Source organism: Verrucomicrobium sp. BvORR106, from assembly GCF_000739655.1.
In the GTDB taxonomy this organism is placed as follows: domain Bacteria; phylum Verrucomicrobiota; class Verrucomicrobiia; order Verrucomicrobiales; family Verrucomicrobiaceae; genus Verrucomicrobium.
The window spans coordinates 1-50,089 of sequence record NZ_BATR01000157.1 but is presented as its reverse complement, the minus strand read 5'-3'; the positions used below and the strand labels follow the sequence as shown (position 1 = coordinate 50,089).

Genomic DNA, 50,089 nt, shown 5'->3' with positions numbered 1-50,089 from the left:
GAGGTATTTCCCGAAACTGGGAGTGCCGGTGGCCCTGACCACCACCCAGTTGATGTATCCGGGGGCGTTTATTTTGCGCGATGCTTTGGAGGCGGTTTTCGATGGGAAGTCCGGTGCTGAAGTGAAGGCTGCGGCCGCCCGGGCCTATGCGGGAAATCAGAAGATCTCCGTAAAAGCGGCAGCAGGTGTGTTTGCGGTGCCCGCTGGAGATTGAAGTGGGACGCTGCGGGTGGGGCGGACGATGTGGGCGGTCAGCGTGTCTGGGTTAGGAGGTGTGACCATCCTTCGCTGCCTGAACCGGATGGCACATCCGGACTACGCCTGCTGAGACACTGTGGGGAAGTTTGAATCTTTTTCGATTGATTGCCACATTTGGCGGGAGACAGTGTTCGACCGCTCATCATCTTCCTTGGCCAATGTCGTACTTCCGGTTCTTCCAATATGATGTTGCGCCGGAAGTCACGCGCAGGCGCTTGCCGCACTGGGAGCAGTCGGCGGTTTGCTACTTCATCACATTCCGAACTGCCGACTCTCTACCCAAGCACATAGCGGAGATGTACCGGGAGAAACGGCTGCGCTGGCTCAGATCCAAGGGAGTGGAGAGGGCCTCGGCCACTTGCAGTTGGCGCGAATTGACATCCAAGCTGGACCCCAATGATTTGAGAGAATACCAGCAGGAGTTTTCCCAGGAGTTCCATCATCTGCTGGATGCAGGCCATGGAGAGTGTGTTTTGCGACAAGATTGTGTCCGGCAGCGTCTACAGGAAGTCTTGCACCACTCGGACGGAAGTCGCTATTTCCTCGGCGACTATGTGATGATGCCCAATCACATTCACTTGCTCGTGCAGATGCATCCAGAAATTTCCATGAAGTCCCAAGTGCAGATTTGGAAGCGGTTTTCCGCCAGAAGCATCAACGCCAGCTTGGGCCGCTCCGGGAGTTTCTGGCAGGGAGAATCGTATGACCGGATCGTTCGAAATTCCACTGAGTTTGAGCACTACCGAAGCTACATCCAGGAGAACCCGACGAAAGCAAACCTGCCGATCTCTCACTACCTTCTCTATCAGAGCAAATGGGCCTGAATACCCCCACAGTGTCTCAGCAGGCGTAGTCCGGATGTGCCATCCGGCTCAGTCGCCGGAGCAATTTCACATCCGCATTCCTTCGAATCAGCTCCGCCCATTTACTCCTCCACCCCCCCCACCATTTCTCCATCAGCCGCGCGGTCTCTGGATCATACTTCTCCAGTTCCTTCCGGTCATACGGGTAAAAGTCATTCCGGCTCCAGTACGCCTCGCTGCATTCGGCGAAGAACTCCTTGTGATTCGTCAGCGCATACGCCTTCCGGATGACCCGGGGGCGATCCTTTCCGGGGCGCATCTCCACCCGATCGTACAGGCCCGCTGCCGTGACCCGCTCAAAGGCGGCCAGGATCTCTGGCTGATCGAACCCCAGGACCAGATCATGATAGGCATGCGCCAGCTCGTGCAGGGCGAAGTTGGGCATGCGATCCAGTTCCTCTTCAAACTGGGGGATGTTGGTAAACTCAATGCCTTTGGCCATGGCGACATCGCGACCGTTGTCCTTCAGCCACCCGGCATTCGGGTGGTACTCGGCCCGTGGTGGCACACCGGGGTAGCCGACGGAAAACCAGAGAGGCACTTCGCGCAGTCGCTTGACCACGGGGGCGGGCAGCTTCCGGTCTATCTCCGTCAATTGAACCTCCAGCAGTCTCAGGGCTTTGGCCGTCTCGGCAGGGTGCTGCTCCGCCAGTCGCGGTTGCACATGAACCTTCCAGCCCGCCACGTCTTTGATCTCCTCGCCTTGGGCCATTCCTCCGCCCCCGGCGATGATCAGCGAGGCAATCGCCCAGAGAGGGTAGCGGAGGAGATGAGTTCTCGTCGACATGGTGCTCAAGATGATCAACAACGTGATTTTTTGGTATTTTCACTCGCCGAATCAGAGGAGGAGTGTCGAATTCTTTGGTCAGGGAGTGTGCTTCCTCCTCGGTTAGGAGTCGAGTGTGTCTAAATGGCGCAATATTATCTGAGTCGAGAATAACCTCATGAGACGTATTGTCCCTATATTGCCGCAAGCTGCCCTCCCGCATTGGCGCGTTATGGTGCTCATGCTCTGTGGATTAAGTTCACGTCGGCGACTTGGGCCAGTTTGTGCGTGTTCCCTATTGAAAGGATTTTCGCTATCTCCTCAATCAATCTATGAACCCTGAACGAATCACTGTTAAACTTCAAGAAGCCCTGGCGTCGTCGCAGTCCATCGCGACCCGCTATGGCCATGCGGAGGTCAAACCCTCCCACATGCTGCTGGCCCTGCTGGAGCAGGACGGCGGCATCACCAAGCCGCTGGTGGACAAGGTGGGGGCCAACTCGGGTGCCCTCGTCTCCGGTGTGGAATCTTTCCTGGCCAAGCAGCCCCGTATTTCTGGCGGCGGCGGGGCGGACCGGCTTTCCGGCGACCTCCGGGAAACTCTGGCCAATGCCGAGAAGGAACAGAAGCACCTCAAGGATGAGTACCTCAGCGTGGAGCACTTCCTCCTCGCCCTCTTCAAGACACGCACCGATATCGAAGGCGTGTTGAAGCAGGCTGGGCTGAGATATGAAACTCTGCTGCAGGCTCTCACTTCCGTGCGCGGTGCCCAGCGGGTGACCGACCAAGATCCGGAAGGCAAGTACCAGACGCTGGAGAAATATGGCACTGATCTCACCGCCCGCGCGCGGCAAGGGAAGATCGACCCCGTGATTGGTCGCGACGATGAAATCCGCCGCGTCATGCAGGTGCTCTCCCGCCGCAGCAAGAACAACCCCGTCCTCATCGGCGAGCCCGGCGTGGGCAAGACTGCCATCGTGGAGGGACTCGCCCGCCGTATTGTCGCGGGTGACGTGCCCGATTCCTTGAAGAACAAGCGTGTCATCAGTATGGACCTGGGCGGCATGCTCGCCGGGGCCAAGTATCGCGGTGAGTTCGAAGAACGCCTCAAGGCCTTCCTCAAGGAGGTCACTTCCAGCGAAGGCGAGATCATCCTCTTTATTGATGAGCTCCACACCATCGTGGGTGCCGGGAAGAGCGAGGGGGCGGTGGATGCCAGCAACCTGCTCAAGCCGCAACTGGCCCGCGGTGAACTCCGCTGCGTCGGGGCCACCACCCTGGACGAGTACCGCAAGTACATTGAAAAGGACGCCGCTCTGGAGCGGCGCTTCCAGCCCGTGTATGTGGGTGAGCCCAGCGTGGAGGACACCATTGCCATCCTGCGCGGCCTGAAGGAGCGCTATGAAGTGCACCATGGTGTACGCATTCAAGACAGCGCCATCGTGGCGGCGGCCACTCTGAGCCATCGGTACATCAGCGACCGGTTCCTGCCGGACAAGGCAGTGGACCTGGTGGACGAGGCCGCCAGCCGGCTGAAGATTGAGCTCGACTCCATGCCCACCGAGATCGACGTCATCGAGCGTGACGTCATGCAGCGGGAGATGGAGCGGCAGGTCCTCAAGAAAGAGACCGACCCCGCCAGCCGCGCCCGTCTGGAAAAGCTGGAGAAGGAAATCGCCGATCTCAAAGAGAAGGGGTCCGGCCTGAAGCTCCAGTGGCAGAAGGAGAAGGAAGTCGTGCAGGCCAGCCGCAAGGTGAAGGAGGAAATCGACCGCCTCCGCACCGAGCAGGAGCAGGCGCAGCGACGTGGTGACTTCGCCCGTGCCGGCGAGATCCAGTACGGCCTCATCCCCGATCTGGAGAAGAAACTCCAGGAGGCGACCCAGGCCCATGCCCAAGGGGCTGCCAAGGGGCAGTTGCTGCGGGAGGAGGTGACGGAGGATGACATCGCCAAGGTGGTCGCCACATGGACGGGCATTCCCGTGAGCCGTCTACAGGAAGGGGAGCGGTCCAAGCTCACCCACATGGAGGACCGTCTGGCCAATCGCGTCATCGGGCAGAAGAGTGCCATCAAGGCGGTCTCGAATGCCGTTCGGCGTGCCCGGGCAGGTCTTCAGGATGAGAACCGCCCGATCGGCAGCTTCCTCTTCCTCGGTCCCACCGGGGTGGGGAAGACGGAATTGAGCAAGGCCCTGGCCGAGTTCCTCTTCGACGATGAGAACGCCATGACCCGCATCGACATGAGCGAGTACATGGAGAAGCACAGCGTGGCCCGACTCATCGGGGCGCCTCCCGGATACGTCGGCTATGAAGAGGGTGGTCAGCTCACGGAGGCGGTCCGCCGTCGGCCGTACAGCGTGATCCTCTTTGACGAGGTGGAGAAAGCCCACCCGGATGTGTTCAACTCCCTCCTCCAGGTGCTGGATGACGGGCGGATCACGGACGGGCAGGGGAGGACCGTGGACTTCCGGAATACGGTCATCATCATGACCAGCAACATCGGCAGTCATGCCATCCAGGAGGAGTCCAACCCCGAACAACGGGAGGCTCTGGTCCGCGATGCGTTGCGCCAGTTCTTCCGTCCGGAGTTCCTCAACCGTATCGATGAGGTCATCATCTTCGACCGGCTCGATGCCCGAGATCTGGGCGAGATCGTCAAGGTGCAGCTCCAGCGGGTGGTCGGCCGCCTGGCTAAGCAGAACATCGGCCTGGTCCTCACGGACGAGGCGGTGCGGAAGATTGCCGACGAAGGTTACGACCCCGTCTTCGGAGCCCGCCCTCTCAAGAGGGCCATTCAGAGACTGGTTCTGGACCCGCTCTCACTCGACATGCTGGACGGGAAGTTCGTCGATGGCGATGTCATCGAGGCCCGGCTGGAGGGCACGAGGATCCAGTTTGTGAAAAAGTGAAGATGTGAATAAGTGAGCAACTAGAGACCCGGCACCCTGTGGGAGCAACTCCCCAAGGTCCGGGTCTTTTTACGTAGCAGGCGTTATTCTGCTGCGAGGGAAACGCAGATCAATTCCTCATCGTTACGCACATAGACGCTGCGATGAGCGAAGGCGGGACAGCTCCAGATCACCTTCCGATTGGCGTGAGGAGTGGTTGGCTCTAGGATCTTCGCTTTGGAGATTTGTGAATATCCTTCGCTATCCAGTTTTGCGGTAATTAACTCACCCATTTCATTGAAGATGATGAAATTACTGTTGGTTTTTATGAGAAAGGCGGTGCTGCTATTTTGGCTCCTTCCGCCGACGGGATCGGTAGTTGTCCACAATCTGCGGCCTGTGAGCAAGTCCACACAACGCAGGTCGCCATCACGGTCGAAGCCGTACATCAAGTTATCCACAACCACTGGGGTGCTGTTCTTGGGTCCCAGGGAATTGTTCGGTTTGCCCTCCCAGTTCAGGGTGGCGGTGGGGCTGTGAGCATCCAGTTTGACGGTCGCACTGATCCCCATGATGCCACCTGCAAAAACGAGGTCGTTGTGAATAAGTGGCATCATGATGCTCATCGCGTACATCGGCTTGAGCGGGACCTGCCAGTAGGGTTTTCCCGTTTTTGGATTAATGCCGTTGAGCGCATCGGCGTGCCACACGATGAGCTGATCCACCCCGCCGGCCTGGGTCAAGTTCACCGGTGAGTAGCCCGGCGCGGAGGCGTCGAGCGATCTCCAGACCTCTGCCCCGGTCTTCTTGTCGAAGGCGACAACGACGCCCTTCTGGGTTCCCAGCAGGGTGATCACCAGGTCATCCACCACCATCGGGTGGCTGGAGTATCCCCAGAAAGGAGCCTCGGCACCGTAGTCTTTGGCGAAGTCCTTGGACCAGATGATTTTCCCGGTTTCTGCGTGAATACAATGGAAGTGGCCCATTGCGCCCAGAGCGTAAGCCCGGTCGCCATCGACGGTGACCGTGCAGCGCGGACCCACTGGATAGCTCACCGAGTAGGGGCAGTCGTACTCGACCACCCACTTCTGTTTGCCGGTAGCAGCGTCGAAGCAGAGGACGCGCTCTTTGCCGGAGAGGTTCTGCCTGGCACCGGCGCTGGGTGTCGGGTCGCCGTCGCTGCGGACGTAGTCCATCACGAAGACGCTGTCACCCGCTACGGAGGGGCCGCTGTAGCCGCCGCTGATCGGAGCGCGCCAGAGGATCTTGGGTCCGCCCTCAGGGAACTTTTCCAGCAGGCCGTTCTCACGCCAGTGGCCGTCACGCTTGGGGCCCATCCACTGCGGCCAGTCATCGGCAAGTGAGAGGGAGGTGAGGCTGAAACACGCGCAGGCCAAGGTGGTGGCCGCTGTTATTCGGCGGGCGATGTGAGAGTAGGGGGGCATGGAAGTGATGAATGAATGTTCGAGGAGCCAATGCTTCTACGAAGCCCGAGTTTGATCTGACTGGTTGTTGGAAGAGGTGGATGAACTTGCTTATTTAGGCATTGGCTTAATTAAGTAAATACTTCATTAATGGGTCATGAACCCGATGGAAGCCTTGGCCGACCCCACCCGACGCCGCATTGTGGAGATCCTGTCGGAAGGGGAGCTCACAGCCGGAGCCATCTGTTCCCGCTTTGAGATAAGCGCCCCGGCCATCTCTCAACACCTGAAGGTGCTGCGGCTGGCTCAACTCGTGACCGTCCGCGCAGAAGGGCAGCGCCGGATTCACGGACTGGATCCCACGGGCATCCGCTAGATCGAGGTCTGGCTCGCTCATATGAAGCGCTTCTGGAACCGCAGCCTGGATGCCTTGGCGGCAGAGCTGCGCAAGCCGGAGGATCCAGTTTAGTTTTAATCACGAAAAGAATGTAATAACCCTGGCTTTAGGTCGCGGAGGGCCGCCCTCGCAGCAGTCGAGCCGACTGCGCTCCCCAGTGCTTTGAAGGGTGTCGTCGGGAACTGGTGAGTCCTCGGTGGTTTGGGAAGTGAGCCGCGTAAACGCGGTACTCCAACCCTGTTTGCGCCGCGGAAGGGACGTGGGATTACCTTGAGGGTTGGAGGGGCTTTTCCCGCTGGGAGGCGGGGAGCTGGTGGTCATGAGCGAGCTGTCCTTAGGCCGCCAGCGCTCCCGCGCTCGACCGAACCATTTCCTGTCACAATGAAATTCCCAGTGACATGAAATCTGCAAATACCCCAACCCCAGCCCCCACATGTCGCCTCGCACGCTCAAACTCCCGCTCCTGCGTTCCGCCGCCGCTTTGACCGTCACCCTTGCCTCCGCCGTCACCTTGGTCGTGTCTGGCGGCTGTGCCCAGGGCAAGCCCTCTGGCTTCTCGGCATCGGGCTATCACGTGCGTGGGGCCAAGGTCTATTACCATGGGGGCTTCGGTATCTCCAGCCCGGTGGAAATCGCCGGGGCCGATGGGGCCTCCTTCCAGAAACTGGACGATGTCGAGCCCGCCTCGTTCTACGGCCGGGACAAGGCCACCGTCTATTATTGTGGGAAGCCCATCCCCGGTGCGGACCCTGCTTCCTTCACCCGCCTGCGCAACACCTATGCGCTGGATGCGAAGCAGGTCTACTACCAGGGCTACGCCATCTCCAAGGATCCGGCCAACTTCAAGCTCCTGGACGAACTCGCGGGCAAGGACAGTCGCCGCGTCTATTGGTGCGGGCACGTCATTTCCGAGGATGCTCCGAACTTCCGCTACATCGGGCACTCCGGTGCGGTGGCTTATCATCGTGACCGGCAGCAGGTGCTGGCCAATGGGATCAAGGTGGATGGAGCCGATCCGGCCACCTTTCGTCTGCTGAGCCATGCCTACAGTCGGGATGCCCGTCGGGTCTATCAGCTCACCAAGTCCGTGCCCGGCGCGGATGCCAACACCTTCCAGGTGATGACCCGCTGGTACACCCGCGATGCCCGGCAGGTGTTTTGGGATGGCAAGCTCATCGCTGGGGCCAATCCGGATACCTTCGTCATTCTCAACGAAGACAGCCATTGCAGCCACGACGGTGTGCGGGCCTACCATTGGAACAACGTCATCCCCGGCGTGAATCCCGCCTCCTTCCCGGTGGGGAAGAAATGCAGGTCGTGCTGGGAGAACCGAATTCTGTTTGAGGAGTGAGTGCGGTGGCCCGCTGCGCGGGAGACGCCAGACAAGAAGACACCAGACGTCAGACTTGATGCTGGCGCATATTTTTATGCGCCCCTTGTGGCTCACTCCATAGGACGTGCGCCTGAGCGGGGCTAGGAACCCCCGCCTCCTGTACCCGTGAACAACCCTCAAGGTCAGGTGGCTGCGGAATACAGGAGGCGGGGTCTCCGGCCCCGCGGTATTGTGGGTGGGCGGAGTGGGAAGGGGATCAAGGGACGGTTGGTGCCTGAGCCGGTTGGCACAACCGGACTACGCCTGTGGCGACCTCTCATGCGAGAGTTCGGGTCTTGTGTATTGCAGTCTGGAGTCTCCGGCCCCGCGGTCTGTGGGGTAGGCGGAGCGGAGAGGGAATCGTGGGACGCTTGGCTGGTGAGCCGGTTGGCACAACCGGACTACGCCTGCGGCGACCTCTTGTGCGAGAGCTCAAGTCTTGAGTCTTGTGTCTTCTCGTCTGGAGTCTCCCGCGAAGTGGGCTCGCTCACTCCATTCCCTCAACACCCTGCCGACGCACGGCCACGAACTCCGGGTTGAACGCGAACTGGGTATCGGTGCCGATGTCGCGGCTGGTGCCGACGATCTGCTCCAGCAGCTTGGCGATGTGCACCAACTCCATGCAGGCGTTGATGGCCTGATCCAGCTCGTAGGGCATGCGGGCAGCCACGGTATCGCCGTACTCCTGGGCGCGGCGGATGAGGCCGGCGTGGGCGATTTCCAGAAAGTTCAGGGACAGGGCTTGATGAGTGACAAACGCCTCCACCACCTGGTGATGAAACTTGCAGCAATCCGTGAAGAGGGCGGCCAGGGCGGGCATCTGGGGGATGGGCTCCCAGTCCAGCAGCTTGCGGGCACGGCGGGCAATGCTGACGGCATGATCCGCGATCCGTTCCAGGTTCACGCTGATCTTGATGGTGGCCACGACGACCCGCAAATCGAGAGCGACGGGTTGGAAGCGCAAGATCACCCGCATGGCCTCGGCGCTCAGCTCGCGCTCCAGGGTGTCGATTTCGTCATCATCGGCGATGGCGCGATTGCAGCGTTCCGCATCCCTCTGAAACAGCCCCGCCTGGGCATTGGCCAGACTGCGCTCCGTGAGAGCAGACATCATCAGGACGTTGTCCCGCAGGGTGCCGAGGTCCCGATTAAACTGGCTGGAAATGTGTCCTTGGGAGGGATCGATCATGTCACCGAACGGTGGGGATTGGGGGTAAGCGGATGCCTGTGGAGACCGGTGTCCGTACTCGCCCCGCTGACGACTGAACCCAACCTCACCAGCCTGTCACTGTGGGGCACCTTCCCTGAGTCCAAAGTGGACTTTTCGTCACATTCGCCCCGTCAGCACGAGGTCGTCGAATTCACTGTCCCGGGTCCATTCGGGAATCTTCTCGCAGGATCAGGCTATTTTCCAAGATTGCCACGATTTCTCCGTCAGGCCTAGTATGAACGCACTGCGGCGTTTTCGCCGTCTGGTGCTCCGTCCTCGCACTTCCCCCTGCTCGCTCATGAAACGCTCTTTCCTGAAACTCCCCTGGTTCGCCACGCTCGCGGCACTCGTGCCGGTGGTGGTGTGGTACTCAGCCTTTTCTCTGGACCTGCTGGGCCAGGGGGCTGGCGGCAAAAGTGATGGCGACCAAGCCAAGCTGCTGGTGCGGGCCGAGAAACTGCTGAGTGAGGGCAATGGGGCGGAGGCGATGAAGCTGCTCCAGCCTCTGTTGGACAGCCCCCCCCAAGAATCCGGTGCCACCGATCAACAGGTGCGTAAGGGCCTTGAGCTTGCGTTTTTGGCTCAGCAGGGGCTGGGCACGGCGGGCACCGGGCTGGATGCGCTGCTGGAAGGCGTGCAAAAGGCTCATCCCCAGAACTGGCGGGTGTTGACCCTTTCCGCCAGCATCCTGGAGCGCAGTGCTCATCAAGGTAGTGTGACAGATGGCAAGTATCAGCGGCAGAACTGGACGGGCAAGAGAGCCGACAGCACAGATCGCGACCGCGTGCAGGGGCTCGTCTGGTTGCGCAAGGCTTCCACCCTGGCCTTGCAGGATGCAGGTGCACCGGCAGCGGAGCGGGTAAACGTACTTTTGACGGAGGCCAATGGGCTTCTCTCCGGCAAGGCCCCCTGGGAACTCCAGAGCCTGACTGACCTGGAGAAACTGCCAGAGGTGGAGATCAATGAAGGTGGACGAGGCCAGATGATGTGGCCAGGCCGAGGTCGGGGGCCGTGGGGGTATGCGGGAGACGACACTGGCTATCCCGTGGATGCCGCAGGCAACCCTGTTTACTTCAAGATCCCCGCCTCCTGGGATGCGGCCACCAGTGACGGCGAGCGCTGGCGTTATCTCCTGAAACTGGCTGCGGAGACAGATCCGGCCTCAGCCCATCTGGCGACGTTCGCCTTTGCAAGTGAGATCCAAAGCTGGCTGGATGTGGATACTCTGCAACGGACCGCCGTCTGGCCGCTGATCGTGAAAAGGAGTGAACAGGACGGCAAAGAAGAGAGTGATCTGCGCCAGGGCATTGTCGATCTCCCCACGCTCAAGCCTGAGGAGACCATCACCAAGCTGGCGACCGGGATTCGCCGGCACACACTTCCTGAAGACTACCGGTTCATACCGATCCTGCGGGAGCTTGGAATGGGCAGCACTGCGAGCGCTCCTCAGGCTTTGATACAACTCGCATTCATCCACGAGAACCGCCAGCAGCGCGAATTGGCAGCGGCAGTGTGGAAAGAGGTCATTGAGCGACATGGCAAAGACCCTCTGGTCAAGGAAGTGGCTGAAGGGCGGCTCAGCCAGATTGAGGGTCATCTGGGCAAGTTGGAAGGCAAGGACACCCTACCAGCCGGGCAGAAGGCCACGGTGGACCTCGTGTTCCGCAATGCCAAACAGGTGAAGCTCACAGCCAGACCTGTGAAGCTGGACGCGCTGCTCGATACCCTGCAGGCAGAGTACAAGGCGCGGGCCAATGGGAAGAAAGAACGGGAACAGAGCCAGTGGACGTGGCTGAACCAGGCGTTTGGCTCCTTGCTCAGCGGGAATGTGCCGGTCCGCCAGTCTGAGGTGGAGAAGTATCTGGGAGAGCCTGCCGCTACGTGGGAGGTGGCGCTGGAGCCCCGCGAGAAGCACGCCGACCGCCGCATCACTCTGGAGACGCCACTGAGCCGGGCAGGTGTGTATTTCCTCGAAGCCACGTTCGAGGGCGGCGGTGTGGCCCATTGTATGGTGGAGCTGGCGGATCTGGTGGTGCTGACCAAGCCCGTCCTCAACGGGGCGGGGGCTCATGGCTTTGTGTTGGATGCAACCACGGGACGCCCGGTCTCGAAGGCCAAAGTGCTGGCCTTCGGATATCGCCACGAGTACCGCAGTGAGGGCAATCGGTCCAAGGAGTACTGGTTCACCCGCGAACAACGCATCACCAGCGGTGCGGAGGGAATCTTCCCGCTCAACATGGATGAGGAGAATCGCTACAACTGGCTCTTGAGAGTGGAGTCTCCGGATGGCGGCTTGGCGGTGATTGGTTTCAACCAGTTCTACCGGCACTACATGGGCCAGAATCCCGATGGCCAGCAGCTCAAGCTCTACATCACCACGGATCGCCCCGCTTATCGCCCCGGACAAAAAGTCTATCTGGCAGGCTGGGCCCGCCGGGCGACCTATGAGGAGGGCAAGAATGGCAATGAGTTCGCCAACCAGCGCTTTGTGGTCCGCATCAACGATCCCCGTGGGGAGAAGTTGCTGGAGCAGCATGTGGTCGCGGATGCGAATGGTGCCATGAGCCTGGACCTTTCCCTGGCCGATACTGCCGGGTTGGGGCGCTACTCAGTGAGCTTCAGCAACCACACCCAGATTGCAGGTCATGCCTTCTTCCAAGTGGAGGAGTACAAGAAGCCCGAGTTCGAGGTCAAAGTGAAAACGCCGGAGAAGCCGGTGCAACTGGGCGAGCCCTTCACCGCCACGGTGGAGGCCAAGTACTACTTCGGCGGGGCGGTGAGCGAGGCCAAGGTGCACTATAAAGTGGAGCGCGTGCGTCATGATGCCTCCTGGTTCCCCGTCACACCCTGGGACTGGCTCTACGGCCCCGGCTACTGGTGGCGGAACAATGACTACGCCTGGCTCCCAGGCTACGCCAGCTGCATCCGCATCTGGCCGCCCTGGTGGGGTGTGCGGTCAGATCCGCCGGAAGTCGTGGCGGAGGCCACGGTGGACATTGGTCCGGATGGCACGGTGAAGATCCCTATCGAAACCTCTCTGGCCAAGGAGCTGCATGGCGATCAGGATCACAAGTACAACATCACCGCGGAGGTGACGGACTCATCCCGTCGCATGATCTCCGGCTCCGGGTCGGTCGTGGCCCCGCGCCAGCCTTATCAGGTGTATGTGTGGACGCATCGTGGATTCTATGATGCCGGTGCGGAGGCCCGTGTCTCGGTGCAAGCCCGTACGCCGGATGGCAGTCCCGTGAATGGCAAGGCGGTGCTAAAGGTTCTAGCCGTCACCTATGAGCCAGGCGGCGCACCGGTGGAGATCGAGAAGTCACGGTTCGAGCTGGTGGCCCGCGATGGCAACCCCGCTGTGCAGGTGCTTCAGTTCCCCCAGACGGGGCACTATCGCCTGGCGGTGGAGTTTGACGACGGCGCAGGGCACAAGGTGGAAGGCACGGCGCACACCACGGTGCGAGGAAAGGACTTTGACGGCAAGGACTTCCGCTTCCCGGATCTGGAGGTGGTGGCGGAGAAGGCGGAGTATGCCCCTGGCGAAGACGCTGCCTTCGTGGTGAACATCGCCCAGGAGGGCGGCAGCATCCTGGTGTTCGAGCGTCCTCAGAATGGCGGTTATCCCAAGCCCCGCGTGGTGACGCTGGCCCAGGGCAAGTCCACCCGCATCACCCTGCCCGTCGGTACGAATGACCAGCCCAATTTCTTTCTGGAGGTGGTGACGGTTCATGGAGCCAAGATCCACACCCAGGTGGTGCAGGTGCCGGTGCCGCCCAGCAAGCGGATTGCTGACGTGAACCTCACCCCTTCCCAGGAGACTTACAAGCCGCAGGCCGATGGCACGGTGCAGATCCAGGTGAAGCATCCCGATGGCACGCCGGTGCAGGGGCCGGTCATCCTGACTGGCTATGACAAGGCGCTGGAGTACATCTCTGGCGGGAGTAACGTGCCGAACGTCCGGGACTTCTTCTGGGGTTGGAAGCGGAGTCACTTTATGACGGGGGTGAGCTCCCTCAATACCGTGAACTCCCGCATCTCCTTGCCAGGGCTCAACTGGGAGCCGGTGGGCGTGTTTGGGAACCGCTACCTTGGCATGAGCACGCGGATGAACTTTGCCGTTGGAGGGAGCGGAGGAGGGTTTGGAGCTGGGGTGGGATTCAAGAATGAGATCAAGCGGAATGGCCGGGCGGACTATGACATGGTGTCTACGGGTGCGGCTCCCATGGCGGCAGCGGCGCCCGCGCCCATGGAGGCTGCCAAGTCCAAGGCGATCACCGCGGACTCGATTGATGGGCTGCTGGCTTCCAATCAATCGGTGGCAGGAGCCGAAGAGGCCACGCCCATGATCCGGCAGGACTTTGCCGATCTGCTGGTGTGGCATGCTGCGGCGACCACGGACTCCCAGGGCAAGGTTTCTCTGCCGGTGCACTTCCCCGACGATCTCACCACTTGGAAGCTCCGCGCTTGGGTCCTGGGCCCAAATACGGAAGTGGGCGAGGCTTCGGTGGAAGTGATCAGTCGCAAGGACCTGCTCGTGCGCATGCAGGCCCCGCGCTTCTTTGTGGAGCGGGATGAGGTGGTGCTCTCCGGCATCGTGCACAATGATCTGAAGGATAAGCAGAACGTGCGTGCGGTCCTCGAACTCGACGGCAAGACGCTCGCCCCGCTGGAGGGGCAGGCCACCGAGCAGCGGTTCGAGATCGCTCCTGGCGGCGAGCACCGGTTTGACTGGCGCGTCAAGGTGATCGCCGAGGGCGAGGCCACGGTTCGCATGAAGGCTCTGGCCGCAGGCGAGAGCGATGCGGTGGAGAAGAAGTTCCCCGTCTATGTGCACGGCATGTTGCGGCAGGACGCCTGGAGCCTGGCCATTCGCCCGGATCAGGGGCAGGGGACCATTGCCTTTGAAGTGCCAGACAAGCGTCGTCCCGCCCAGACACGGTTCGAGGTACGTTACAGCCCCAGCCTGGCTGCCGCCATGGTGGATGCCCTGCCGTTCCTCGTGAGCTATCCGCATGGTTGCACGGAGCAGACGTTGAACCGGTTTGTGCCCACCGTGATCACCCAGAAGGTGCTGTTGGATCTGGGCCTGGATCTCAAAGCCATTCGGGACAAGGGTGTGAACCTGAATGCCCAGGAGCTGGGAGATCCCGTCAAACGCGCCCAGCAGTGGCGGCGCTATCGCAAGAACGATCAGGATCCGGTCTTCGACGAGAAAGTCGTCAAGAAGATGGCCGCGGCCGGCATTGACCGGCTCGAGTCCATGCAGGCCAACGATGGTGGGTGGGGATGGTGGCCCGGGGCGGCTCAGGGTTCCGTGCACCTCACCGCCCAGGTCGTGGATGGCCTGCTCCAGGCCCAGGCTGCGGGAGCCGATGTGCCCGCTGGCATGCTGAGCCGCGGACTGGACTGGCTGGCGCGGCATGAGGAGGAGGAACTGCGCCGCCTGAACCTGCCGGAGAAGGCTGAGGATCACAAGACCCAGGCGGACAATGAAGACGCCCTCGTGCACGCTGCGTTGGTCGCCGGGGATCTCGGAAACAAAGGCATGCGCACGCATCTCTACAACGACCGTCTCACGCTCTCGAAATCGATGCAGGCTCTCGTGGGTCTGGCCTGCGCCACCGTCAAGGAGACGGAGCGGCGGGACATGATCATCCGCAACCTGGAGCAGTTCCAGAAGCAGGATGAGGAGAACCAGACCGCGTGGCTGGACTTCGGCAATGACCATCGCTGGTGGTACTGGTATGATGACGAGACCGAGACTCTCGCCGCCTACCTCAAGCTGCGCCTCATCAAGGACGGCAAGGACCCGGTGGCCTCCCGTCTCGTGAAGTACCTGCTGAACAACCGCAAGCACGGGAACTACTGGAAGAGCACCCGCGACACGGCGGCCGCCATCAGCGCCCTGGCCATGTACATCAAGGCCTCCGGCGAGACCACCCCTGATCTGCTGGTGGAGTTGTGGCTGGATGGCAAGAAGGTCAAAGAGGCCCCCATCAACAAGGACAACCTGTTCTCGTTCGACCACGCCTTTGTGATCGAGGGCGAGGCGCTCACCGCAGGCAAACACCAGCTGGAGATCCGTCGCAAAGGGGCGGGGCCGTTGTACGCCAACGCTTACCTCGCCTGCTTCACCCTGGAGGATCACCTCCGGGCGGCCGGGCTGGAAGTGAAGGTGCAGCGGAACCTCTACAAGCTGGTGCCGGAGAAAACGCAGGATCTGGTGTCGGGCGCCCATGGCCAGGCTCTCAAGCAGCAGGGGTCGCGTTATCGCCGCGAACCCCTGGGACCGGAGGCCACCGTGAAAAGCGGTGACCTGCTGGAAGTGGAACTCATCACGGAGAGCAAGAACGACTACGAGTACCTCATGCTGGAGGACTTCAAGCCCGCTGGCTGCGAGGCCGTGGATCTGCAGAGCGGCTACGTGTGGAGCCAGGGGCTGAACACCTATCGCGAGTTCCGCGATGAGAAGGTGACGCACTACCTGGAGAGGTTGCCTCGCGGGAAGCAATCGCTGACCTACCGCCTCCGTGCTGAAATCCCCGGGAAGTTCAGCGCCCTCCCCAGTGTGATCGAGGGGATGTATGCGCCGGAACTGAAGGGGAATGCGGAAGAGCGGAGTGTGGTGGTAGAAGATACGAAGGATTGAGGCGATCGACCGCTCAGTTTGCCAGGAGTCAGCGCTGGATCGCTGGCTCCTGGCGAGTGGGTGAAAGGCTGAAAAAAATGCCAAGGATTAGGGCGGGTCTCCGTCCTGCTCATTGGACTTTCACCTTTCCCCATCCATGAGCTCCAACGGACGTCGTGCATCCCTGCCCATCGGAACTTGTCGGTGGTTGGGGCTTCTGTTGATGGGGCTTGCCAGTCTGGGGGCTGTGGAACCCTCTGGGCCGGATCCCTCCCAGGCGAAGCAGTTTGAGAAATTGCAGGAGATCATCCGAAAGATCGAGCTGCCTCTCCGTGAGGCTGAAAAGCCAGCCGCGCTCTTGGATGCGTATGAAGCGCAACCCTACGGTGAATTTGCCAAGGTAGGGCTCTGCTATCGGAATGCCGGAGAAATCAGCTTCACGGCAAGACGCGTGGATATGCTGAACCTGACGAGCCTTGTCCGGTACAAGGCGACCCTGCCCCCGGCAACGGAACATAACCGGACAGGCGTATCTCAAACTAGTCATCCGCTGACTGCGATCCTTCAAAGGAGAGCCGGATGGCGGACATGGCTGACCAACATGGAAGGCGAGCTGCTGCTCGATCTGCCAAGGAACGCGGTGAGATGGCAGACATCGCTGCCCCCTGGTCTGCCTTATGAGGGCCGCCGCATGGAGGTAATAACGCCGCTGAAGGAGCCCGGCGTGTACTTTCTGAAAGGGAGGCTGGCCAATGGTGCTGTCACCCAGTGCATCGTGGACATCTCTGGACTGGTGCTCCTGGCGAAAATGTCGGCGGATCCAGCGGGCGGTTATGGCTATGGGTATGTCCTGGATGCAAGAACAGGGCATCCCGTGCCTGATGCGAAAGTGCGATGGGCTGGCATCCGTAAACTCGATGCCGAGGAAGCCAGAGCGACGGCCAAGTCATATCGGCAGGTGGAGTTTCCCCTCCCGGTGGGGGCGGATGGCAGCTTTCCACTGGAACTGACGCACTTGCAGGATAGTTCGCTGATGTTGGAGGCTTGGACTCCCGATGGCCGTATGACGTTAGGCGGGCACTGGATGTTGGATCGCTTGTGCAGGCCTGAAGTTCCCGAGCCGATCTCTCGAAGAGACTATTTCCTCGCCTCTGATCGCTCCTGCTATCGGCCAGGTGATCAGGTCCAAGTGGCGGTCTGGTCCCGGTCGCCAAGTGAATCGGGCAAGGAAGTTGAGGTCAAGCTGTACAATGCCAGGTCGCAACCCATCGCGAGGGCGGTCACGACCATGAATGAGCATGGGATGTCTCATCTGACGTTGGACGTGCCTCAGGGTTTGGCAGTAGGGGAATATCACCTGAGTTCAGCGGACTGTTTTGCCAGCGTGCCGCTGATGATTGCCCAAGGTCGCACCGCTGACGAGATCCCGAGGATCAAGATCCATGCCCCCACCCAGGTAGTGGGCCCGGAGGTGGCATTTCCTCTAACCTTCCAGCTGGAGGATCCGCATCAGGAGCGGGGGATAGACACCGTGATCGAGTGTCAGGTGGACATGCTGCCCTCCGAGGTCATAGCCGACAACACCGGTTGGGACTGGCTCTACGGCAAAAATCATCTGACGAATCGTGTGCAGCACTTCAGTGACCTGGGCTGGCCATGGCCTTCCTACGAGCATCCCACCATCGTGGCTCGACGGCAGTTGACCACGGACGCGGAGGGGAAAGCCGCATTCGACTTTGCCTTGGCCTCTTGGTATCAGGCCCGGGCGGAGCTTGGGCAGAAAGACTATCGAGTGACGGCTTATGCGGTGCGCCAGGGGCAGGTAGTCACGATGGCCACGGTGGTGATCAAAGGGCCTCTCTTTGTATCTAGGGAGATAACGGTGGAAGAGGGAATTCGGGTGACCATGGACAAGCCGCACTATCGAGCCGGGGAGGTTGCCCAGTTGAAGATCGAGACCTTGCCGGGAGGTCCCTTGCTGTTGTACGACCGGATTGAAAGAGGGCGGTATGCTCGTGCGAAGTTGCTGGAGGTGGATGCCGGGGGCCGGACCACTTGCCTGGTGAGTGTCAGACAGGAGAATGTGCCGGAAAGAATGGTGGAGATCGTAGGGGTGCGTCGTTCCAGATGCTTCACCTCGCTCGTCCGCATCCCTGTGCTCCCGGAGCGGGAACTGGCGATCGTTGATCTGGGTATTGCAAGGAGCCCTGCGGGTGAGCGGGCCGTCACCTTGAAGGCCGTGCGTGCGGACGGGCAGCCTCTGCCATCCGCCCGGGTGGTGATGAGTGCCTATCTGGCGGATTTGGAGCCCTCTCCGCCATCTCCACCGGCGCACGATTTTCGGAGGTTCCTGGTCTCCGCGCTTCCTGTGGACTACCGCCCCTGGACACCGAACTCCATCGGGGAAATCAATGTGGACCCGGAGCCCTGGGGTTACGACAGAGTGTTGTCACCCCTCCAAACGAAAGCGAACTACCGGAAGCATACGACCGCCTGCGGGGCTCATGAGCCCCATCGGATGCCGGAGGAGTTCGTCCAGAAGTTGCTCGCGCAATCCATACCGTGGCCTGACCGGGGCCAGGATGCTGGTCAGTATCTTTGGGAGACCTCGCTGACCACTTCCGAGGAGGGGGTGCTCCAGGTGCCCTTGCGTGTCCCTGCGAATCTTCCAGATGAAAAAGTGCGCGTGAGAGCGTGGGTGCGAGGCAATAGCGGGGAGTTCGGTCAGGCAATGATCGAGTAGCGGGGCGTTGGGGGTGGTGCTCGAACCCTGCCTGATGCGGTGAAGTTCGGAATCTCATTGCCGCCAATTTGTTCCAGAGCTATGAAGAGGGCCGAAAGAAAGCGAAGGCTTTTCCCGTCCGCTCACTCATCGCTCCCATGAAATTTCGTCTCCGCCCTACACGTCTCGCCTTCGTTTACGGCATGGCCTTGGCCGGAGGGCTCTCCAGTTGCATTGGCCTGCAAAGTCCCAGTGGACAAGGACCGCAGTGGGCAGCGCGCATGAAGGCCAACTCGGAAGCAAAACGGGCCCAGCAGGAGCAAGCTCAGGCGGGAGGTACCGGAGCCGTGGCAGGCCAGGTCGCCGTCGGTCCAGATGGCACCCCTCTCCCTGGTCAGCCAGCCCTCCCTCCTGGATCTGCTGGGGCAGGGGCATATGCGGCACAATCCGGTCCGTCTCAAGACTCGGGCGGCTCGGGTTTCTTTGGGAAGCTCAATGAGGGGGATGCCCCCGGCATTCCTCAGCGTCCTAAATACGATCAGGGTTCACGCCGCCAGCCCATCACCGAAGGGGCAACGACCCTGCTGAGGCAGGAGGTGGCCCCGATGGACCCCGTGCATTTTGACAAGAAGACAGGATATCCCATCCGGCAGACGCAAACGGGCTATGAGTCCCTGCCACTCCCTCGGGATGGGGCGATGGTGGGTGCTCAGATGCCGGCTGCGCCCATCACTCCCGCCCCGGCGGCCGCGGTGCCCATGGATCCCAAGGACATCCAGACCGGCACCCGGAGCACCACCTTTGGGCGGGTGCGCAGCCCATATCCTCCCTACCTGGAGCTGGACTCCTCCGGTGTGCTGCCCGGTTCCCTGGCGAGAGATCCCGCTACGGGCAAGGTTTTCCGCATTCCTTAGAAACCAGGGGAGGCGGCGAATTGCGATCCTCTGGTAGATTGAGTTATTTTTGATCTGCTACGTCCAACCTCTCAACCATGGATTTTCCCCCTCTGCAAAGTTTGCAAGCCGCCGGTCTGTCAGCGCTGCTCCTGATGACCGGGATCGGCTGCGTCTACGATCCCTACGACTACGGCTACTACGAGCCGCCATCGTACATGGTGGATCCGGGGCCACAGGGAGGCCCCCCTCCCAGTCGCTACAACCAGCAGCCGCGGCACGGCTCCCGCCGTTATTATGACGAAGGGTACCAGTATGGGGACCGCTATGAGCACTCCCCCCGGAGCTCCCGACGCCGGGATAACTACTACAACTATGGCCCACGTGGACCACGTCAGGGAGGACGGAACGAGTACTTGAATGACGAACGGGACGGGGATTGGGATGACGAGCGACGGAGCGAGGCTGATGAGCGCCAGCGTTCCTCTGATGAAACCCAGGAACGGACTCCGGCAGAGCCCCAGCCTCAGCCCAGGCTGAGGGATGACGTAGTGCCCTCAGGTCCCAAGCCGGACACGGGCACGCCCAAGGCGGACCCCAAAGACATCAAGACGGCCACCCGGGCCAAGACCCCTGGACGTGTGAAGAGTCCTTATCCTCCCTACACGGAACTGGACGTCTCCGGTCTCAATCCCGGCTCCCTGGCCAAGGATCCCACGACTGGGAAGGTGTTCAGGATTCCGTGAGGGGGAAGAGTTAAGAGTTATGGGATCTTCTCCTGACTCATAACATCTAACTCTTAACCCCTAACTCTATTTCCAAATCATCCCCCACAGCCGCTTCACGGCCCCAGGTTCCATTTCTGTGAACTGTTGCCATTCCACCCGGGCTTCGGGGTGGCCTGGTTGCAGGCGAATGCCCCAAAGGGGGCGGATGTCGTCGGGAAGAGATGCGTAGCGGAGGTCACCCAGCACCTCAGGGTGCTGAGGATGCACGCCGACCCAATCGTCTGAGAAATGGAAGAATCTCCCAATGTCCTTGGCTTGGGCGGAGTCTGGCTGCAGGCCGAACGCTGCCGCCGCTGCGGCCGGGTTGGTGAAGGCGGGATAGTGGGTGGGGGAGGGCGTGAGGATCTCCACGGCACCCAGACCAGTGCGGACGGCCAGCACCCTGACACCATCCGGATCCCGGACCAGGGCCCGCCACACGATGGTGTTCGCGATGGAGGGCTTGACGGTGATCTGAACCGGGGAACCCGATGCATTCCCCGACTGTGCGAGCCATTGCTGGACGGCTGCGATGGCCCGGTGCTGCTGGATGATGGCCAGCCCCAGATAGAGGCTCACCCACACCAGTCCCACGGCAGCGTACTTCTTCACTGAGGGCGTGGTTAGTGCTTGAACCGTCAGTACCAGGAGCGGCAGAGTCAGCAGGGGATCCACCACCGCCACCCAGTCCAGCGAGACGCGGGCGTCGGAAAAGGGCCACCACACCCGGGTGCCATAGCTGGTCCAGAGATCACAAAAAATGTGGCTGAGTCCTGCCAGCCATGCGGGGATCAGGAGGGGGATCAGGGAGATGCTGCGTCGGGCGATCACTCGATAGATCAGCCAGGCGATGCCTGCCGCCAGCGCGGCGATCACGGGTGAAAATGCCAGGCTGTGGGTGAAGTGCCGATGGTACTCTATGAAAAAGAGCGGGTCCGCGGCATTGCGCAGGAAGACGTCCGTGTCCGGCAGGAGCCCCGCCGCCAGCCCGGCCAGGGCCACCTGGCCCTTGGGAGTGTCACGACGTGCGACCACCAGGGCGGTGGCCATGCCAAGAAAGGAGTGGGTGAGGGGATCCATAGGGCAGGCTGGACGGGGTGTCGCGCGTGGCGCAACACCCGGGGGGCTTGAACTCTGGAAGCAGATTACGCCTTTGCCATCAGTGAAGTGGGAGATTTCGCAGTGGGCGTGCCACCAGCGCACAGGTGTCGCGCGATCTTCAGACAACCCCGCATGCCCTTGAAGATGAAACGGTCAGATCTTGATCGCCGCGCCCCCTGTGGTAAAATCCAGTCATCCGCCCCAGAAAACCCCGGGCTTTGCATGTCCCCCCCTTTCATGCATCTCCTATCAGGCTGCCGCACCCTCCTGCGTTGGAGAGGTTGCTCCGTGATCGCGGCGGTCGGGTTGGCCGGCGTCGTGCTGCCGGGACTCGCCGCAGCGGAACTCCCCGCACCGACCGGCGTGATGGCGTCGTCCGCCGTGCCGCCTACGCCGCCGCCACTCACCCTTCTGCGGCCGGATGCCCCGGCCTCCACGCCCGCCGTCGTTCCCGTTCCGGCTGCTCCGCTCACGCCATTTGAGCGCAACCTGCAGCGCGTGTTTGCCAACGACAATGAGGCTGACATCCGGGTGGTCTTCGGCTACGACAATTCGGCAGACATCCGGCACGTGAACGACCCCTTCCGTGCGGAGCACTTCATGGACTACCTGAAGAAGGCGGGGTATAAGCCGGTGGAGCCGACCGAGGAGAAGCGTGAGCAACTGGGCGTGACGGCTGATGCGCGGAACCTGCGTCTGTTCGAGGGGCTCGGCACCAACGGACGTCGGCTCAACATTGCCATGATCTGGAGCGCCCGGACCACCAGCTTTGCCCGCAACATTGGGGCCGAGTATCTGGAGCAGGTGAAGTACAGTGAGGAGGCGCTGAAGTTTATGCAAAAGGCGGCCTCAGAGGCTGAGGTGATGCTCTATGTGGGGCACTCCCGCGAAGGCGGCGGCCCGGATACGTTCCCGCCCGAGATCAAGCCGGATGGGGTGAAGTACCTCCACCGAGTGGACTACACGCCGTACCGGAACACGCGTCCCGGGCTGGCCTCCCTGTCATCCTCCCTTTCCAAATCCAAGGACAAGCCCTACATCGTGAGCTGGGCCTCGTGCAAATCGGACGTGCATTTCGCCGGGTGGTTCAAAAAGGTGCTGGCTCAAAAGGAGCATGACACCAGCCTGATCATGTCCACCCGCTTCACGACCTTCCACCCGTGGATCGCGGAAATTGCCGACAATGACGAAGGTCTCATGGCCACCGTTTGCTTGTTGGAGGCCTTCCAGTTCAATCCCTCTCAGGAGGCCTTTGAGCGTCGGTTGAAGCTCTGTGAGATCGAAGCCGAGCGCATCTCTGGCAAGCCAGCCTGGCGGGTGAGTTCGGTTCCTGCCGCTGTGCCTGCGCCAGCGAGTACTGCCCCCACGACGGTGGCAGAGAAATAACACGCGGGCGGGATGCCGCCCGTGGCTTGAAAATACCAAGGGATGAAACAAACGCCCGGATCTCCAGGCGGTCAGAGACTTTATGAAAACCATCGTCGCACTCGTGGACTTCTCGGATCTGACGTTCAAGATCCTCAAGCAGGCTCACAAACTGGCGCACGCCTTTGGCAGTCACGTCATTGTGGTGCATGTGGTCCCCAAGGAATCGACGGTGGTGGGCATCGGGGTGGCGTCTCCCACGATCCTGCGAGAACCCACGGAAGAGGAAATAGCAACAGACCGCGAGAAGCTGGACGCTTTGGGTGAATCCCTCACCAAGTTTGGCGTGCAGACCAGCACCAAACAACTGCACGGGGCTACGGTGGAGTCCATCGTGGCGGAGGCCTCGCAGCACAACGCCGACCTCATCCTGATGGGAACTCACGGGCACGGGGCGTTGTACAACTTCCTCGTCGGCACTGCCACGACGGAGGTGCTGAAGAAAGCCCCTTGCCCAGTGCTCATCGTCCCCTCCACGGCCAAAGATGGGTAAGGGGGATGTTGGGTCTCGATCCCGTGTCTTGGGTCGTCAGTGCCTCGGGGCTATCTTTGATCCCGTCCGATTGATGATCCGGACCTTGTGCCAGTCGGAGGTCGATTCGCCGGTCCAGACCGGGGCTTTCTCCTTGGCGCCAAAAAGGCTCTTCTGCCGTTCATCTGTCAGGGGTGCGGAGCGATAGGCGGCCCTGATTTCCATCAAGCGCGTTTCGTCGGCTTGCATGGGAAAGGGCAGCACCCACTCGTTGAGCAAGTCCACATTCACGAGCAGGTCATCTCCGGCCGCCAGCGTCAGCACCTTGGGGATGCCCATGCCTCCGGTGTAGCTGTAGCCCGTGTGAGCATGGAATACCTTGTCAGGAGCACTGGCATCCCGGAACTCGATCGACATCGCATCATCGCCCTCTGGGCAATAGGGACGCCACAGCGTCAATGCCTGCTGGGTGGTGTTGGAGATCTTGAGGTGGAAATGGGTGTGCGGCTTGAAGAGAATGATTTCCAGGAGGCTCGCATCTACAGATGCGGCGGACAGGCCGTGAGAATCATGAAGGGTCACGGCAATGGCGCTGGTTGGCGCAGGCTCTGCGGCGTGGGCCAGCCAAGTGGCGCAGACCAATGCGGCCAGGGTGGTGAAAGCGGCTTTCATGACTTCGTTTTAGGGCTTCACGGGCACGGTTGGGTTACCTTGGAAGTTTCCCTGAATGAATCGGTCCTGCAGGCCTGAGCATCTCCTGGTCCTGACAACCTGGAGCGATGCCCCAGGCTCCTATGAAGCCGGGCCGTTGGCCCTTAGTTTGTCCCTTCTCCCCAGCCGCCACCGCCGGGCGTCTCCATGATCGTACGATCACCCGGTTGGACGGTGAAGGTGGCGCTGGAGGGGAGTGCCTCGGGCGCTCCGCCATGGGCAGGCACAAGTGTCTGGCGGCCGCAGGATCCCGTCCCGCCTCCACGCAGCCCATAGGGAGCTGTCACCCGGTGCTGGGTGAGGACGGAGACGGTGAGGGGTTCCAGGAACTCAAACTCCCGCACCACGCCGTCTCCGCCGGGATGAATGCCCTGGCCACCTGAGCCGTTGCGGATGGCGAACTGGTGGAGCCGGACGGGGTAGCGGCGCTCAATCACCTCCACATCGGTGATGGCGGTGTTCGTCATGTGACTGTGCAGGGCGCTGCCTCCTGCGTGGCCCTCCGATGCTCCGGTGCCGCCGCAGAGGGTTTCATAGTAGCCGAAGCGGGCGTTCCCGAAGAGGAAGTTGTTCATGGTGCCCTGGCTGCAGGCCTGGATGCCCAGGGCCTTGAGCAGGGTGTCCACCACCCGCTGGCTGACCTCTGTGTTACCTCCCACCACGGCTGGTGGTGGCGTGTGGTTGAAGTTAGGGTTCAGGAAACTCCCTTCAGGCAGGAGGATGTCCACATCTTCCAGCAGACCTTCGTTGAGCGGCAGATCCTCCTGGAGCACGAGCCGCAGGACGTAGAGCACGGCGCTGCTGACAATGGCGGGGGTGGCATTCAGATTGCCCGGATGCTGCGAGCCAGAACCGTTGAAGTCCAGCCGGAGTCGGCCATCCACCTGAGCCAGTCTGATGCGGATGAGGCGGCCGTCATCCAGAGGTTCCTCGGCCTCACCTGCGGGAATGCGGTCCAGAAATGCCCGCATGATGTGGCTCGACTGATCCAGAATGAACTGCATCTGCTGCGGCAGGATTTCCGGGGCTGAACCTTCAGGGATCAGGCCCAGGAGACGCTCCGCCCCCAACAGGTTGGCGGCCAGTTGGGCCTGCAGGTCGGCCAGGTTGTCCTCCACCGAGCGCGTTGGATGAGGCGCAGTCGTCAGCAGGCTGCGAATCTCCTCCCACTGGACCTCGCCACCCCGACGCAGGTAATGCGGGAAGATGACCACTCCCTCCTCGGGAAGCGTGCGGGCATTGGCCGGCATGGAGCCCGGGGACAGGCCGCCGATCTCGGCATGGTGGGCACGATTGGCCACAAAGCCGAGGAGGTTCGAGGAGACATCAAACACCGGTGTGATGAGTGTCACGTCCGGCAGATGGGAACCGCCGTAGGCAGGGTGGTTCGTGATGATCGTGTCTCCGGGTTGCACGGGGCAGACCTTTAGCACCTCCCGCACACAAACACCCAAGGCGCCCAGATGGACGGGGATATGGGGCGCACTGACCACCAGGCGCCCCTCGGGTGAGAGCAGTGCGCAGGAGTAGTCGAGCCGCTCGCGAATGTTCGTGGAAAGCGCGGTGCGGCGCAGCAGCGCGCCCATGTCCTCCACGATGCTGGTGAAGCGATGTCGGAACAGGTCCGAAGGAATGGATGCGGGAGCATTGCCTTCTGGAGCCTCCTCCTGCTTGAGCACCCATCCCAGCGCCGGGTGATCCTGGGCCGTCCAACCGGGGGCTACCAGAAGGGTGCTGAAGGCATCTTGCACCAGCTTCGGCCCTTTGATCGGATCCGGGAGATTCGCAATATCTGCCGCCTTGGCGGGAGCGGAGGCCGCGCTGGTGGCAATGACGCGCACGCTCACCAGTTCCACCGGCTTGGTGGAGGGCGGAGCATAGCCAAAGAGATGGGTGTACTTGGTGGCGAAGTCTTGAGCCAGGTTTGAGGAATCTACAAACTCCAGTTGCAACGGGGTGTCCTGACCACGCAGGCGCAGTTCAGCCAGTTGGCGGATGGTGCTTCCGTGGCCACCTGCAGGAAGAGCTGACTGGGCCTCTGCCGCCAGGTCTGTCAGCAGCTCAGGCAGGGAGGTGGTGACGTTCTCCAGAGGTTGTAGCACTTGTTTTTCCGCGAACTTCTCTGGCAGCGCTTCCTGAAGGCCCACTGCGCTCAGGATGCCGGCATGGTGCGGTGCCAGCACGGTGGTCATGCCGAGCCGGGCGGCAACATCGCACGCGTGCTGGGGGCCGGCCCCGCCAAAGGCGAGCAGGGCATACTCTGCCGGGTCATAACCTTCCAGCACGGAGATCTTGCGAATGGCATCGGCCATGCGCTCAGTGGCGAGTGCCAGCAGTTGGTGCAGCAGTTCCTCCCGGGTGAGCGAGATCGGTCTCTGGGCGTTGGTGGCGGCCAGCAGTTCCTGGAGCCGGGCTTCCGCGGCCTCCAGACTCAGCGGGATGGGAGCACGGGTGGGGTCAAAGCGTTCCAGCAGCAGATTCACGTCGGTGATCGCGAGCGGACCTCCCTTGCCATAGCAGGCAGGGCCGGGGTCGGATCCTGCGCTCTGCGGACCCACCGCGAGCCCTTGTGGCGTGAGGTGGCAGATGGAGCCACCGCCGGCGGCCGCGGTTTCAATGGCCACGCCGGGGCTCAGGAGCGTGGTGCCGCCCACCGTCTGGGTGAAGCGGTAGGCCACCGCGCCGTCCAATCGCGCCACGTCCGTGCTGGTGCCGCCCATGTCAAAGGTGATGATGCGGTTGAATCCCAACCGCTGCGCCGCATGGAGTGCCCCGAGAGCACCAGCGGCGGGGCCGCTCAGAAGGAGATCCTTTGGCTGAATGGTGGCGGACGATTCCAGCGCTGCCGCGCTCGTCATCAGTGACAAAGGCACGGTGTCGTGGCCCGCTGCGATGGGCGTCGCCACATCGCGGATGAATTGCTCGACCGGTCCCGTTAGGTAGGCATTGGCCACGGCGCTCTGGGCCCGGGGAAGAATGCGGATGAAAGGGGCGAGGCGGCTGCTCAGGGAGACATGTTGGAAGCCGCATTCCCGCAGGATCTTTTCCACCGCCAGCTCATGGGCAGGCTGGATGTCACTGTGCAGCAGGCTGACGGCGGCAGTGACCAATCCGGATTGCACCAGTTCCAGGGCGCGTGCCCGCAGTGCCGCTTCGTCGAGAGGCGTGAGCACGGAGCCATCGGCTGCCAGACGCTCCCTTACCTCGCAGACCTCCGCATAGTGCACCTCCCGCGGGACGTGGTGCAGGGCAAAGAGCTGGGGGCGGCGTTGATCCCCAATGCGCAGCAGGTCCCCAAATCCCTGGGTGACGAAGAGCGCCACCGGGGTGCCCTTGCGCTCCAGCAGCGCATTGGTGGCGCGCGTTGTGGCCAAGCGGAACTGCAAGGGCGGAAAGGCGTGACCCAGCGCCGTGCGGGTCAGGAGTCGCGCCCCCAGCACCGGAGCGGCCTCGCCGGAGCTAAGCTCCACCAGGGTGCCGGGCAGGGCAGGGGTGGAAGTTTCTTCGAACTGAAGCAGTAATCTGCCGTCCAGGACGAATGAGTCACGGACGACGGTGCCGACTCCTCCGGCGACGGCGGAGCGTAAGGTCCAGCCAGCGAAGAACCCCGCTGGCATATCCCAGGTTTGAGCCAGGATAGCGGCGCGTTCGTCGGCCCATTCCGCAAGGCCGCGCAGCACTCCCGAAGAAAGCACTTTCACCCGCCGCTCGTCCCCGGATGGCGTCAGCGCATGGCAATCCGTGAAGGTCCCGCCTGTATCGGCGGCAATTTTCCAGGTGGAGGGCGGAGTCACAGCAGATAGAGGGCAAAAAGGATCTGTTTTTCGGGAATACCCGGCCAGGATGGCGGCTCTCACCTCCGACTACCCGCAGATGGGGTCCCGGTCAATGCGTCAGGACCGAACTCATGGCCATCATCAAACTCAACGCAAAACTGAACCTCCCATGAACCACCTTCAGACCAACACGGGTGTGACGTGGGGCAGTGTGGTCCGCTGGATGGAGCCTCCGGAAAGAGAGATCCCGATTGACCGTGAGCGTAGCCCCACCTTAGCTGGGACGGTGGGGGAGGTGATGCCCAGTTTCGAGCAGATCGTGGATGCGCACTATGCGCCGCTCTATCGTTTTGCCCTGAGCATGTGCCACCAGCAGGCCACGGCCCAGGATCTGGTGCAGCACACCTTCCTGCAATGGGCTCGAAAAGGGGAGGCCCTCCGGGACAAGTCCAAGGTCAAGACCTGGCTCTTCACGACTTTGTATCGAGAGTGGCTGGGCATGGCCCGGAAGGAGCAGCGGCATGAGAAGGTGGAGTTCGACGCGGAGCGCCATGGCGAGGTGGTGGAGAGCGAGGGCGACCCGCCCGTGGTGGACAGTGCGACGCTACAGCTGGCCCTTGAGCAAATGGATGCCACCTATCGTGCTCCGGTGGTGCTCTTCTACCTCAAGGAGCTGTCCTATAAAGAGATTGCCGATGTGCTGGAGGTGCCGGTGGGCACCGTGATGTCCCGCCTATCCCGGGGCAAGTCCGCGCTCCGGAAGATCCTCGAACGATACGCTGATGCATCTCGTGAAGGGAGGCCTGCGTGAGCGTCACTGAACATGACATGTCTGATGCGATGATGATCCCAACGATCCCATGACCCCTGAAGAAGCCAGGCTGAATCTCGATGCCACCACGCTGCGTCCCCAGGACACGGCGGAGGAGGCTCGTGCCCTGGCGGGCTCCGACATTGAGTTGGGGAACTGGGAAGGGAAGCGGCGTCAGTTTGATGAACAGATAGCCAGCGCGATGGCTGACGTGCCAGTGCCGGATGATCTGCGGGCGAGGTTGCAAAAGCTTGAGCACGCTGCTTCGGAGAGGCCTGCCGCCAGGCGTCGATTGGACGTCTGGTTGAGCACGATTGCCGCCCTGGCTGTGGTCGTTGTGGGCGCGGTCGTTCTGTGGCAGGATGTGAGCAGCAAGCGCTCCATGCCGGAGTGGCAACGGCAGTCACTGGCCCTGGTCCGGGAAATCGATTCCGGCTCGGTGCAGCTGGATCATTTTTCCAGCAATCTGGATGAGATCCGGAGTCGGCTGGTGAAGCAGCAGCAGCCCGTGCCGGCCGGTCTGCCCAAAGGGGTGGAAGCCATGGCCAGCCTGGGGTGCAAATCGGTCCAGGTGGGTCCCCGGCAGGTGACCGTGGTCTGCTTTGAAATCATGCCCGGCAAGGAAGCCCACCTGGTGGTGGTGAACAATGCCCAGGGCGGTCTCCCCGGAGCGCCTCCGCTGCATCGTCCGGAGTTCGTGGAAAGGGACGGCTGGAACGTCGCGCGCTGGAGCGATGGCGGTCAGTGTTATTTCATTGCCACCCGGGCTCCGCGCAGCGCGCTGGAGAAGCTCTTTGCCCTGGTCACTCCATAGCCTGCTCGCGCAGCTCTGGAGGCCGGGGAGCTTCAGGACGCGAAGTTCTTGGCCTGCCGTCCCGCCTGCGCCGCCCTCTGGCTGCGGCTCCGGCGGAAGGGGTGTAGGAAACTACTAGTGCGGCCCCTCGATGCTGGCGCCGCCGTCCTCCAGCAGGGCCAGTGCTTTCTGGTAGCTGGCTTGTTCTAGGAAATGACGCAAGCGCCCCGGAAGGCTGCCGCGCAGCCGCTGGTGCTCGGCTTCCAGGGCCTCAGAAACCTCCTGCAGCGCCTTCAGGTGAGAGGCGGGATCAGCATCGCGCAGCGCATGATCACCGATGACGGCGAGACGCTTTTGCAACAGGGCCTTGAGGGTTGGAAAATCTAGAGACATCGCAGGCAAAATAGGTGCCGCTTGCCGCATATGGCAAATGCGGGCAGGTGGAAAGTTTGTGAAGGCTTGATTTCTCGAGGATGGCAAAACGTCAAGACGAACGTCATGGAAAAAATGATCCAATCTTGAAACACTATAAATAAAAATTAAAAATCCGCATTGCTGGCTGACAACTAAAATCTGCTTCTAAAATTATGTGAAGATTTCCTTGTTTGACGTCGTGAAGAGTCCTAAACCATGAGCATGAATTTTAAAAACTTTCCAGGCGGCGAGGGCGGGGTTAAGGGTGCGGTGAAATGGATCAATCAGGGGGCCTAAAAGTACCAAGCGGAAAGATGACAAATACGGTCATGATCGGGGAAGGGGAGTTGGCGAGCGAGCTTCCTTTGTGGACGGGCGGAAGTCCCGAATCCACGCCCGAGGTGGAGCCTTGGGGCCGCATCAAGGCGTTGATGAGAGAGCGCATCGGGCCACTCATGTTTGAGCGCTGGTTCCAGCGCGTGGGCATGCAGTTGCTGGATGATCAGCGTATCGTGCTCCTGGTGCCGAACTTGATGCACCAGTACTGGATCGAGGACAACTACCAGCAGCTCCTGCAGGTGGCGACCAGCGAGGTCCTGCCTGGTGGGCGTGAGATCGACTACATCGTGGCGGCGGATGCGGTGTCTGAGCCGCCCTCGTTGAAGTCTGCCTTGTCTCAAGTCTCGGCCATGGCGGAGACCCAGAGTCCACAGGCTCCCAGTGCGCCCAACCTGGTCCCGGCCAGCTTCGATGCCAATGTCGCAGCGACCGCAAAGGAAGCTGGGAAGAAGATGGACCGCGTCGCGGAAAAGTCGGACGTCGTCTCAGGTAACCTGTTCGACACGGACACCCGCTTCAACCGCCTCCTCATGGAGTCGGGGCTGAACACCCGCTTTTCCTTCAATGCCTTCGTCGTGGGGCCCAACTGCACCTACTCCTGCGCGGTGGCCAAGGCTGTCGCAGAGAAGCCGGGGCGCACCTACAACCCGCTCTTCCTGCACGGAGCAGTGGGGCTGGGCAAGACGCACCTGATGCAGGCCATCGGGCGTGAGATCCTGCAGAACAAGCCCAAGAAGGTGGTGCGCTATGTCACGAGCGAAGCCTTCACCAACGAATACATCGAAGCACTGCGCCACAGCAAGGTGAGTGCCTTCCGCCAGAAGTACCGGAAGGTGGACGTGCTGCTCATCGATGACATCCAGTTCTTCGCCGGCAAGGGGAGTACTCAGGAGGAGTTCTTCCACACCTTTAACGATTTGTTTAACTCCTTTAAACAAATCGTCCTGACGAGTGATCGTGCCCCGAGCGAGATCAAGAATCTGGAGGCTCGTCTGGTGTCCCGTTTCGAGTGGGGGATGGCCACGCAGATTGAGTCTCCTGATCTGGAAACCCGGACTGCGATCCTCCGCCAGAAGATGGTGGACTGGCATGTGCAGGTGGATGACTGGGTCCTGTCTTTCCTGGCAGAGAACATCCGCATCAACGTGCGACGGCTGGAAGGCGCTCTCATGCGTGTCGCGGCCCATATCTCGTTGGGCAGTGGCGGGCCCATCACTCAGTCGATTGTGGAGACGCTGCTCCGTGACATTCTGGAGGAGCCAGATACCAAGGCTGTCACCATCGACTGGATCCAGAAGGTTGTGGCCGAGCACTACGACATTCGTCTGGCGGACATGACAAGCCACCGTCGACCGGCCTCCATCGCCATCCCACGGCAGATCGCCATGCACCTCGCGCGGGAGCTCACCAAGTGCTCGCTGAAGGAAATCGGCGACGCCTTTGGCGGCCGCGACCACGGAACGGTGATCCATGCCTGCAAGTCGGTCGCTGCGAAGGCAAATTCTGAAGAATTTCGCCGGATGTTGGGTGTGCTGACGGAAAAAATTAAAAAGATTTCCTGATCAGATTGCCGGGAGCAAAACGGGTGAGACGAAAGGACTTTTTTCCTTCGACACCATCCGGTTTTGCTCCCATTATGCTTGCTTAATTTTTGCCTCTCGCTAAGAGAAGCCGCAAGCCTGACCATGAAATTCTCCATCAGCAAGGAAGCTTTCCTCACCGCGCTCCAACAAGTGCAACATGTCGTCAGCACCCGGACGACGCTCCCCATCCTTTCGAACGTCCTGATCAAGGCAGGCAACGGCCAGTTGCAGTTTGTCACGACGGACCTTGACGTGGGTATCAGCGGTACGGTGGCGGCGGAAGTTGAGGAGGCTGGAGCCACAACCCTTCCGGCGCGCAAGCTGGTCTCGATCATCCGGGAACTGCCGGCGGACGAGGTAGAAGTGACGGTGGATGAGCGCAATGTGGCGCACATCCGCAGCGGTCCGAGCTTTTTCAAGGTCATGGGTCTGGCGGCTGATGAGTTCCCGCCGCTGCCGACCTTCAGCGAGGCGCGTGAGTTCAAGCTGGAGCAGCGCGTGCTGAAAGACTGCCTGCGCAAGACATCCTACTCCATCTCCACGGACGAGACCCGCTACGTGCTCAACGGCATCCTGTGTTCCTTCAAGGAGAACATGCTGACGATGGTGGCCACCGACGGTCGCCGTCTGGCGATGGTGGAGCAGGAGCTGGAGTTTCCCCAGAGCAACGAGGTGGACATCATCATCCCGACCAAGGCGGTGAATGAGATCCAGCGCCTCCTGGAAGACGAAGGCGAAGTGACCCTCAAGGTGGGCTCCGGCCAGATCGCCTTTGACTTGGGTGACTTCTTCCTCGCCAGCAAGCTGATCGAAGGCAACTACCCGAACTACCGCCAGGTGATCCCCGGTGAGGCCCGTGAGCGCATCGCGCTGGATCGCGAGCCCCTCCTGCGCACTCTCGGCCGTACGTCCCTTCTTCTCAGCGACAAGTCCAACTCGGTGAAGCTTCACCTGACGAAGGACAATCTCGAGGTGGTGGCCAATGCTCCCGACGTGGGTGAGGCCCGCGAGAGCGTCGCCATCAACTACAAGGGGCCGGAGATGACCATCGCCTTCAACCCGGAGTTCTTCATGGCTCCGTTGCGCAATCTCGTCAGCGACGAAGTTTACCTTCATTTGATTGACGAGATCAGCCCTGGCGTGCTGCGTAGTGGGACCAATTTCCTCTACGTGCTCATGCCGATGCGCGTGAATTCATAAAACTCCTTTCTCCTGAAGATGAAGATCTCGACCCTCTTGCCTTTGCTAAGCGCGGGTGCCGTTCTGGTGCTTGCCAGCTGTGAGACCACCAGTTCTCAGCAAACGATCCGCCAGCGGAACACCGGGTACTCGCTGGATGATCCTCCTTCAGGACAGGCCCGCTACCAGACGAGCCCGGTGACCCAGACTGGGGCGCCGACCACGACGGTGGAGTCTTCTGACCCCAACATGCAGCCGACGGAGTCCACGGTGACGTCCTCCACGGATGTGACGCCGCCTTCCGTCCCGGACTCCCCACCGCCAGCTCCGCCTTCCCCTCCCGTGCCGCCGCCGCCGGGGCCCTCCCCAGCCGCCAATACGGGTGCCGCTGCGGGTGGTCCGCCTACCTATGGCAAGATGGTTCCCGGCCGGACCGGTTTCGTGTATCCTCCAGGCGTGGAAGCTAAGCCGGAGAACATGGTGGATGTGCGTGACTTCACCCCCGGCCAGAAGGTGCGTGACCCACGCACCGGCAAAATCTTCCTTGTCCCGTAAGCGTCCTGGGGCGATAGCAGAACTTGAACAGGGCGCGTTGGGTTCCAACGCGCCTTTTCTTTCCCTGGCAACCGCTGCTGCCGTCACGCACGGGTGACCGGGATGAGTCCTGACGACTCTCAGACCTTCCTGAAGAACGCACCTTTATTGTTTCGTTGAATACCTCGCTGCCACTCCACATCGCGATCCTGGGCCCCGGTCTGCTGGGGGGCTCCATGTTGATGGCCTTGCGTGCCAGTCTGCCGGGTGTTCACCTGCGGGCCTGGGCCCGGCGACCGGAAGCGGCTGCGGTGCTGATGGAGCGCGGATTCGCAGACCTGGCGTCCTCTCGATTGGAGGAGATCCTGCCTGGAGTCGGCCTGGTGGTGCTTTGCACGCCGGTTGAGACCATGCCCGCCCTTGCCGCAGAGTTGGTGACGCTACAGAGCCTGGTGGCCCCGGGGTGTGTGGTCACGGATGTGGGCAGCGTAAAAACCACGGTCGTAACCGCCTTGGAAGATGCCTTTGCCCGATCCACCTATCGCTTTGTGGGGAGCCACCCCATGGCCGGCTCAGAGCGTGCCGGGCTGGAGGCTGCCCGGGTGGAATTGTTCCAGCGGGCCGCATGCCTGATCACGCCTACTTTGTTCACCGAGGACACAGCCCTGGCAACCATTCGCGCCTTCTGGGCCCTGCTGGGCTGCCGGGTGCTGGAGATGTCGCCAGAGGAGCATGATCGCAAGGTCGCGCGCATCAGCCACCTGCCGCACGTCGCGGCGGCGGTCACGGCTCTGGCCGCGCTTCATGAGGATCCCTCTGCCGCGGCTTGTGCCGGGAACGGATTCCGCGATACCACCCGGGTGGCGGCAGGGGATCCTGCCCTCTGGACGGGCATTCTCCTGGAAAACCGGGACGAGGTCAGGGCCTCCATTCTGGCTGCCCGGGACCTCTACAATGAACTGCTTGCGATCCTCGACAACGTGGATGACAGGGCATTGCGCCACTTCCTCCAGAACGCGAAAACCCTCCGTGATGGAGTGGTGTGAATCCGGCGAAAGTCGCCCGTTCAGTCAGTCTTCTTTTTTCATACGCCAATACCTCCATGTCCCAGCTCAAGGTCCGTTCTTTGAAACATGTCCCCACCGAACTCGTGGTGCCGGGAGACAAAAGCATCAGCCATCGCGCGGTCATGTTTGCCGGCCTGTGCGAGGGCACGACGTTGATCGAGAACTTCCTTTCCAGCGATGATTGCCTGTGCTCCCTGAACGCCATGAAGGCCATGGGGGCGGAGTATGAGGTGCTCCAGACGGACAGCCGCGGCAAGCCCGTGAAGCTGACCGTCACCGGCCATGGCATGACCCTGAGGGCCCCCTCGGAGACGATCGACTGCGGAAATTCGGGTACCACCATGCGGCTCATGTCCGGCATCCTGGCGGCCCAGCCTTTCACGGCCACCATGGCGGGCGATCCCAGCCTTTCCAAGCGGCCCATGAAGCGGGTGGCGGATCCGCTCGGTTTGATGGGGGCACGGCTGGAAGGGCAGGGGGAGAAGATTTCACCCCCGATCACCATCCATGGCGGTGAACTCGAAGCCATCACCTACACGCTGCCTATGGCGAGCGCCCAGGTGAAGAGTGCGGTGCTGCTGGCTGGCTGGAATACCCCTGGCAAGACCACGGTGGTGGAGCCCGTGATCACGCGGGATCATACGGAGCGTCTCCTGGCCCACTTCGACGTGAAGGTGGTGCGGGATGGGCACGCGATCAGCATCTATGGCGGGCAGAAGCCTCAGCCCAAGGACTTGTTTGTCCCCGGGGACATCTCTAGCGCCGCCTTCTGGCTTGTGGCCGCGGCAGCCAGCCCTGGAGCCAGCCTGACCATCAAGAAGGTGGGGCTGAACCCGACCCGCACCGGCATCCTGAATGTGCTCATCCGCATGGGAGCCCGTCTCAACGACACGGTGGAGGTGAGCGATGGCGAACCTTGTGGTCACATCACAGTGCAGGGCGGAAGCCTGGTGGGCACGGAGATCGGCGGGGCGGAGATCCCGAACGTGATCGATGAACTGCCTATCCTGGCTGTGGCTGGCGCTCTGGCGCGCGGCGTGACAGTGATCCGTGATGCCAAGGAGCTGCGCGTGAAAGAAACGGATCGCATCGCGGCCGTGGCGCGAAACCTGCGTCTGATGGGCGTGCATGTGGAGGAGTTTGACGATGGCATGGAGATTACCGGGGGGCTGGACCTGCACGGAGCCGAGCTGGAAAGCTACGGTGATCATCGCATCGCCATGGCCTTCGCTGTGGCGGGTCTGTTCGCGGAAGGCGTCACCACCATCAATGAGACGGAGTGCATCAGCACCTCGTACCCTGGCTTCGAGAAACATCTCGAACTCTTCCAGCGTGAGCCGCTGGATCCCGAGGCAACCATTCCCGTCATCAGCAGCATTCCTTCTGAGGTGAGTGAACGCCTCGCCAAAGACTGAACATGACGACTCTCGACGACTCGACTCCTGCGGTGCCACCTCTGGTGATTGCCATTGACGGGCCGGCTGCCTCTGGAAAGAGCAGTGTGGCCCGTGAACTGGCGGCCCACCTGGGCTGGACCTATGTGAACACTGGCAACATGTACCGCGCCGCCACGCTGGCAGTGATCCTGGCGGATGCGGACCCTACAGACGAATCCGCCGTGCTGGAAGTGATCGACCGCACGGAGTTCACCTGCCCGGTTCGCGATGGCCGCAGTGTCATCCTGGTCAATGGGGCGGATGTGGACGGGGAGTTGAATTCCGAGCCGGTGAACAAAGCCGTCTCCCACGTGGCTCGCATTCCCAAGGTGCGGGCGATCCTGCTCGATCTGCAGCGAGGGATCGGGCGCTCGCAGCCCTCAGTGATGGAAGGGCGTGATATTGGCACGGTGATCTTCCCCGATGCCCCTTGGAAGTTCTACATCGATGCCTCTGAGGAAGTCCGCGCGAAGCGTCGCGGTCTCCAGGGGCTGACTGACTCGGTGCGTGATCGCGACAGGATGGATTCCACGCGTAAGACCGCGCCCCTCATGGCTGCGGCGGATGCCGTGGTGGTTGACAGCTCAGAAATGAATCTCGCAGAAGTGGTCGCTCACGTGCGCGCCCTTCTGGCATCCCGCAGTTTCCCTGAAACGGGTCCGGTCCAAGCTCCTGCAGCATCCGCATGAAACTCTCTTACTGGTTGGGCTATCATACATTCAAAACCCTCGCCCGGGGGTTCTTCAACTATCAGGTCATCGGTGGTGAGAGGTTGAATCTCGAAGGCGGTGCCTTGATCGTCTCCAATCACGCGAGCTTCGTGGACCCGCCGGCCGTCGGGATCGCGTTCGACGAGGAGATCTACTACCTCGCGAGAAAGTCGCTGATGAGCAATGCTGTGTCACGCGCCATTTACCGCGCCTGGAACTGCATCCCTGTGGACCAGGACAAGCCAGATATGGGTGGCTTGAAGGCCGTGATCCGCCAGCTCAAGCTGGGAGAGAAAGTGCTGATCTTCCCTGAGGGCTCCCGCAATCTGGATGGGAAGATGCTTCCCGGTGAGCCTGGCGTAGGTCTCATCGTTGCCAAGTCCGATGTCCCGGTGATCCCGGTTCGTCTCTTCGGCACTCGTGAAGCCCTCCCGCGTGGCGGCTCCATGCCGGCGCCTTCAGAAGTGACGCTCGTGGTCGGGGAGCCCTGGTACTATGATCCCGCCAACTATCACGAAACCGGCAAGGATCTGTATCGGAAGATCAGTGAAGACTTGATGGCGCAGATCGCCTCCTTGCAGCTCTAGTCGAAAATAGGAGGGCCACCCGAGATCAGGTGTCTCGTGGCCCTTCCATCTTGGTGTTTGCGATGCCAGTGCCTTTCAGACTGGCATCGCGGGGTTGGGGGCTCCGCTGAGGGCTATTCGATTTTTAGAATGTCCTGCTCCAGTGCGGCCTTGATGTCCGCCGTGGCGAGATTGATGCCAGTGTCTCGCGCAATGAGGGTGCGAATTCGACTGAGCACGTCATCGTGAAGAATCGCCCCAATCAGGCTCTCGGTGGAAAGGGATCGTCGGATCTGCCACAATCTCTCCAGCGGTGTTTTCCGGACGATGCCACTCTTCGAGATGAGCGTCAGATAGTGGGCGGCGTCTTCAGAGAGGCCTTTGTTCAGGTCGATGGTGAAGACCAGATGCGGCTCGATCTTGTCGGTCGTGGACACCCGGTAGAGTTTCCAAGTGATGAGGTTGGTCAGCAGTGCCCACTTGATCCCGGAGTAGGCGGCGTAGCTGGTGGCTTGGAAGATTTGCTTCTGCTTCAGAGGCGCGCCGATGCGCTTGACCTCGATTACCACCGAATCGATTCCGCCAGGAGAGAGGACATAGTCAGCGGTGCGTCCCTGTATCTTGTGCTCCGCCTTGATCTCTTCGAGGCTGTAGCCCAGCACCTGTTGCAGGATGCGATCCAGCAAGATGCGGGTGCTGCTCTCGTTCGCGGCATTTCTCAGGGTAAGACCTATCTGGGGCAGGAACGGCTTCATCGCACGCGCGATTTCCTCCGTCTGCGACGCCAGGATCTCCGAACTGGTCCTACGTTTCTTCTTGGATAGCGAAGGAAGCTGCGAAGTGAAGCCGTCTGTCAGTTCCGGCGGAGCTTTGCTGGTGCTGATGCTCGGCGGGACCACCTCAAAATTTGCAGTCTCATCTGCCTCATCCTGCTTTGGTGAAGGTGATTCCTCTGGGTCTCCAGCCATTTCGAGATGCACGCCAAAGCCGGTAGCAAGCGTCGCCAAACCTCCGGAATACCCCTGGCCGATGGCGCGGAACTTCCAGTCGTTTCCCCGCCGGTAGAGCTCGCTGACCTGGAGAGCCGTTTCCGTCGTGAACTCTCCCACCGCCTCAAACCGGACTGTTTCGAGGTTCTGGGTTCGATTGAGGACCCGGAGGTAGAGCTTCTCGATGCATCCGAAATTCTGCCGCCTCTCTTCGGCACCGTGCAACGTCAGACAGAAGACGATCCGCTGAATCTCCGGGGGGATCGCTTCCAGATCGATGGAGAATCGAACATGGTCAGGGTCTCCATCCTCCGCCCCTTTGACGTTTGCGGCGGGGTCGGAAGCGTTCTCAAGGAGGCAGATAAACCGGCTCTCTTCGTCACAGGGTTGATTGTAGAAGATGAAGTCGCCTCCCCGCCGAACTTTCCCATCCTCCCCAAGCAGGAATGCGCTCGCGTCCATATCAATGGGCGAGGTAATGCTGGCAGAGGGGCTGAATCCGAGCGCCACCGAGAGTTTGCCATCTGAATGATCTTCGGATGACAGAGAGATGTTCCCACCTTTGGGTAGAATAACTGGCATGTCGGCACCCTACGCAGTCCGGTGGCTCTTTCGAGAAATTTGCTAGTTTGTCGAAGCAAAAAAGTAACCAATAGGTGGATCCCTGAGGCTAGCCTCGGTTGTAAAGGTGAGTTGCTCAGTCCCAAAATCGTTTCAGAACTGAGAAATGTATAATGTGCAATTGAGAAAATTGTGGATCTGTGTTTATTTTGTCACAACAAAATCCAGACATAATCGTTTTACTGAAGACGTCGGCCTCTGCGGAGGCATAATCTCACCCCTGATCTGGTATGAAACGATATACGTTGGGAATCTGTGGTGGAGTCAGTGTGGAGAACCCTACTGAGAAGGATATTAGAGAAGCCGTCTTCGCGCTCGATTCGAGGGAGGGGGATGCTTTCCTGATCCTGGATCAGCTGGATGATCGGACGTTTCTGCAGGCCAGCGGGGATCGGGATGTGGGGTTTGAGCTGGCGCACCAGGATTCCACCTCCCAGCAATTCCGGGCGAAGCGTGACTTTAGCGCGGGAGAGATCGTGAGGAAGTTCACGTCCTTTTCCCAAGGGAACCCGGACTGGAAGAACGGGATGGAGTGGGAGTTTCTGGGCAAGGCTGAGATGGCCTAGGCGTGCGGTGGATGAAGGGAGGCAAACGAGGAAGGGGGCTGCCGTGGATGGGGTGGCGAGGGGCTGAAAAGTTGAGCTGAGTTCCGGGTCGGGGACCCTTGCGCGGGCCCGTTTTCTGCCCTATCTCAAAGGGACATGTCCGCCTCTTTCGTCCATCTTCATCTGCACACGGAATACTCGATGCTCGATGGAGCGGTGAGGATTCCGGATCTGATGAAGAAGGTCAAATCGCTGGGGATGCCAGCGGTGGCGATGACGGACCACGGGAACCTTTTCGGGGCCATCGAGTTCTATCAGGAGGCCAACAAGGCCGGGGTGAAGCCGATCATCGGGTGCGAAATCTACCTTTCCCCCGGATCCATGTGGGAGAAGAAGGACGTCACGGGACGGAAGCGCAATTCCCACCTCACCCTCCTGGCCGCGAACAATGAAGGGTATGCCAACCTGGTGAAGCTGGTGACGCTGGCCCACCTGGACGGCATGTACCACAAGCCGAGGGTGGACAAGGAGGCGCTGAAAAAGCACTCCGAAGGGCTGATCTGCCTGAGCGGGTGCATCAGCGGAGAGATCAACGAGTTCATTCTCACTGACCGGGAGGATGAGGCCCGCAAGACCGTCCAGGAGTTCATCGACATCTTCGGGAAGGATAATTTTTACCTCGAACTCCACAACCACGGCATGGCCCAGCAGCAGCGCTGTATGGTGAAGCTGCGTGAGTTCTCCCGGGAGTTCGGTCTGAAGATGGTGGCGGCCAATGACGTGCACTTCCTGAACAAGGAGGATCACGAAGCGCATGACGTCATGATCTGCATCGGCACGGCCGCCAACGTGCACGATGAGAAGCGGCTGCACTACTCGCCGGAGGTGTACTTCAAGACGGCGGAGCAGATGCGGGAGCTTTTTGAGGACTTCGAGGAGGCCTGCGACACCACTCTGGAGATTGCGGAGAAGTGCAATATCAAGCTGAAGCTGGATGCCTCCAGCATTGAGAAGTACCCCCAGTTCCCACCGCCGGAGGGCATGACGCGGGATGGCTATTTCCGACAGCTGTGCGAGGCGGGCATGGTCTCCCGGTATGGGGAGGAGCGTGCCGGGAATGATGCCCTGCTCAGGGAGCGTCTGGACTACGAACTGGGGATCATCAACAAGATGAACTTCACGTCCTACTTCCTTATCGTGTGGGACTTCATCAAGTGGGCACGGGATCACGGCATCCCCGTGGGTCCGGGCCGTGGTTCCGCGGCCGGTTCCCTGGTAGCTTACTCACTGGGCATCACTGACCTTTGTCCCATCCGCTTCGGATTGATCTTCGAACGTTTCCTGAACCCGGAACGTGTGTCGCCTCCTGACGTGGACATCGACTTCTGCCAGACCCGTCGTCCCGAGGTCATCGAGTACGTGCGGCAGCACTACGGGGAGCGTTCCGTGAGCCACATCATCACCTTCGGCACCATGGGTGCCAAGAGCGTGGTGCGTGACGTGGGCCGCGTGCTGGGCTGGAGCTACGGGGATGCCGACCGGCTCTCCAAAATGATTCCGACCGAGCTCAACATCGACCTCGAATCGGCGGTCGAGAAGAACCCCGAGCTCAAGGCGGCGATTGAGAACGAAAGCAGCACGCAGCAGCTCTGGCAGTACGCCACCTTCCTGGAAGGCATGACGCGTAACGCCGGCATTCACGCGGCGGGCATCGTTATTGGAGACCAGCCGCTGGACAACTTCATCCCGCTGACCCGGGGAAGTGAAGGGGAAGTTGTGGCCCAGTTTGCCATGGGCCCGCTCACAGATGTGGGCATGTTGAAGATGGACTTCCTGGGGCTGAAGACGCTCACGGTCATCAAGGACGCCGTGGACTTCGTCAGGCTGAGGTTCCCGGACTTCAACCTGGATGCGGTGCCCCTGGATGACAAGGTGACCTATGAGATGCTGAGGAAGGGCGAGACGATCGCAGTGTTCCAGATGGAATCTGGCGGTATGGCTCTCACCTGCCGCCAGCTGGAGCCGGACAAGATCGAGGAAATCATCGCTCTGCTGGCGCTATACCGTCCGGGCCCGATGGACCTGATCCCGGACTTCATCAAGCGTAAGAAAGGGGAGCAGCGTGTGGAATACCTCCACCCCCTGCTGGAGGACGTCTCCAAGGAAACTTACGGCATTCTCATCTACCAGGAACAGGTGCAGAAGGCGGCCAACTTGCTCGCAGGCTACTCCCTGGGTGCGGCTGACTTGCTCCGCCGAGCCATGGGTAAGAAGAAGCCGGAGGAAATGGAGAAGCAGCGCACCATCTTCGTGAAGGGCTGCGGCGAGACCAACCAGATCCCGGCGAAGAAGGCGAACGACATCTTCGACTTGCTGGAGAAGTTCGCAGGATACGGCTTCAACAAGTCGCACTCCGCGGCTTACGGGATTGTGACCTACCGGACGGCCTACTTGAAGGCGAACTACCCGGTGGAGTTCATGGCGGCCGTGCTCTCCTATGAAGTCAACAGCACGGACAAGCTGGCAGGCTTTGTCTCGGAGTGTCAGCGCATGGGCATCACCATTTTGCCGCCGGACGTGAACAAGAGCTCGCTCAAGTTTGCCCCGGAGTGCATTGAGGGCAGCGAGGAGCCTAATGCCATTCGCTACGGACTGGCGGCGGTGAAGAACGTGGGTGAGGCCGCGATGACGGCGGCCATCGCAGAGCGCACCAAGAGCGGGCCCTTCACCAGCCTCGAAGATTTCTGCTCCCGGGTGGACTCCCGCATGATCAACAAGCGCCTCATGGAGCCTCTCATCAAGGTGGGGGGCTTTGACTGGACGGGGCAAGATCGCGCCTCCATGTGCTTTGTTTTGGATGAGGTTCTCTCCAATGCCTCCAGTCGTCAGAAAGAACGCAAGGCTGGCATGATCAGCCTCTTCGATGATGACACCATGGGGGCTACGAAGAACTCCCTGCCGAAGTCGGTCACCACGACGCCATGGACGAAGGAAGAGCTCATGGCGTTTGAGAAGGAGCTTCTCGGCTTCTTCGTCTCCGGCCACCCGCTCGATAACTACCGCCACGTCTATGAGAGCAAGTACATCACGCGTATTGCGGACGTGCAGGAGGTCAAGGAAGAGCGGGTCAGCTTGCGCGTGGCGGGGGTGATCCAACGTCTGGAGGTGAAGTACACCAAGAAGGACAACCGCGCCTTCGCCACCTTCGGCCTGGAAGACTTCTCGGGCACTGTCGAAGTGATCTCCTGGAGCGAGGGGTATGAGAAGTTCAAGGACCTGCTCGTGGACGGCGGGGTCATTGGCATGAAGGGGCGTTGTGAAAAGGATTCCCGCTCGGAAACCATCCGTATGACGGTGCAGGAGGTGAAGCCTCTGAAGCCGGTCAAGCCAGAGAAACTCAACGGCAAGCCCAAGCCGCTGGCTCTCTACATGGACGTGCTCAAGCACGGTCCCAAGGATCTGGATGCCATTCACAAGATCCTCACAGATCATCCTGGGGAAACCCCGGTCCAGCTTCGCATCATGACTGCCTCCGGGGAGGAGGCCGTGCTGCGTGTGGGTCGTTCCCTGAATGTGGAAAACAACGAGAAGCTGCAACAGGCGATCAAACCTTGGGTGAGGTGAGTGTGGCAGGGGAGTGTGGCTTTCAAAGCGGGCCGTAGTCGCCGCGCTGGTGAGATCGCAGAACGGGATCGACCAGCAAGTGACCGCGACGCTGTCGCCGCTACCGCAAAAGGAAAAGACCAGGCACTCCCTAGGGAATGCCTGGTCTCTGAAGTTTGGTTTTCGGTCTTCCGAGCGATGGCTCCAAACCAGCAGGGGCTTCGCCCTGCTCTACACGCTAGGGTGAACCGTTCCGCTGGGCAAAGGGCTTCACTGTGACCGGCGTCGTCGTATTGTACCCGCGCTTGAACTTTCCGTACGCGTTGCCTGGATCATTGAACTTCGGATTGTCCGTGTAGACGTTCGGGATCTTGTTGTACCCCGGCTTCAGCGTCACCACCTTGCCGGTGGCGATTTCCACGGTGGCCCCGGCGATGCTGATGTACTTGCCCTGGATGGTGGAGTTGTCCACGAAGTACACCCGGCCGTTGGCGCCTTCTGCAAAGAGGCGGACGACTTGGTCACCGTTCAGGAACGAGTTGCCGATGCGGAGTTCGCCATTCGGGCCCAGAGCACTGATCTTCAGCACATCGCCCGCATTGATGTAGGAGCGGTCGAGCGTGATGTTGCCCTGCAGGGCCTCGATCTCGATGTTCCGGGCTTCGAGGGTGGACTGAATCACGCTGATGTCGCCGCCGATGGATTCCAGTCGCAGCAGGGCATCGTGATCCCACCAGTTACTCAGCACCTTGAGCTCGGACGAGTTCGTGATGTTGATGTGGCGCTTGGCGGAGATCGTCAGATTCTCTTTGGCGGTGATCTTCTTGTTGCCGTGGCCATGGCCATAACCGTAACCGTAGCCGTAGCCAGATTGGGTCTTGCCCTTGATGTTGACGTCGCGTCCAGAGGCGATGTTGATGTTCTTGGCGGTGACGTCGTGCTCGATCTTCACGTCCTGGCCGGCGCTCAGCAACAGGTCGCCCCAGATGGCCACTTCGCCGAGAAGGTTCACATCAGAGGTGGGGCCCGCAGCCACCATAGAGATGTCCACCCATCCGCCGTAGATGGCGAACCACTTCTCCAGAGAGATGCTGCCCTGGTTCGAGAACAGCACCAGGCTCTTCAGCCCGCTGTACCAGAGGTTCAGAGCGTGCTCATAGGTGACGGAGTCGTTTCCGGGTCCGTAGCTGTTGTCCCGGGCCAGGCGAATATCGCCGTCCGCGGCGAGGATGACATTTCTCACGCCGGATGAGCCGTGATAACCGCCGTAGCCAAAGGTGCTGTAGTCGTCATCCGAAGAAGGGAACTCAAAATACGGAGTGCCGTTGATGAGAAGGCTGCTGAACTTGAACGCCGCCCATTTCCCGTCGCCCTTGGACTCCAGGTAGGGCTGGAAGTTGGCGTTATCCACCGGCAGCGTCCGGCCAAACCCGAAGTAGGTAAAGGGTGACTCTACTGTGGCATCGTAGATCCTGCCCTCAGAGGTGATGGTGTCATTCGGGCCGCTGTTATACGCCGTGACGTGAGGGTTGGTCTGGATGAGAGAGTTGTTGTTCAGCACCGTCGTGCCGGAGATCAGCGGCAGGAAGCCCTGGAAAGGGGTGGGCTGGGTCGGAGGCGGATTGTTGTTGTTATTGTTCGGCGGGTTGTTGGGAGTGGGCGGAGGGCTGGTGTCCTGCACCTGAACGTTCTTGAACAGGTTCAAGCGGGTGTCATTGGTCAGGCCCACCAAGGTGCCGCGACCCGGAAGTACGAAGTTGGTGGCGACCAGTTTGCCCTTCTTGATCTCCTTCTGCTGGTCTTCCACTGCCTGCGCGACTTGCAGGAAGTTCGGCATGCCGGAGTCATTGCCGCTGATCAGATTGGAGGTGGAGAGGAGCAGCTTGAGGTCGATATCCACCGGCTCGGGGAACGCGATCTTGGCCTTCTTCATGTTTCCAGCCTGGATGTCCTCCACCTTCATGACGAGCATCTGCCCGGCATTGACGCTCCTGAAGTTGCCCGGGTTGGAGTTGTCAATGAGGTCCACGGACCCCTCGATCACGATCAGCTTGACGAACCCGCCCGGCAGGTACTCGAAGAGGCAGGTGGTGCCAGTCACTGCTGCGGTGACGGCTGCGGTACGGACTTTGGCCCCGCCGATTTTCTTAGGCACCTGCAGGAGCATGACCCCCTCATTCAGGTCCAGCGTGCGCTGGTCGCCGCGGAGCGTGAAGCGGGAGTTGGCCCCCAGACGGGTCAGCGAGTTGTCGGGGAACTTCAGTTCCGCCCGGGATCCTTCGCCGGTGGCCACGGAGGTCACAGGGTCGATCTCGCCCCCCACGGCAGCATCCTTGGGGGCGATGTTCTCCTTGAGCACTTTGACGTCTTTGAAGAGCCGGGTGAATTCCGCCTTGGTGTAGCCTGCCGCAGAGAGGCTGCCCGGCAGGAGCGGCGTGACCCCGGCGAGCGCCAGGAGCAAGAGGGAGGGTTTCGTTTTCATGTCAGGTGAGGAGGGCGGAAACGGACTGGGCGGAAAGCTGGTGAGCGAGGCGGATAGAGGAAAAACTGGCGGAAAAGCAGGTGAGGAACTGCGTCTAGAACTTGAACTTCAGGGCAAGGGAGGGGCCTGCCAGCTGGGATTCATAGTCAAAAGCGGAGCGGTTGCTTTCGTTGAGGCTGAAGTTGTAACTGGCCGTGATGTCCAGGCACTCATAGGGCTGCCAGGTCAGGCCGACGCCCCAGTTGTGGTACCAGTCCTGTCGTCCGTCGAGGTTGAAATAGTCGTAGTAGCCCAGACGATAGGAGACCCCCAACTGCAACTCGCGAGTGATCTTGTAGATGTACCCGAACTGGGCGGAGTATTCGTGGCGCTGCAGGACGTCCGGCTCGGTGTCGAGCGCCAGAGAGGCTGTCAGGTTGACGTTGAAGCTGTTTAGGCGGTCAATCAGGAAGGTCTTCTGAATGCCAGCCTTGATGTTGTGAGTCTGGTAGATGGCGGAATCACCGATATCCTGGGTGATGCGCTGGTAGTAGTAGTGGACGTGCAGGATCGAGTTGGCCAGTTCCGGCATCAGGACGAGGAAACCTGCGGCGACCTCTCCGTCCTCGTAGTCCAGCTCACTGAGGCGATCATAGCGGTAGATGTGCTGCCCTGCATACACGTCCCCGTAGAAGCGGCCGTGGAGCTGTTGCTGCCAGCTGAGGTTCACGCCTCCAACAAAGAACCAGTCGTCAATTTTGCCTTCGCTCACGTTGGCGGCGTTGTCCGTCCAGTAGCCACCGGAGTCGAGCCAGGCACGAAAGGGGTACGACTTTTCCTGACGTTTCAGGATGAGCTGTGCTCCCAGGTCGCTGTCCCCTGGTGAGGCGGGGGCGTACGCGTTCTCTTCCTCCAGCCCTGCGGAGGCCGCCGCGGCCTGACTCTTGATCAGGGATTGGCTGGCGGGGTCTGGGGTGACGGCAGAAGAGGCGCGTGCCGGGTCGAGAAACGTCTGAGCTGAGGCGCTGGTCCCCCAAATGAAACCGAGACTTAGGGTCAAAAGTGAAAGGTGGCGAGGCAAAGCAGGGATCATGTGCGTGTGGTGAGGAAAATTTGCGATTGGACCGGAAGATGCGCAAAATGTGCCAAGTTGAAACCTAGAGAGCTTTTTTGGCGTTGTCCAGTATGGAATGGACGCCGGAAAGCAGGATCCACACCAGTTGCCAACCCCACTCAAAACTCTCCGTGTCCGAACAACGTCGCCCGAACACCCTTTCTAGCGAAGCAACAACTTCGACGCAGTGGCTCATTCTTCCTCTCATGCTCGCAGTGGCGGGGATTCTGGCCGTTGCCTACAGTTTGGAGGCCACGCGGGGGGCTCTGGACTCCCGGGACCGGGTGGTTCTCGATCAGTACCACCGTGAGGGGCGGAAAACCCCTGTTCGTGACGACATTGTCATCTTGGGGATAGATGATGCAAGCCGCAACCTGGACACTCTGTGGCCGGAGGAACTGGAGGCTTCTCCTGCCCTCCAGCACATGAAAAAAGACTATCCCTATCCCCGCCGGGTTTGGGCGATGCTGGCAGACCGCCTGTTTGCAGCGGGTGCCAAGACTGTTTTCCTCGATCTTACCTTCCATGTGCCGTCGGTTGATCCCGAGGACGACCGCCTCCTACGCGAGGCGGTGGAGAAGTATTCCGGCCGTTTGATACTGGGGGCCAAGTTCGACGAATACATGTCCCAAGGTAGCCGTCAGGTTCGGCTGGCGGATCCGGTGCAGGAGGTGGTAGGGCCCGGTGGTTTGATGAAACACAGAGTTGGCATCCTCAACTTCTTCCAGTTTCGCGATGACATCATCCGCACGATGTTGCCCTACGTGACCTCAGATGAGGCAGAGGGGCTCATTGTGGGGAAATATCCTCCGCGCAACCCGGAGGAAAAGCCGCTGCCTCACGTCACTGTGGTGGTGGCAGAGGCCGTCAAACCGGGCAGTACGGCTCATCTCGGCCACGAAGTCGCCATCCGATTTTGCAAGGCTGATGCCTACCCTGAGGTGCCTCTGTACACCGTTTGGCCGGATTCGATGTGGGAGGGTAACTTTGGGAAAGGGGAGTTCTTCAAGGACAAGATCGTCATGGTGGGGGCTGTAGCCGCTGACTTGCAGGACTTTCAGCGCACGCCATTTGGAAATCCAGCAGGGGTGAAGTTGCATGCGCACACGCTCACAGCCCTGCTGGCGGGTGACTTTCTTCAAGACGCACCCTGGTGGTGGATTGTGGCCTCTCTCCTTGTCGGGTTGTTTGTGGCTTGGGTGCTGATGGCGGTCGTGAAGCAACCTCTGGTCAGCCTTCTGGGGTTGGGGTTGGCGACGGTAGGGGCGTACTATGGATGCGCCTGGGCATTCGACGAGTTGGGCAGGGAAGTGTCCCCGCTGCCCTTTGGTCTAGCTTTGAACCTCTGCGGCCTGACAGGGTTGGCAGGAAACTACTATCTCAAATTGAGGGAGTCGCGCAAACTCTCGCGTTTCCTCGCGCGCTACACTTCTCCTGAACTGGTGCGCGAAATGATGCGGGACCGGGCAGGTCTCTTCACCACCCTTCGGGGGCAGAAGCAAATGGTGGCTGTGCTATTTTCGGATGTTCGGGGATTTACCTCCATGTCGGAGTCTATGGAAGCCTCGGCCATGGTTTCACAACTGAACGAGTACCTCAATCGTATGGTGGCAGCCGTGGTGCAAAATCGCGGCATTGTGGACAAGTTTATTGGTGACGCGGTGATGGCCACCTGGGGGTTGATCAAGTCGGACGGCGACGACGAGAATGCCCTGTCCGCTGTCCGTTCTGGGCTGGACATGAGAAGGTATCTTGCCGAGCTCAACAAAGACTGGGCGGCTCGCGGTATCGCCCCGTTTCACATTGGCATTGGCATTCACCAGGCCGAAGTAGTTGCAGGAAATATTGGCTGCGATTCCCCCAATGAAAAAATGGACATCACCGTCATCGGTGATGGAGTCAATCTCGCATCCCGGCTTGAAAGTCTGACCAAGGGGTACGGTGTGGATCTCGTCATTAGCGAGTCAGTTTGCGCTCGAGTGAGTGGCAACTTTTTGCTACGCTCTGCCGACTTGGTGAAGGTGGTCGGCAAAAAGGTTCCGACCGCGGTCTTCGCCGTTCTGGGCGAGAATGACATGCCTCGCCCGTCCGGACTAGAGACGTATGAAGACGGGGTGAAAGCGTACCGTGACGGACGCTTCACCGAGGCATTGGGACGGTTTAACCAGGCCGCAGACGAGGGGTTGGGGGACACCCTCACTCACGTCTATCAGGAGCGCTGCGAACACCTGATCAAGAACCCGCCGGAGAATTGGACTGGCGTGTATGAGATGACTAAGAAATAGCCATTCCGGACTCCGCCATCGCCACCACCTCGCCGGAGATGATCTTGGGAGGCTGGGAGATCAGCGCGGCCACATTCTTCATCACCCAGGTGGCCGCAAGATGGTTCGAGGCAATAGCGCTTGGCTCGTCCTCGAAGATGCTCACGGCACTGATGTCTCCGTCACCCTCGTCCACCGCATAGTAGGCGATGAATTTTGGTGCCTGGCTGATCGTGGGAAGGAACTCCTCGTTGATCAGATCGATCAACCTCTGGGTTGATCCCGGGTGGATGCTATAGCGGCGGATGGTCACATGCATTTTTGTTCCCCCTATTGTTTTTTGTAACGGATGCCCGTTTCCAAGAGCCTAAGAAGGGATGCGGAAACGTGTCAATCCTCTTTTGTTTCGAATGGAATATTTATTCTGAGATGGTGAAAACGAGGGTGAGAAGGGACTTTTTCAATCTGGATGGCCCAATCTGAAAAAAGCCCAACTTTTCCCCAGACCGACGTCCCCTGAGCCCTGGATTTTTGGGGGGAGAAGTGTTGCGGCTGTTGCGAGTGTTGCGGAAGCGTCGCCACCCGTGGCAACGTCAGAATGGCCGGCGGACGAGCCGGAGGGGGGCGGTGCTCCTATATAGAGGGGATAAACGGGGGAGTAGAGAGCGAGCTGGCGTTTGCGGACCGGATGGAAGCGAGACGATGGGGGAGAGGCTGGTATCGACAGCTGCGCTGGCGATCCATGGCCGTTCTGGAGTGGCCATTCAGCATCACTCAATGGTGTGCGTCGCTGTTGTCTCCGGCGTTTGCGGGAAACAACCGGTCTCGATAGGCAAAATTGGCGCCAAGAAGGGGCGTTTGACCCTATTTTCGGATGAGCTCAGCGATCTGAATCTTCCTTAAACTCAACCAATTGCCCAGAATTTGGAGATCTTGGCGGGTGCTGCATCGAATAACTACCTGCGTAGCTCCGCAAGAGGGAAGGAAAGTGCGAAAAATCTTCAAAAAAAGAGCCTCACGTTGTTGACGAAATGAGGATGTGAGGTACTATCTCCTCCCGCACCGAAAACGAGCGGCTGAGACAAAAAGAGCAACGCAAGCAATTGCGGTTCTCTTCGAGAATCAGAAAACGATCTTTGGCAGCATTAATCAGACTAAACGGCCCGCAAGGGTTGGAGTTTAGTTTGAACCAAGAAAAAGCTAAGTTGTGTACTGCGCGTGTGTGAGAAACAGCGCGTGGTTGTCAAAACAACAACCAGTCAATTTAGTTCAATGTTTTACATTGAACCGTCATTCAGAGATGAATGACAAATGTTCGGAGAGTTTGATTCTGGCTCAGAACGAACGCTGGCGGCGTGGATAAGACATGCAAGTCGAACGGGAT

The 50,089-nt window shown here is 60.5% G+C and carries 34 protein-coding genes and 1 rRNA gene; 24 read left to right on the top strand and 11 right to left on the bottom strand.

The window, feature by feature from the left end:
• A partial coding sequence (locus tag BV106_RS27630) for a hypothetical protein (protein ID WP_265596132.1) occupies window positions 1-214 on the top strand: 214 nt, incomplete at its 5' end.
• A gap of 418 nt (window positions 215-632) precedes the next feature.
• Window positions 633-1,082, top strand: coding sequence for a transposase (locus BV106_RS27625; protein ID WP_265596131.1), 450 nt, complete (start codon window positions 633-635; stop codon window positions 1,080-1,082).
• Window positions 1,083-1,098: 16 nt separating this feature from the next.
• On the opposite strand, the gene BV106_RS36350 is transcribed toward BV106_RS27625, so the two are convergent.
• Entirely contained in the window at window positions 1,099-1,908 is an 810-nt protein-coding gene (locus BV106_RS36350) for a hypothetical protein (protein ID WP_265596130.1), read from the bottom strand.
• Between the two features lie 311 nt (window positions 1,909-2,219).
• Here BV106_RS36350 and clpB point away from each other — a divergent pair, with 311 nt between their 5' ends.
• Complete coding sequence (gene clpB, locus BV106_RS27615) at window positions 2,220-4,796, top strand: ATP-dependent chaperone ClpB (RefSeq protein WP_038170170.1); 2,577 nt, start codon at window positions 2,220-2,222, stop codon at window positions 4,794-4,796.
• Between the two features lie 83 nt (window positions 4,797-4,879).
• Here the strand turns inward: clpB and BV106_RS27610 are convergent, their stop codons facing one another.
• Window positions 4,880-6,220 carry a PQQ-binding-like beta-propeller repeat protein gene (locus BV106_RS27610; RefSeq protein ID WP_051946410.1) on the bottom strand — a complete coding sequence of 447 codons (1,341 nt, stop codon included), beginning with the start codon at window positions 6,218-6,220 and terminating at the stop codon, window positions 4,880-4,882.
• A gap of 136 nt (window positions 6,221-6,356) precedes the next feature.
• On the opposite strand from BV106_RS27610, the gene BV106_RS27605 reads away from it, so the two are divergent.
• Both BV106_RS27605 and BV106_RS27600 read left to right on the top strand, forming a co-directional pair.
• Entirely contained in the window at window positions 6,357-6,575 is a 219-nt protein-coding gene (locus BV106_RS27605; protein WP_265596129.1) for a metalloregulator ArsR/SmtB family transcription factor, read from the top strand.
• Window positions 6,576-7,029: 454 nt separating this feature from the next.
• On the top strand, window positions 7,030-7,947 hold the full coding sequence (locus BV106_RS27600; RefSeq protein ID WP_038170168.1) for a DKNYY domain-containing protein: 918 nt from the start codon (window positions 7,030-7,032) through the stop codon (window positions 7,945-7,947).
• 508 nt (window positions 7,948-8,455) lie between these two features.
• On the opposite strand, the gene BV106_RS36345 is transcribed toward BV106_RS27600, so the two are convergent.
• A complete protein-coding gene (locus BV106_RS36345; protein ID WP_051946409.1) occupies window positions 8,456-9,157 on the bottom strand; it encodes a PhoU domain-containing protein in 702 nt (233 codons plus the stop codon).
• A 319-nt stretch (window positions 9,158-9,476) separates the two neighbouring features.
• Between BV106_RS36345 and BV106_RS27590 the strand changes: the two genes are divergently transcribed.
• From BV106_RS27590 to BV106_RS27575, 4 genes are all read left to right on the top strand, one after another.
• On the top strand, window positions 9,477-15,830 hold the full coding sequence (locus BV106_RS27590; protein WP_265596128.1) for an MG2 domain-containing protein: 6,354 nt from the start codon (window positions 9,477-9,479) through the stop codon (window positions 15,828-15,830).
• A 136-nt stretch (window positions 15,831-15,966) separates the two neighbouring features.
• A complete protein-coding gene (locus BV106_RS27585) occupies window positions 15,967-18,552 on the top strand; it encodes an MG2 domain-containing protein (protein ID WP_038170166.1) in 2,586 nt (861 codons plus the stop codon).
• 137 nt (window positions 18,553-18,689) lie between these two features.
• Window positions 18,690-19,445 (top strand): hypothetical protein, encoded by a 756-nt coding sequence (locus BV106_RS27580; RefSeq protein ID WP_265596127.1) that lies wholly within the window; start codon window positions 18,690-18,692, stop codon window positions 19,443-19,445.
• 77 nt (window positions 19,446-19,522) lie between these two features.
• Entirely contained in the window at window positions 19,523-20,170 is a 648-nt protein-coding gene (locus tag BV106_RS27575) for a hypothetical protein (RefSeq protein WP_038170162.1), read from the top strand.
• A gap of 66 nt (window positions 20,171-20,236) precedes the next feature.
• Here the strand turns inward: BV106_RS27575 and BV106_RS27570 are convergent, their stop codons facing one another.
• Window positions 20,237-21,271 carry a metal-dependent hydrolase gene (locus tag BV106_RS27570; RefSeq protein WP_038170159.1) on the bottom strand — a complete coding sequence of 345 codons (1,035 nt, stop codon included), beginning with the start codon at window positions 21,269-21,271 and terminating at the stop codon, window positions 20,237-20,239.
• Between the two features lie 258 nt (window positions 21,272-21,529).
• Between BV106_RS27570 and BV106_RS27565 the strand changes: the two genes are divergently transcribed.
• Together BV106_RS27565 and BV106_RS27560 are read left to right on the top strand one after the other, a co-directional pair.
• Window positions 21,530-22,678 (top strand): hypothetical protein, encoded by a 1,149-nt coding sequence (locus BV106_RS27565; protein WP_038170158.1) that lies wholly within the window; start codon window positions 21,530-21,532, stop codon window positions 22,676-22,678.
• A gap of 82 nt (window positions 22,679-22,760) precedes the next feature.
• The gene (locus BV106_RS27560; protein WP_038170155.1) at window positions 22,761-23,210 is read left to right on the top strand and encodes a universal stress protein; all 450 of its coding nucleotides are present in this window, start codon (window positions 22,761-22,763) and stop codon (window positions 23,208-23,210) included.
• Between the two features lie 36 nt (window positions 23,211-23,246).
• On the opposite strand, the gene BV106_RS27555 is transcribed toward BV106_RS27560, so the two are convergent.
• Both BV106_RS27555 and BV106_RS27550 read right to left on the bottom strand, forming a co-directional pair.
• Window positions 23,247-23,861 carry a hypothetical protein gene (locus BV106_RS27555; RefSeq protein WP_038170154.1) on the bottom strand — a complete coding sequence of 205 codons (615 nt, stop codon included), beginning with the start codon at window positions 23,859-23,861 and terminating at the stop codon, window positions 23,247-23,249.
• A 143-nt stretch (window positions 23,862-24,004) separates the two neighbouring features.
• The gene (locus BV106_RS27550) at window positions 24,005-27,694 is read right to left on the bottom strand and encodes a hydantoinase B/oxoprolinase family protein (RefSeq protein ID WP_038170153.1); all 3,690 of its coding nucleotides are present in this window, start codon (window positions 27,692-27,694) and stop codon (window positions 24,005-24,007) included.
• A gap of 151 nt (window positions 27,695-27,845) precedes the next feature.
• Between BV106_RS27550 and BV106_RS27545 the strand changes: the two genes are divergently transcribed.
• Window positions 27,846-28,487, top strand: coding sequence for an RNA polymerase sigma factor (locus tag BV106_RS27545; protein ID WP_081892340.1), 642 nt, complete (start codon window positions 27,846-27,848; stop codon window positions 28,485-28,487).
• Between the two features lie 49 nt (window positions 28,488-28,536).
• The gene (locus BV106_RS27540; protein WP_038170152.1) at window positions 28,537-29,301 is read left to right on the top strand and encodes a DUF3379 family protein; all 765 of its coding nucleotides are present in this window, start codon (window positions 28,537-28,539) and stop codon (window positions 29,299-29,301) included.
• A gap of 114 nt (window positions 29,302-29,415) precedes the next feature.
• Here BV106_RS27540 and BV106_RS27535 read toward each other — a convergent pair whose 3' ends face one another.
• Window positions 29,416-29,673 carry a hypothetical protein gene (locus BV106_RS27535; protein WP_038170151.1) on the bottom strand — a complete coding sequence of 86 codons (258 nt, stop codon included), beginning with the start codon at window positions 29,671-29,673 and terminating at the stop codon, window positions 29,416-29,418.
• Between the two features lie 335 nt (window positions 29,674-30,008).
• Here BV106_RS27535 and dnaA point away from each other — a divergent pair, with 335 nt between their 5' ends.
• From dnaA to BV106_RS27500, 7 genes are all read left to right on the top strand, one after another.
• Complete coding sequence (dnaA, locus tag BV106_RS27530) at window positions 30,009-31,595, top strand: chromosomal replication initiator protein DnaA (RefSeq protein ID WP_051946407.1); 1,587 nt, start codon at window positions 30,009-30,011, stop codon at window positions 31,593-31,595.
• Between the two features lie 123 nt (window positions 31,596-31,718).
• Window positions 31,719-32,816 carry a DNA polymerase III subunit beta gene (gene dnaN, locus BV106_RS27525; protein ID WP_038170148.1) on the top strand — a complete coding sequence of 366 codons (1,098 nt, stop codon included), beginning with the start codon at window positions 31,719-31,721 and terminating at the stop codon, window positions 32,814-32,816.
• An 18-nt stretch (window positions 32,817-32,834) separates the two neighbouring features.
• Window positions 32,835-33,350, top strand: a complete 516-nt coding sequence (locus tag BV106_RS27520) for a hypothetical protein (RefSeq protein WP_038170146.1) — start codon at window positions 32,835-32,837, stop codon at window positions 33,348-33,350.
• Between the two features lie 155 nt (window positions 33,351-33,505).
• Window positions 33,506-34,375, top strand: a complete 870-nt coding sequence (locus BV106_RS27515) for a prephenate dehydrogenase/arogenate dehydrogenase family protein (protein ID WP_051946406.1) — start codon at window positions 33,506-33,508, stop codon at window positions 34,373-34,375.
• Window positions 34,376-34,431: 56 nt separating this feature from the next.
• On the top strand, window positions 34,432-35,811 hold the full coding sequence (gene aroA / locus BV106_RS27510; protein WP_038170141.1) for a 3-phosphoshikimate 1-carboxyvinyltransferase: 1,380 nt from the start codon (window positions 34,432-34,434) through the stop codon (window positions 35,809-35,811).
• Window positions 35,812-35,813: 2 nt separating this feature from the next.
• Window positions 35,814-36,521 (top strand): (d)CMP kinase, encoded by a 708-nt coding sequence (gene cmk / locus BV106_RS27505; protein WP_051946405.1) that lies wholly within the window; start codon window positions 35,814-35,816, stop codon window positions 36,519-36,521.
• Window positions 36,518-37,129, top strand: coding sequence for a lysophospholipid acyltransferase family protein (locus tag BV106_RS27500; RefSeq protein WP_038170139.1), 612 nt, complete (start codon window positions 36,518-36,520; stop codon window positions 37,127-37,129). Before cmk ends, BV106_RS27500 begins: the two co-directional genes overlap by 4 nt.
• A 113-nt stretch (window positions 37,130-37,242) precedes the next feature.
• On the opposite strand, the gene BV106_RS36340 is transcribed toward BV106_RS27500, so the two are convergent.
• Window positions 37,243-38,679, bottom strand: coding sequence for a TerD family protein (locus BV106_RS36340; RefSeq protein ID WP_051946404.1), 1,437 nt, complete (start codon window positions 38,677-38,679; stop codon window positions 37,243-37,245).
• A gap of 269 nt (window positions 38,680-38,948) precedes the next feature.
• Between BV106_RS36340 and BV106_RS27490 the strand changes: the two genes are divergently transcribed.
• Together BV106_RS27490 and dnaE are read left to right on the top strand one after the other, a co-directional pair.
• Window positions 38,949-39,284: a hypothetical protein gene (locus tag BV106_RS27490; protein ID WP_038170137.1), complete on the top strand. Its 336-nt coding sequence runs from the start codon at window positions 38,949-38,951 to the stop codon at window positions 39,282-39,284.
• 135 nt (window positions 39,285-39,419) lie between these two features.
• A complete protein-coding gene (gene dnaE / locus BV106_RS27485; protein ID WP_038170135.1) occupies window positions 39,420-42,887 on the top strand; it encodes a DNA polymerase III subunit alpha in 3,468 nt (1,155 codons plus the stop codon).
• A 217-nt stretch (window positions 42,888-43,104) separates the two neighbouring features.
• Here dnaE and BV106_RS27480 read toward each other — a convergent pair whose 3' ends face one another.
• Entirely contained in the window at window positions 43,105-45,348 is a 2,244-nt protein-coding gene (locus BV106_RS27480; RefSeq protein WP_038170134.1) for a FecR family protein, read from the bottom strand.
• 94 nt (window positions 45,349-45,442) lie between these two features.
• Complete coding sequence (locus tag BV106_RS27475; RefSeq protein WP_265596126.1) at window positions 45,443-46,387, bottom strand: hypothetical protein; 945 nt, start codon at window positions 46,385-46,387, stop codon at window positions 45,443-45,445.
• Between the two features lie 185 nt (window positions 46,388-46,572).
• Between BV106_RS27475 and BV106_RS27470 the strand changes: the two genes are divergently transcribed.
• Window positions 46,573-48,726 (top strand): adenylate/guanylate cyclase domain-containing protein, encoded by a 2,154-nt coding sequence (locus tag BV106_RS27470; RefSeq protein ID WP_265596125.1) that lies wholly within the window; start codon window positions 46,573-46,575, stop codon window positions 48,724-48,726.
• Here the strand turns inward: BV106_RS27470 and BV106_RS27465 are convergent.
• Window positions 48,716-49,024, bottom strand: a complete 309-nt coding sequence (locus BV106_RS27465) for a hypothetical protein (protein ID WP_038170131.1) — start codon at window positions 49,022-49,024, stop codon at window positions 48,716-48,718. The genes BV106_RS27470 and BV106_RS27465 overlap by 11 nt on opposite strands.
• Window positions 49,025-50,017: 993 nt before the next feature.
• Between BV106_RS27465 and BV106_RS27455 the strand changes: the two genes are divergently transcribed.
• Window positions 50,018-50,089, top strand: a 16S ribosomal RNA gene (locus BV106_RS27455); the annotation flags it as partial.

What these genes read in the sequence shown, in the direction of transcription:
- BV106_RS27565 (WP_038170158.1), top strand. Translation starts at nt 21,530, where the DNA reads ATGCATCTCCTATCAGGCTGCCGCACCCTCCTGCGTTGGAGAGGTTGC.
- BV106_RS27570 (WP_038170159.1), bottom strand. Translation starts at nt 21,271, where the DNA reads ATGGATCCCCTCACCCACTCCTTTCTTGGCATGGCCACCGCCCTGGTG.
- BV106_RS36345 (WP_051946409.1), bottom strand. Translation starts at nt 9,157, where the DNA reads ATGATCGATCCCTCCCAAGGACACATTTCCAGCCAGTTTAATCGGGAC.
- cmk (WP_051946405.1), top strand. Translation starts at nt 35,814, where the DNA reads ATGACGACTCTCGACGACTCGACTCCTGCGGTGCCACCTCTGGTGATT.
- BV106_RS27545 (WP_081892340.1), top strand. Translation starts at nt 27,846, where the DNA reads ATGAACCACCTTCAGACCAACACGGGTGTGACGTGGGGCAGTGTGGTC.
- BV106_RS27600 (WP_038170168.1), top strand. Translation starts at nt 7,030, where the DNA reads ATGTCGCCTCGCACGCTCAAACTCCCGCTCCTGCGTTCCGCCGCCGCT.
- BV106_RS27580 (WP_265596127.1), top strand. Translation starts at nt 18,690, where the DNA reads ATGAAATTTCGTCTCCGCCCTACACGTCTCGCCTTCGTTTACGGCATG.
- aroA (WP_038170141.1), top strand. Translation starts at nt 34,432, where the DNA reads ATGTCCCAGCTCAAGGTCCGTTCTTTGAAACATGTCCCCACCGAACTC.
- BV106_RS27585 (WP_038170166.1), top strand. Translation starts at nt 15,967, where the DNA reads ATGAGCTCCAACGGACGTCGTGCATCCCTGCCCATCGGAACTTGTCGG.
- BV106_RS36350 (WP_265596130.1), bottom strand. Translation starts at nt 1,908, where the DNA reads ATGTCGACGAGAACTCATCTCCTCCGCTACCCTCTCTGGGCGATTGCC.
- BV106_RS27480 (WP_038170134.1), bottom strand. Translation starts at nt 45,348, where the DNA reads ATGAAAACGAAACCCTCCCTCTTGCTCCTGGCGCTCGCCGGGGTCACG.
- BV106_RS27500 (WP_038170139.1), top strand. Translation starts at nt 36,518, where the DNA reads ATGAAACTCTCTTACTGGTTGGGCTATCATACATTCAAAACCCTCGCC.
- BV106_RS27555 (WP_038170154.1), bottom strand. Translation starts at nt 23,861, where the DNA reads ATGAAAGCCGCTTTCACCACCCTGGCCGCATTGGTCTGCGCCACTTGG.
- dnaE (WP_038170135.1), top strand. Translation starts at nt 39,420, where the DNA reads ATGTCCGCCTCTTTCGTCCATCTTCATCTGCACACGGAATACTCGATG.
- dnaA (WP_051946407.1), top strand. Translation starts at nt 30,009, where the DNA reads ATGACAAATACGGTCATGATCGGGGAAGGGGAGTTGGCGAGCGAGCTT.
- BV106_RS27540 (WP_038170152.1), top strand. Translation starts at nt 28,537, where the DNA reads ATGACCCCTGAAGAAGCCAGGCTGAATCTCGATGCCACCACGCTGCGT.
- dnaN (WP_038170148.1), top strand. Translation starts at nt 31,719, where the DNA reads ATGAAATTCTCCATCAGCAAGGAAGCTTTCCTCACCGCGCTCCAACAA.
- BV106_RS27575 (WP_038170162.1), top strand. Translation starts at nt 19,523, where the DNA reads ATGGATTTTCCCCCTCTGCAAAGTTTGCAAGCCGCCGGTCTGTCAGCG.
- BV106_RS27560 (WP_038170155.1), top strand. Translation starts at nt 22,761, where the DNA reads ATGAAAACCATCGTCGCACTCGTGGACTTCTCGGATCTGACGTTCAAG.
- BV106_RS36340 (WP_051946404.1), bottom strand. Translation starts at nt 38,679, where the DNA reads ATGCCAGTTATTCTACCCAAAGGTGGGAACATCTCTCTGTCATCCGAA.
- BV106_RS27610 (WP_051946410.1), bottom strand. Translation starts at nt 6,220, where the DNA reads ATGCCCCCCTACTCTCACATCGCCCGCCGAATAACAGCGGCCACCACC.
- clpB (WP_038170170.1), top strand. Translation starts at nt 2,220, where the DNA reads ATGAACCCTGAACGAATCACTGTTAAACTTCAAGAAGCCCTGGCGTCG.
- BV106_RS27605 (WP_265596129.1), top strand. Translation starts at nt 6,357, where the DNA reads ATGAACCCGATGGAAGCCTTGGCCGACCCCACCCGACGCCGCATTGTG.
- BV106_RS27520 (WP_038170146.1), top strand. Translation starts at nt 32,835, where the DNA reads ATGAAGATCTCGACCCTCTTGCCTTTGCTAAGCGCGGGTGCCGTTCTG.
- BV106_RS27465 (WP_038170131.1), bottom strand. Translation starts at nt 49,024, where the DNA reads ATGCATGTGACCATCCGCCGCTATAGCATCCACCCGGGATCAACCCAG.
- BV106_RS27490 (WP_038170137.1), top strand. Translation starts at nt 38,949, where the DNA reads ATGAAACGATATACGTTGGGAATCTGTGGTGGAGTCAGTGTGGAGAAC.
- BV106_RS27535 (WP_038170151.1), bottom strand. Translation starts at nt 29,673, where the DNA reads ATGTCTCTAGATTTTCCAACCCTCAAGGCCCTGTTGCAAAAGCGTCTC.
- BV106_RS27590 (WP_265596128.1), top strand. Translation starts at nt 9,477, where the DNA reads ATGAAACGCTCTTTCCTGAAACTCCCCTGGTTCGCCACGCTCGCGGCA.